Annotated in this window: 52 protein-coding genes, 2 tRNA genes and 12 pseudogenes (2 of these 66 running past the window's edge); 38 read left to right on the forward strand and 28 right to left on the reverse strand. The window is 68.6% G+C overall.

Translation table 11 applies throughout. The annotated features are described in order from the left end of the window. On the forward strand, positions 1-415 hold the 3' portion of the coding sequence (locus BIV24_RS00610) for a DUF6227 family protein (protein ID WP_071364087.1). The gene continues 344 nt to the left of window position 1, outside the view; 415 of the gene's 759 nt are visible here — the last part of the coding sequence; the start codon falls outside the window, past its left edge; it ends in the stop codon at positions 413-415. Between the two features lie 126 nt (positions 416-541). Here the strand turns inward: BIV24_RS00610 and BIV24_RS00615 are convergent, their stop codons facing one another. Then, positions 542-2068 (reverse strand): MFS transporter, encoded by a 1527-nt coding sequence (locus tag BIV24_RS00615; RefSeq protein ID WP_071364088.1) that lies wholly within the window; start codon positions 2066-2068, stop codon positions 542-544. A gap of 62 nt (positions 2069-2130) precedes the next feature. Here BIV24_RS00615 and BIV24_RS00620 point away from each other — a divergent pair, with 62 nt between their 5' ends. Then, positions 2131-3105, forward strand: coding sequence for a helix-turn-helix transcriptional regulator (locus BIV24_RS00620; protein ID WP_071364089.1), 975 nt, complete (start codon positions 2131-2133; stop codon positions 3103-3105). 216 nt (positions 3106-3321) lie between these two features. Here the strand turns inward: BIV24_RS00620 and BIV24_RS00625 are convergent, their stop codons facing one another. Beyond that, complete coding sequence (locus BIV24_RS00625; protein WP_071364090.1) at positions 3322-4320, reverse strand: sigma-70 family RNA polymerase sigma factor; 999 nt, start codon at positions 4318-4320, stop codon at positions 3322-3324. A gap of 193 nt (positions 4321-4513) precedes the next feature. On the opposite strand from BIV24_RS00625, the pseudogene BIV24_RS34915 reads away from it, so the two are divergent. Beyond that, positions 4514-4783, forward strand: a pseudogene (locus BIV24_RS34915) (N-acetyltransferase family protein); the annotation flags it as partial. A gap of 9 nt (positions 4784-4792) precedes the next feature. On the opposite strand, the gene BIV24_RS00630 reads toward BIV24_RS34915, so the two are convergent. Further along, on the reverse strand, positions 4793-5560 hold the full coding sequence (locus BIV24_RS00630; RefSeq protein ID WP_071364147.1) for a dioxygenase family protein: 768 nt from the start codon (positions 5558-5560) through the stop codon (positions 4793-4795). Between the two features lie 143 nt (positions 5561-5703). Here BIV24_RS00630 and BIV24_RS00635 point away from each other — a divergent pair, with 143 nt between their 5' ends. Both BIV24_RS00635 and BIV24_RS00640 read left to right on the forward strand, forming a co-directional pair. After that, the gene (locus tag BIV24_RS00635) at positions 5704-6207 is read left to right on the forward strand and encodes a MarR family winged helix-turn-helix transcriptional regulator (protein WP_071364091.1); all 504 of its coding nucleotides are present in this window, start codon (positions 5704-5706) and stop codon (positions 6205-6207) included. Between the two features lie 252 nt (positions 6208-6459). Beyond that, on the forward strand, positions 6460-7734 hold the full coding sequence (locus BIV24_RS00640) for a M6 family metalloprotease domain-containing protein (RefSeq protein WP_071364092.1): 1275 nt from the start codon (positions 6460-6462) through the stop codon (positions 7732-7734). A gap of 199 nt (positions 7735-7933) precedes the next feature. Here the strand turns inward: BIV24_RS00640 and BIV24_RS00645 are convergent, their stop codons facing one another. After that, positions 7934-9034, reverse strand: coding sequence for a LysR family transcriptional regulator (locus BIV24_RS00645; RefSeq protein ID WP_425442495.1), 1101 nt, complete (start codon positions 9032-9034; stop codon positions 7934-7936). Between BIV24_RS00645 and BIV24_RS34920 the strand changes: the two are divergent. Continuing rightward, positions 9021-9173, forward strand: a pseudogene (locus tag BIV24_RS34920) (DUF4440 domain-containing protein); the annotation flags it as partial. The gene BIV24_RS00645 and the pseudogene BIV24_RS34920 sit on opposite strands and share 14 nt — an antisense overlap. Positions 9174-9350: 177 nt before the next feature. Next, positions 9351-9423 (forward strand) — tRNA-Arg (locus BIV24_RS00650). Positions 9424-9504: 81 nt separating this feature from the next. On the opposite strand, the pseudogene BIV24_RS36640 reads toward BIV24_RS00650, so the two are convergent. After that, positions 9505-9672, reverse strand: a pseudogene (locus BIV24_RS36640) (site-specific integrase); the annotation flags it as partial. A 46-nt stretch (positions 9673-9718) separates the two neighbouring features. On the opposite strand from BIV24_RS36640, the gene BIV24_RS00660 reads away from it, so the two are divergent. From BIV24_RS00660 to BIV24_RS00670, 4 genes and pseudogenes are all read left to right on the forward strand, one after another. Continuing rightward, positions 9719-10192: a hypothetical protein gene (locus tag BIV24_RS00660; protein WP_071364094.1), complete on the forward strand. Its 474-nt coding sequence runs from the start codon at positions 9719-9721 to the stop codon at positions 10190-10192. A 291-nt stretch (positions 10193-10483) separates the two neighbouring features. Then, a complete protein-coding gene (locus BIV24_RS00665; RefSeq protein ID WP_071364095.1) occupies positions 10484-11278 on the forward strand; it encodes a hypothetical protein in 795 nt (264 codons plus the stop codon). Then, positions 11265-11507 (forward strand): annotated as a pseudogene (locus BIV24_RS35910) (helix-turn-helix domain-containing protein); the annotation flags it as partial. The gene BIV24_RS00665 and the pseudogene BIV24_RS35910, both read left to right, overlap by 14 nt. A 48-nt stretch (positions 11508-11555) precedes the next feature. Next, positions 11556-12434 carry an ImmA/IrrE family metallo-endopeptidase gene (locus BIV24_RS00670; protein WP_245766633.1) on the forward strand — a complete coding sequence of 293 codons (879 nt, stop codon included), beginning with the start codon at positions 11556-11558 and terminating at the stop codon, positions 12432-12434. Between the two features lie 165 nt (positions 12435-12599). Here BIV24_RS00670 and BIV24_RS00675 read toward each other — a convergent pair whose 3' ends face one another. The 5 genes from BIV24_RS00675 to BIV24_RS00695 form a co-directional block, all read right to left on the reverse strand. Beyond that, positions 12600-13037: an NUDIX hydrolase gene (locus BIV24_RS00675; RefSeq protein WP_071364096.1), complete on the reverse strand. Its 438-nt coding sequence runs from the start codon at positions 13035-13037 to the stop codon at positions 12600-12602. A 30-nt stretch (positions 13038-13067) separates the two neighbouring features. Next, entirely contained in the window at positions 13068-13859 is a 792-nt protein-coding gene (locus BIV24_RS00680) for an SDR family NAD(P)-dependent oxidoreductase (protein WP_071364097.1), read from the reverse strand. Next, a complete protein-coding gene (locus BIV24_RS00685; RefSeq protein WP_071364098.1) occupies positions 13840-14958 on the reverse strand; it encodes a hypothetical protein in 1119 nt (372 codons plus the stop codon). Before BIV24_RS00685 ends, BIV24_RS00680 begins: the two co-directional genes overlap by 20 nt. Beyond that, a complete protein-coding gene (locus tag BIV24_RS00690; protein ID WP_071364099.1) occupies positions 14955-16862 on the reverse strand; it encodes a nucleotidyltransferase domain-containing protein in 1908 nt (635 codons plus the stop codon). The genes BIV24_RS00685 and BIV24_RS00690 overlap by 4 nt, the downstream gene beginning before the upstream one ends. 96 nt (positions 16863-16958) lie before the next feature. Beyond that, positions 16959-17144, reverse strand: coding sequence for a hypothetical protein (locus tag BIV24_RS00695; protein WP_071364100.1), 186 nt, complete (start codon positions 17142-17144; stop codon positions 16959-16961). 271 nt (positions 17145-17415) lie between these two features. Between BIV24_RS00695 and BIV24_RS00700 the strand changes: the two genes are divergently transcribed. Further along, positions 17416-18735: a helix-turn-helix domain-containing protein gene (locus BIV24_RS00700; RefSeq protein ID WP_245766628.1), complete on the forward strand. Its 1320-nt coding sequence runs from the start codon at positions 17416-17418 to the stop codon at positions 18733-18735. A 143-nt stretch (positions 18736-18878) separates the two neighbouring features. Beyond that, positions 18879-19796 (forward strand): restriction endonuclease, encoded by a 918-nt coding sequence (locus tag BIV24_RS00705; RefSeq protein WP_071364101.1) that lies wholly within the window; start codon positions 18879-18881, stop codon positions 19794-19796. A gap of 343 nt (positions 19797-20139) precedes the next feature. On the opposite strand, the gene BIV24_RS36320 is transcribed toward BIV24_RS00705, so the two are convergent. After that, entirely contained in the window at positions 20140-20889 is a 750-nt protein-coding gene (locus tag BIV24_RS36320) for an SAVMC3_10250 family protein (protein ID WP_071364102.1), read from the reverse strand. Between the two features lie 174 nt (positions 20890-21063). Between BIV24_RS36320 and BIV24_RS00715 the strand changes: the two genes are divergently transcribed. After that, complete coding sequence (locus BIV24_RS00715) at positions 21064-22866, forward strand: hypothetical protein (RefSeq protein ID WP_143064545.1); 1803 nt, start codon at positions 21064-21066, stop codon at positions 22864-22866. 44 nt (positions 22867-22910) lie between these two features. Beyond that, on the forward strand, positions 22911-24080 hold the full coding sequence (locus tag BIV24_RS00720) for a serine/threonine-protein kinase (RefSeq protein WP_071364104.1): 1170 nt from the start codon (positions 22911-22913) through the stop codon (positions 24078-24080). Positions 24081-24541: 461 nt separating this feature from the next. On the opposite strand, the gene BIV24_RS34930 is transcribed toward BIV24_RS00720, so the two are convergent. Beyond that, on the reverse strand, positions 24542-24964 hold the full coding sequence (locus BIV24_RS34930) for a DUF6959 family protein (protein ID WP_245766629.1): 423 nt from the start codon (positions 24962-24964) through the stop codon (positions 24542-24544). Between the two features lie 395 nt (positions 24965-25359). On the opposite strand from BIV24_RS34930, the gene BIV24_RS00730 reads away from it, so the two are divergent. Beyond that, the gene (locus BIV24_RS00730) at positions 25360-26700 is read left to right on the forward strand and encodes an alpha/beta hydrolase family protein (protein WP_218149279.1); all 1341 of its coding nucleotides are present in this window, start codon (positions 25360-25362) and stop codon (positions 26698-26700) included. Positions 26701-27270: 570 nt separating this feature from the next. Then, on the forward strand, positions 27271-27765 hold the full coding sequence (locus BIV24_RS34090; RefSeq protein WP_071364105.1) for a DUF1877 family protein: 495 nt from the start codon (positions 27271-27273) through the stop codon (positions 27763-27765). A gap of 675 nt (positions 27766-28440) precedes the next feature. Here BIV24_RS34090 and BIV24_RS00740 read toward each other — a convergent pair. Then, entirely contained in the window at positions 28441-28737 is a 297-nt protein-coding gene (locus BIV24_RS00740) for a GYD domain-containing protein (protein ID WP_071364106.1), read from the reverse strand. 390 nt (positions 28738-29127) lie between these two features. Here BIV24_RS00740 and BIV24_RS00745 point away from each other — a divergent pair. Then, positions 29128-29475: pseudogene (locus BIV24_RS00745) on the forward strand (transposase); the annotation flags it as partial. Positions 29476-29493: 18 nt separating this feature from the next. Here BIV24_RS00745 and BIV24_RS00750 read toward each other — a convergent pair. The 5 genes and pseudogenes from BIV24_RS00750 to BIV24_RS00770 all read right to left on the reverse strand — a co-directional run. Then, positions 29494-29918: pseudogene (locus tag BIV24_RS00750) on the reverse strand (tyrosine-type recombinase/integrase); the annotation flags it as partial. 156 nt (positions 29919-30074) lie between these two features. Then, on the reverse strand, positions 30075-30890 hold the full coding sequence (locus BIV24_RS00755) for a hypothetical protein (protein WP_071364107.1): 816 nt from the start codon (positions 30888-30890) through the stop codon (positions 30075-30077). Then, positions 30887-31420: a SigE family RNA polymerase sigma factor gene (locus tag BIV24_RS00760; protein WP_071364108.1), complete on the reverse strand. Its 534-nt coding sequence runs from the start codon at positions 31418-31420 to the stop codon at positions 30887-30889. The genes BIV24_RS00755 and BIV24_RS00760 overlap by 4 nt, the downstream gene beginning before the upstream one ends. Before the next feature lie 538 nt (positions 31421-31958). After that, complete coding sequence (locus BIV24_RS00765) at positions 31959-32372, reverse strand: hypothetical protein (protein WP_071364109.1); 414 nt, start codon at positions 32370-32372, stop codon at positions 31959-31961. 194 nt (positions 32373-32566) lie between these two features. Then, positions 32567-33337, reverse strand: a pseudogene (locus tag BIV24_RS00770) (tyrosine-type recombinase/integrase); the annotation flags it as partial. A 27-nt stretch (positions 33338-33364) separates the two neighbouring features. Here BIV24_RS00770 and BIV24_RS00775 point away from each other — a divergent pair. Together BIV24_RS00775 and BIV24_RS31100 are read left to right on the forward strand one after the other, a co-directional pair. After that, positions 33365-34090, forward strand: a complete 726-nt coding sequence (locus tag BIV24_RS00775) for a DUF6461 domain-containing protein (protein WP_143064547.1) — start codon at positions 33365-33367, stop codon at positions 34088-34090. Between the two features lie 6 nt (positions 34091-34096). Then, positions 34097-34240 (forward strand): annotated as a pseudogene (locus tag BIV24_RS31100) (IS5/IS1182 family transposase); the annotation flags it as partial. Here the strand turns inward: BIV24_RS31100 and BIV24_RS00780 are convergent. Together BIV24_RS00780 and BIV24_RS00785 are read right to left on the reverse strand one after the other, a co-directional pair. Beyond that, positions 34225-34497 (reverse strand): annotated as a pseudogene (locus BIV24_RS00780) (transposase); the annotation flags it as partial. The pseudogenes BIV24_RS31100 and BIV24_RS00780 overlap by 16 nt on opposite strands. Positions 34498-34910: 413 nt before the next feature. Further along, complete coding sequence (locus BIV24_RS00785; protein ID WP_071364112.1) at positions 34911-35660, reverse strand: SCO4225 family membrane protein; 750 nt, start codon at positions 35658-35660, stop codon at positions 34911-34913. Between the two features lie 311 nt (positions 35661-35971). On the opposite strand from BIV24_RS00785, the gene BIV24_RS34095 reads away from it, so the two are divergent. The 5 genes and pseudogenes from BIV24_RS34095 to BIV24_RS36325 all read left to right on the forward strand — a co-directional run. Beyond that, positions 35972-36046, forward strand: a tRNA-Arg gene (locus BIV24_RS34095). Between the two features lie 280 nt (positions 36047-36326). After that, positions 36327-36593: a hypothetical protein gene (locus BIV24_RS00790; RefSeq protein ID WP_071364113.1), complete on the forward strand. Its 267-nt coding sequence runs from the start codon at positions 36327-36329 to the stop codon at positions 36591-36593. After that, positions 36590-37036: a hypothetical protein gene (locus BIV24_RS00795; RefSeq protein ID WP_071364114.1), complete on the forward strand. Its 447-nt coding sequence runs from the start codon at positions 36590-36592 to the stop codon at positions 37034-37036. The genes BIV24_RS00790 and BIV24_RS00795 overlap by 4 nt, the downstream gene beginning before the upstream one ends. Positions 37037-37245: 209 nt before the next feature. Continuing rightward, positions 37246-37590, forward strand: a complete 345-nt coding sequence (locus tag BIV24_RS00800) for a twin-arginine translocation signal domain-containing protein (protein ID WP_143064548.1) — start codon at positions 37246-37248, stop codon at positions 37588-37590. 433 nt (positions 37591-38023) lie between these two features. Continuing rightward, positions 38024-38284, forward strand: a pseudogene (locus BIV24_RS36325) (glycosyltransferase family 2 protein); the annotation flags it as partial. A 387-nt stretch (positions 38285-38671) separates the two neighbouring features. Here BIV24_RS36325 and BIV24_RS34940 read toward each other — a convergent pair. The 4 genes and pseudogenes from BIV24_RS34940 to BIV24_RS35915 all read right to left on the reverse strand — a co-directional run. Beyond that, a complete protein-coding gene (locus BIV24_RS34940) occupies positions 38672-38986 on the reverse strand; it encodes a hypothetical protein (RefSeq protein WP_245766631.1) in 315 nt (104 codons plus the stop codon). 245 nt (positions 38987-39231) lie between these two features. Further along, on the reverse strand, positions 39232-39426 hold the full coding sequence (locus tag BIV24_RS00810) for a hypothetical protein (protein ID WP_071364117.1): 195 nt from the start codon (positions 39424-39426) through the stop codon (positions 39232-39234). 84 nt (positions 39427-39510) lie between these two features. Then, complete coding sequence (locus tag BIV24_RS00815; protein ID WP_071364118.1) at positions 39511-41025, reverse strand: FAD-binding oxidoreductase; 1515 nt, start codon at positions 41023-41025, stop codon at positions 39511-39513. A gap of 361 nt (positions 41026-41386) precedes the next feature. Then, a pseudogene (locus tag BIV24_RS35915) lies at positions 41387-41476 on the reverse strand (replication initiator); the annotation flags it as partial. Between the two features lie 116 nt (positions 41477-41592). On the opposite strand from BIV24_RS35915, the gene BIV24_RS00820 reads away from it, so the two are divergent. The 5 genes from BIV24_RS00820 to BIV24_RS00840 all read left to right on the forward strand — a co-directional run bounded on the left by BIV24_RS00820 (position 41593) and on the right by BIV24_RS00840 (position 46134). Next, positions 41593-42102 carry a hypothetical protein gene (locus BIV24_RS00820; protein WP_071364152.1) on the forward strand — a complete coding sequence of 170 codons (510 nt, stop codon included), beginning with the start codon at positions 41593-41595 and terminating at the stop codon, positions 42100-42102. Between the two features lie 118 nt (positions 42103-42220). Beyond that, entirely contained in the window at positions 42221-42754 is a 534-nt protein-coding gene (locus BIV24_RS00825; protein ID WP_071364119.1) for a hypothetical protein, read from the forward strand. Positions 42755-42798: 44 nt separating this feature from the next. After that, a complete protein-coding gene (locus BIV24_RS00830; protein ID WP_079167925.1) occupies positions 42799-43812 on the forward strand; it encodes a hypothetical protein in 1014 nt (337 codons plus the stop codon). Between the two features lie 50 nt (positions 43813-43862). Continuing rightward, complete coding sequence (locus tag BIV24_RS00835) at positions 43863-45197, forward strand: Dyp-type peroxidase (RefSeq protein ID WP_071364120.1); 1335 nt, start codon at positions 43863-43865, stop codon at positions 45195-45197. 16 nt (positions 45198-45213) lie between these two features. Further along, a complete protein-coding gene (locus BIV24_RS00840; RefSeq protein ID WP_071364121.1) occupies positions 45214-46134 on the forward strand; it encodes a bile acid:sodium symporter family protein in 921 nt (306 codons plus the stop codon). A 139-nt stretch (positions 46135-46273) separates the two neighbouring features. Here BIV24_RS00840 and BIV24_RS36330 read toward each other — a convergent pair. Further along, a pseudogene (locus BIV24_RS36330) lies at positions 46274-46417 on the reverse strand (replication initiator); the annotation flags it as partial. Positions 46418-46630: 213 nt separating this feature from the next. On the opposite strand from BIV24_RS36330, the gene lepB reads away from it, so the two are divergent. From lepB to BIV24_RS34100, 7 genes are all read left to right on the forward strand, one after another. Beyond that, entirely contained in the window at positions 46631-47278 is a 648-nt protein-coding gene (gene lepB / locus BIV24_RS00845) for a signal peptidase I (protein WP_071364154.1), read from the forward strand. Between the two features lie 239 nt (positions 47279-47517). Then, complete coding sequence (locus BIV24_RS00850; protein ID WP_071364122.1) at positions 47518-48171, forward strand: class I SAM-dependent methyltransferase; 654 nt, start codon at positions 47518-47520, stop codon at positions 48169-48171. A gap of 452 nt (positions 48172-48623) precedes the next feature. Then, positions 48624-49403, forward strand: coding sequence for an SDR family NAD(P)-dependent oxidoreductase (locus tag BIV24_RS00855; protein WP_071364155.1), 780 nt, complete (start codon positions 48624-48626; stop codon positions 49401-49403). A 165-nt stretch (positions 49404-49568) separates the two neighbouring features. After that, positions 49569-49982 carry a Tat pathway signal sequence domain protein gene (locus BIV24_RS00860; protein ID WP_071364123.1) on the forward strand — a complete coding sequence of 138 codons (414 nt, stop codon included), beginning with the start codon at positions 49569-49571 and terminating at the stop codon, positions 49980-49982. Then, positions 49979-50590, forward strand: coding sequence for a class F sortase (locus BIV24_RS00865; RefSeq protein WP_071364124.1), 612 nt, complete (start codon positions 49979-49981; stop codon positions 50588-50590). Before BIV24_RS00860 ends, BIV24_RS00865 begins: the two co-directional genes overlap by 4 nt. 87 nt (positions 50591-50677) lie before the next feature. After that, positions 50678-51169, forward strand: coding sequence for an RNA polymerase sigma factor (locus BIV24_RS00870; protein ID WP_071364125.1), 492 nt, complete (start codon positions 50678-50680; stop codon positions 51167-51169). After that, positions 51153-51629, forward strand: coding sequence for a hypothetical protein (locus tag BIV24_RS34100; RefSeq protein ID WP_071364126.1), 477 nt, complete (start codon positions 51153-51155; stop codon positions 51627-51629). The genes BIV24_RS00870 and BIV24_RS34100 overlap by 17 nt, the downstream gene beginning before the upstream one ends. A 35-nt stretch (positions 51630-51664) precedes the next feature. Here BIV24_RS34100 and BIV24_RS00880 read toward each other — a convergent pair whose 3' ends face one another. Further along, positions 51665-52891: an MFS transporter gene (locus tag BIV24_RS00880; protein ID WP_071364127.1), complete on the reverse strand. Its 1227-nt coding sequence runs from the start codon at positions 52889-52891 to the stop codon at positions 51665-51667. A gap of 74 nt (positions 52892-52965) precedes the next feature. Here BIV24_RS00880 and BIV24_RS00885 point away from each other — a divergent pair, with 74 nt between their 5' ends. Further along, a complete protein-coding gene (locus BIV24_RS00885) occupies positions 52966-53931 on the forward strand; it encodes an ArsR/SmtB family transcription factor (protein WP_071364128.1) in 966 nt (321 codons plus the stop codon). A 68-nt stretch (positions 53932-53999) separates the two neighbouring features. Here BIV24_RS00885 and BIV24_RS00890 read toward each other — a convergent pair whose 3' ends face one another. Together BIV24_RS00890 and BIV24_RS00895 are read right to left on the reverse strand one after the other, a co-directional pair. Continuing rightward, positions 54000-55853, reverse strand: a complete 1854-nt coding sequence (locus BIV24_RS00890; protein WP_071364129.1) for a hypothetical protein — start codon at positions 55851-55853, stop codon at positions 54000-54002. Positions 55854-56061: 208 nt separating this feature from the next. Continuing rightward, a protein-coding gene (locus BIV24_RS00895; RefSeq protein ID WP_071364130.1) for a hypothetical protein crosses the window boundary here: on the reverse strand, positions 56062-56084 show its final stretch. It continues 2974 nt past the right edge of the window; 23 of the gene's 2997 nt are visible here — the last part of the coding sequence; its start codon lies off the right edge, out of view; the stop codon is at positions 56062-56064.

The raw sequence follows: 56084 nt of genomic DNA on the forward strand, positions 1-56084 counted from the left end.
GCCGCAGGACGCGCCCGACGTCGAACTGCCCGTCCTGGTACAGCTGTCACAGATCCCCGAACCGCGCCATGTGTACATGCCGGACGACTCCGCGGACCACGCGCGTCGGCTGCTGCGCCGGGCGGAGAACCCGGACCGGCCGGGTCCGGATCTGGCGACGTTACTGCTGCGCGCGGCCTTCGCGCACGAGATCACCCAGGCCTTCGGACGGCCATGGCGGGCCGGCCGGGCGGGGCTGTGCTTCTCGCTCTATGAGCACGCGTTCCTGCTGCGGGACGGCCGGGAGCTGTCCCTGTGGGAGGTCGAGCACACGGCGACGCCGGACGGACGGCACATGTGCGAGGTGTACGCCACCGAGGAGGCGGCACGGGAGGCGATGGAGCGGCGCGCAGCGACGCGTGGCCGAGGCGCCTGAGCGCCTCCGAGCGAAGGCCCCGACGCAGAAGATCCTGTGCCGCCTCACACGGCGGCGCCCGGCAGGGCTCGCGCGAAACGCGACCCGCCGGGCGCCATCAACCACCACCCCGGACACCGGCACCGTTCAGGAGACGAGCACCCGCTCCTCGGCCGCCTCCGTCCCCATGGCCGCCTCCGAGTCCTGCGTACCCTCCAGATGCTGCGCCGGCCGCTTCGGCAGGGCGAACATCAGCAGGAAGATCGCCACCAGCACGGCCGCAACCCAGCCCAGAGCGTGCTGGAAGGCGTGCACGAACGCCGGGCCCACCTGCTCAGGAGTCAGCCGGTCACCGATCTCGCCGAAGAAGACCACCGACACCAGCCCGAGGCCCAGTGCGTTGCCCATCTGCTGCACCGTATTGATCAGGCCCGACGCCGAACCGGAGTGCTCCGGCGGCACCTGGGACAGGACCGCGTCCGTCAGCGGAGCCACGATCAAACCCATGCCCACCCCCATGACCACCAGCGGCAGCGCCATCTGCCAGGGGGCGATGTCCAGGCCGTAGCGGTCGGACTCCGCGATGTAGAGGAGTACGCCCGCCGCCATCACCAGCGCGCCCGCCTGCAGCACCTTGCGGCCGAAGCGCGGGACCAGCTTCTGCACGGACATCCCGGCCGCCGTCGAGACCGCGAGCGAGAACGGCACCCCCGTCAGGCCGGCCCGCAGCGCGCTCCAGCCCAGCCCGACCTGCATGTACAGCGTCCAGACCAGGAAGAAGATACCGAGGCCGACCCCGAACACCGTCTGCACCGCAATGCCCGCAGCGAAGCTCTTCACCCGGAAGAGGGAAAGCTCGATGAGCGGGGACCCATCGCGCACCGCCTTCCTCTTCTCGTACGCCACCAGCACCGCGAAGACGACCAGCGCACCCGCCATCGACGCGTACCCCCACAGCGGCCAGCCCAGCTCGCGGCCTCGGGTCAGCGGGTAGAGCAGCATCAGCAGGCCGAGGGTGACCAGGGCGACACCTACGAGGTCCAGTCGCAGCGCCCGCGGGGCCTTCGACTCCGTGATGAAGCGCCGGCCCAGGACCAACGCCGCAACGCCGACCGGCAGGTTGATCAGGAAGATGGGCCGCCATTCCAGCCCGAACAGGTTCCACTCGGTGAGCAGTGCGCCGAGCAGCGGCCCGGAGACCGCCCCCAGCCCGACGATGGCGCCGAAGAGCCCGAAGACCTTGCCCCGCTCGTGCGCCGGGAAGGTGGCGTGCACGATCGCCAGCACCTGCGGCACCATCAGCGCGGCCATCGCGCCCTGCAGGATCCGCGAGGCGACGAGCATCTCCGGGTTCGCGGCGAAGCCGCACAGCGCCGAGGCGAGCGTGAACCCGGCCACGCCGAGGAGGAAGAGGTGCTTGCGGCCGTGGATGTCACCGAGACGGCCTCCGGTGATGAGCCCTGCGGCGAAGGCGAGCGCATAACCCGCGGTGATCCACTGGATCTGGCTGAACGACGCGCCCGCGTCCCGCTGGATCGACGGGATCGCGATGTTGACGATCGTGACGTCGACGAGGTCCATGAAGGCCGCGGTCATCACGATGGCGAGCGCGAACCAGCGACGACGGTCACCCGCGCCCGCGGTGGTACTGAGAGTGCTCTCGGTGGAGGTCATACCGCAAAGCTACGCGGCCATTAGGTCAGATCACGTCCTATTCCTGCGGCACCCTGGTAGGTATGACGACCGACACACCGGCGCGACTCCTGCAGCTCCTCTCCCTCCTCCAGACCCCGCGCGAGTGGCCCGGCGGCGAACTCGCCGAGCGACTCAGGGTCTCCCGGCGCACCGTCCGGCGGGACATCGACCGCCTGCGCGAGCTGGGCTACCCGGTGCAGGCCGCCAGGGGAGCCGACGGCGGATACCGGCTGGCCGCCGGGAAGGCCATGCCGCCGCTGGTGCTGGACGACGAGGAGGCGGTGGCGATCGCGGTGGGGCTGCGCGCCGGTGCCGGCCACGCGGTGGAGGGCGTGGACGAGGCGTCCGTACGGGCCCTGGCCAAGCTGGAGCAGGTGCTGCCGAACCGGCTGCGTCATCGCGTCGCCACCCTGCAGGCCGCCACCACGCCCCTGGCCAGCGGCGACGGGGCGAGCATCGCGCCGGAGACGCTCACCGTGATGGCCTCGGCGATCGCGGGCCACGAGCGGCTGCGCTTCGCCTACCTCTCCCACGACAAAACGCCGTCGCGGCGTCTCACGGAGCCGTACCGGCTGGTGTCGACCGGACGCCGCTGGTACCTGGTGGCCTTCGACCTCGATCGCGACGACTGGCGCACATTCCGGGTCGACCGGGTCAGTGAGCCGTTCGCGACGGGCGCGCGGTTCGCACCGCGGGAGCTGCCGGCGGGGGACGCGGCGGAGTATCTACGGCAGTCGATGCAGCGGCGGCAGGAGACGTACGAGTTCGAGGTGACCTTCGCCGCGCCCGCCGACCTCGTCGCGGCGCGTCTGCCCCGCTGGTTCGGTACACCCGAGCCGCTCGACGAGGACAACTGCCGGCTGTGCGGCACATCGAGCGACTCCGTGGAGTGGATGGCGGTGCGTCTCGCAATGGCCGACTGCGAGTTCACGGTGCACCGGCCATCCGAACTGGTCGCGTGCGTAAGGGACTTCGGGGCTCGGTTGAGCCGGGCGGCGGACACCCGGGGAGCGTGAGGAGAGCGGCTGCCCTACAGGAAGAGCCGGGCTTCAGCACCAAGGGGAAGGGCGCCGAAGCCCGGCTCGGGGAGAGTCCCGACGCCGGGGGGAGTGCGTCGGGACTCGGCTCTGGGGACTGCGACGCAGCACCACGTTCGCACGACGTGAGCGGCGCCGCCGGGCCGACGGGTAGGCCGTCGGCCCGCGGTCACCGGCCCTGTTGACGCCGAACACTCACGCCGCCGCGTCGAACCCGGTGTCCCGCGCCAGCTTCTTCAGCTCCAGCAGCGCGTGCTTCTCGATCTGGCGGATCCGCTCGCGGGTCAGGCCATGCTCCTTGCCGACCTCCGTCAGCGTGCGCTCCCGGCCGTCCTCGATGCCGTACCGCATCTTGATGATCGAGGCCGTGCGCTGGTCGAGCCGGCCGATGAGGTCGTCCAGCTCCTCGCTGCGCAACAGCGTGAGCACCGACTGCTCGGGCGACACCGCCGAGGTGTCCTCGAGCAGGTCGCCGAACTGCGTCTCACCCTCGTCGTCCACCGACATGTTCAGCGAGACCGGGTCACGGGCCCAGTCGAGCACGTCGATGACGCGCTCCGGGGTCGCGTCCAGCTCGGCCGCGATCTCGGCCGGCTCCGGCTCCCGCCCGTGCTCGCGGTTGAACTCCCGCTGGACGCGGCGGATCCGACCGAGCTCCTCGACCAGGTGGACGGGCAGCCGGATGGTCCGCGACTGGTCGGCGATGGACCGCGTGATGGCCTGGCGGATCCACCACGTCGCGTATGTCGAGAACTTGAAGCCCTTGCGGTAGTCGAACTTCTCGACCGCCCGCACCAGGCCTGCGTTGCCCTCCTGGATCAGGTCGAGCAGTGGAAGACCGCTGCGCGGATAGCGGCGCGCCACGGCGACGACGAGCCGGAGGTTCGAGCGGATGAAGACGTCCTTCGCCCGCTCCCCTTCGGCGACCAGGGCCTCCAGCTCCTCTCGGGTGGCATCGGCCTTGGCCTCTTCCACACCGCCGAGGATCTGCTGCGCGAACACCCCGGCCTCGATGACCTGGGACAGCTCGACCTCCCTCGCGGCATCGAGCAGCGGTGTACGCGCGATCTCGTCGAGATACATGCCGACCAGGTCGCGATCGGCGATCTCGCCGCCATGGGCGCGAACACTGTGTGCCGCGTCGACGGTCTCGCCTCCGGCGGACTTGCGACGGGCGACGGCACGGGTTGCCATGCGTGCTCCCTTGCGGTTGGGGTCCCCCCGCTCGAGCGAAGCCGAGAGTGGGGAAGGGCTGGCGATGGTCCTGCGACGCTGCGGCCACCTTTTCGGGTGCCCGGCATCTGATGGAAACAACGACTGGAATCCGGACAGAATTCCCAACCCGCCCCGCAACTTTTGCGATCATGCAGTATCCTGCACCGCCACAATGCGGCGCCGAGTACCGACGGAACGTAAAGAGGTGCAGGTCAGACCGGGAGTCGAAGGTGACCTCGAAGCCCTCACGGGCATCTACGACCACTACGTGCGCGAGACGCCCGTCACATTCGACACGGAGGCCTTCACGCCGGAAGAGCGACGTCCTTGGCTGCTCTCCCACCCTGAAGACGGCCCGCACCGGCCGATGGTTGCCACGGCCGCAGGCTCGCAGGCGACTACGAGGTACGTCACATCCGGCGCCTTCCGCGCGAAGCGGGCGCCGGGACCCCTACCCGAACTGCACCGACCGCTTCGCCAACCCCATCCAGAACCCGTCGATCACCGACCGCTGCGCACCCAGTTCCCCCGTCGCGTCCGCCGCGCCCATCGCCACGAAGAGCGGAGCGAAGTGTTCCGTGCGGGGGTGGGCGAGACGGCCCGCCGGGGATGTGCGGGTGAAGTCGAGGAGGGCGTCGACGTCACCGGCGCCCAGGGCGCGGCGGCCCCAGTCGTCGAACTCCGCCGACCAGCCCGGAACTCCCCCGCCCGTGTGACGCAGGGCCGCAAGGTTGTGGGTGAAGAAGCCGGAGCCGATGATCAGGACGCCTTCGTCGCGCAGCGGCGCCAGCCTGCGGCCGATCTCCATCAGCTTCACCGGGTCGAGGGTCGGCATGGAGATCTGCAGGACCGGGATGTCGGCCTCGGGGAACATCTCGACGAGCGGGACATACGCGCCGTGGTCCAGGCCGCGGTCCGGGAAGTCCTGTACGGGGATCCCCGGCGCGCGCAGCAACTTCCTCACGCTCTCGGCGAGTTGAGGGGCTCCAGGGGCGTCATAGGTCACCCGGTAGTAGTGCTCGGGGAAGCCCCAGAAGTCGTAGACCAGTGGAACCGTCCGCACCGCACCGAGGGCGAGAGGGGCCTCCTCCCAGTGGGCTGAGACCACGAGGATCGCCCGGGGTCGCGGCAGACCGGCGGACCAGGCCGCGAGCTGGCCGGGCCAGACCGGGTCGTCGGCCAGCGGGGGCGCGCCATGGCTCAAGTAGAGGGCGGGCATGCGCTCGGGCGCGGTGCGCCCATCGATGACGGCGGACACGGCGGCAGCCCCTTTCAGCTTTTCTTGAAGTCTCAAGCTCTATGTCAAGCAGCCTAACGCTCACTTGTTTAACTTTCAAGAAGAGGGCTCGTACAGTGGTGCACATGAAGACGGCATCCGCTGAGGACACACGCTGGCTCACCGACGAGGAGCAGCGCACCTGGCGTGCGTACATGCATGCCGTCACCCTCCTCGAGGACCATCTGGACCGCCAGCTGCAGCGTGACGCGGGCATGCCGCACGTGTACTACGGACTGCTCGTCCAACTCGCCGAGGCGCCGTGCCGGCGGCTGCGGATGACCGAGCTGGCCATGCGGGCGAAGATCACGCGCTCACGGCTCTCGCACGCCGTCGCCCGTCTGGAGAAGAACGGCTGGGTGCGACGCGAGGACTGCCCCTCCGACAAGCGCGGACAGCTCGCGGTCCTCACGGACGAGGGGTACGAAGTACTGGCACGCACCGCACCCGGCCATGTGGCGGCGGTACGCCAGGCCCTCTTCGACCGGCTCACCCCCGAGCAGCAGAAGTCGCTCGGCGAGATCATGACGATCCTCGCGGAGGGGCTGCAGCCGAAGGAGGCGGGGGCGGACCTGCCCTGGCTTCGCTGAGCCCCGGGCGGAGCCACACGGAAATGCCCCGGCGTCAGGTACGGGCCGGCGGCAGGGGTGCTCCCGCCGCTCACCCGACCGGCCCCACGCCGACCGAACGCCCCTGTTCACGCCGCCCCCGCCATCACTCCTTCCGCACCCGAGAACCCCTCGTTCGGTCCGCTCCAGCGAGCATCCCCGCCCGCCGCGCCACAGGGTGATCGCAAGGGTGCAGCCGGACACCGGTGGCTGCCGTGGAGCGAAGGGCACCGCATGCAGCCGTCCAGCCGCCGGATATGCCCGCGCCGCGTCGCCTCACTCGCCTCGGTCACCGTTCTGACGCTGGCGGTCGGCACCTCCGCCACCCGCGGGCATCTGACGCCGGATCCCGCGACGGGGGGCGCCATAGCCCAGGCACATTCCGCGGCACTCCGCCCCTGCATGATCCACGGCCATGTCGGCGTCCAGATGTCGGAGGGCATCCCGACCGTCTCCGGCTACGCCCGCTCCGCCGGCACCGTCCACGCCCTGACCCTCATGATCGACTTCTCCGACGCGCCCGGCCAGGGCCGTGCGCTCACCCGGTTCGCGGAGTTCTTCCCGCAGACCCGGAGGTGGTTCGCCACCAGCTCGTACGGCCGCCTCGACTACCGCCCGGAGACACCGATACGCCACTGGCTGCGAATGCCCAAGCCGTTCAGGTCCTACGGGATAGAACGCGGCGCCCCCTTCGACCCCGGCTACCGCGCACTGATCCGGGACATCGTGGCCGTCACCGGACCCAAGGTGGACTTCCGCCACTACGACCTGCTGAACGTCCTGGTCACCCCGAACGCGGGCCCCTCCGCCCTGGACACCGTCCTGTCGGTGACCTTCGCGGCCAACACCGAGGCACCGGACGCCGACGGCGTGCCGATCACGAACGCGTCCTTCATCTACGGCCGCCAGGACGACGGCTCCGGCTCTTACGCCATGACCGGCTACCGGGTCCTGCCGCACGAGAACGGCCATATCTTCGGCCTGCCCGACCTCTATACCCAGGAGGGCGGGGGCGCGGCCGGGCACTGGGACATCATGAGCGAGGACTGGGGCGCCGACAACGACCTTCTCGGCTGGCACAAATGGAAACTCGGCTGGCTCGACGACTCCCAGGTCAGCTGTGCGACCAGACGCGGCACCGCCGAGTACACCCTGACGCCGCTGGGTCGCGCCGGGGGCCGCAAGCTGGTCTTCGTGCCGATCGGCTCCACCGCCGGGTACGCCCTCGAACTACGCACCCAGGAAGGCAATGACGCGGTGGTGTGCCGGCCCGGCATCCTCATCTACAAGGTCGACGCGGACGTCGACACGGGCAACGGGCCCATCACGGTCTACGACTCCCAGCGCAACAGCGGCGGTTGCACCCGCAGCCCGAACGTCCAGGCCGAACTGTCCGACGCGCCGTTCGCCCCCGGGCAGACCTTCAAGGATCCGAAGAGGGGCATCGCCATCACCGTCACGGAAGCGGATCTCTCCGGCGACTACCGGGTTCATGTGACGCGACGGTGACGCGACGGAACGTCCGGCTCACCCCGCGCGTCCCCGGTCTCGGCTTCCCGCCGCCGGCCCGGACGATGCCGCCGGACATCGCGACCTCGCGGCGCCAACGAGATTGATTCGCCCAGCCGTTGGGAAGTGTCGTCAGCCTTCAGGTCACACGACGCTCTGCCCGGCGGTGTGGTCAACGGTCCGCATGGCCTATAGTTGATCACGAGCTGGTCGCCAGAACTCCTGGCACCCGGCCATGCGTTGGTGGTCCAAGGAAAGACGCCCCACTTCCTGTGGGGAGATGCAGGTGCAAGGCCTGCCCGGCGCTCGAACGGAACCCCATCCCGCGAACTGCGGGGTGGGGTTCTTGCGTTGCCCGCCAGAACGGCCGCTCCCTACCGGTCCAAGGCCGACTCGGACAGCACGACGGGAGGGGGCCACCGACGAATCGGTGGCCCCCTCCCGTCGTGCTGTCATCCGGCGGCCGCCCCGCTCGTCGAGACCTGCCCACCGTCGGTCCCGGTCTCGCCGAAGACTGACGGCAGTGCAGCAGCAGCTCACGCAGCGCCGCGCTCTTGGTCGGCGCGGAGATCAGGGCCAGGATCGCGGGCACGTCGGCATCGGTGATGGCCACGGCCCGCAGACCCTGATGCTGGGCGATCATGGACTCGGAGAGCACCGCGACCCCCAGTCCGCGCTCGGCGAGGTTGAGCACGCTGCCCGGGGCGCTCGCCTGCAGAGCGATGGTCGGGGTCACACCGCAGGCGGCGGAGGCTTGGTCGAGCACCGCACGGATACCAGTCCCCTCGGGCATACAGATGATCGGGTAGGCGCTGAGCTCGGCGAGAGTGACCCTGCCGCGTTCGGCCAGCGGATGACCGTCCGGCATCGCGGCGACGATCGGTTCGCTGATGATCTGCCAACCGTCCAGATCCTCCGGTGCCCGGCCGGCCGCACCGATCAGCGCCAGGTCGACGGCGCCCTCGCGGACGTACTCGACGAGCTTGCCGGAATCGTCCTCGATCAGACTGATCTCCACCCCGGGACGGGCGAGACGGAAACCGGACAGCGCGTCGAACAGCGGCGTGACGGTGCACGCTGTGACCATGCCCACGACGAGTTTGCCCCGGACGAGCCCGTTCATCTCGTCGACGGCGTGCTGCAGCGACTCCATCGCGGCGAGCACGGACTTCGCATGGCCGAACACCACCTCGCCGACCGCGGTCAGCGTGGCACTGCGGCCGGAGCGGTCGATGAGCGTTGCCCCCAGTTCACTTTCGAGCTGACGAATCTGGGCACTGATTCCGCAGCCGCTTCCCACGCTCGTCCGCGGTGATATCGCGCTGACCTCGACCCCTCCGAAGGACGGTGCGGGTGCCCGTGCGCAGGTGGTCCGGCGTCAGCCCGACGGCTGGCTGCGCATCATCGACCAGCCGGAATTCCGGCCGCCCACAAGCTGAGACAGGAAGGTCGGACCGGCGCCCCCGCACAACCGATGCCGACCTCACCAGACCCGCTACACTGTCCGGCGGTGGCCCAGACCTCACCGGCCTGCCCACCACAACCCTGTCGGCAGCAAGCCTGAAGCCCACCGCCCGCCCGGGCCGGTTTTTGGACACGTTTTCCGACAGATCCCCGCCTTCGTAGCTCAGGGGATAGAGCACCGCTCTCCTAAAGCGGGTGTCGCAGGTTCGAATCCTGCCGGGGGCACAGAGAAAAGGGCCAGCTCAGGAGGGATTTCCTCCCAGGCTGGCCCTTCGCCGTTTCAGGAGTCGTGCCACAGGCGTGCCACTACGGGCCCGCAGGGTCCTTCTCAGAGGGGTCGGAGGCCGCTCCCCCACCGCCCCGGATCATGGCCCCGAGCCGGTCGGCGATGGCCCGGTCCCGGTCGCTTGTCATGTACTGATAGATCAGTGCGGCGCGCGAGCTGCTGTGGCCCATCCGCGTCATCAGCTCCCAAGGACGGCGCCACGCTGGCGATGCTCTCGACACCCTGCTACTCGCGGTGGTCGCGACCCGGCACTGGCACAGCACCCGCCACCACGAACAGCAGGCCGACGCCGCCCGCCGAGCGGCCGAGCACCTGCGCGCCGCCTACCGGGTAGCAGCAGCCCAGCCGATCGCAGTGATCCACCAGCGGGGCCTGTACCTGACCGTCCCCCAACAGCACAGGCAGGCCACCGCCTTGCGCCAGACACTGCCTCCCGCGCTGGCCGAGCAGGTCCTGGCCGAGCCCGGCTGGCCCGCACTCGCCGCCACCCTCGCCGACGCCGAAGCTGCCGGTCGTGACCCAGTTGCCGTGCTCACCGAGGCGGCCGCCCGAAGGGAGCTGGGCACCGCCACGTCCGTCAGCGAAGTACTGGTGTGGCGCCTACACCACCTCGTGGACCTGCCACTGCAACCCGCCCCAGGGCAGCCGGCATCCGCTCCGCCCCCAGCCCGGTCAGCCCGACCCACCCAGCAGCACCGCACACGCTGAGCCCGAAACCCCATCGCCCGGGAAGTCCTCGGCAGCCTCGCCCCAACAGCACGCGCCCTTGCCTCGCGTCTGACCAGCACAACCTGACCCATGACGCCCTCCGGGGCCAACGTAGTTCGGCGTTGGCCCCGTTGGTATGCCGCCGCAGTCGGAGAGAAGGCTCCTGGGCTCGCGCCACGGGTGACGAACACGCCGAACACCGAAGCAGTTGTGCAAAATCTGCGACATAAACTAAAGTCAGGGCCGCACTGGAATGCTTCGATGCGTAGTCCGACCCTAGGAGTCGTCCGCATGAGTATGCCTTCGTCCTCGTGGACGACCGACGTGTTCGGCACGCAAGCAGCAGCTGTACGCCTCGGCGTCGGGCAGGGCCTTCGCAACATGCAGGCCAACGCACAGGCCGCACAGGAACAAGCCGCATCCCGCACCACCCGCACCTACGGCACCAGCCGGTATGAGAACCAGTACGAGCGGCTGCAGGACGAACTCAAGAAACTGCCCGGCGCCCGCGCGGTCAAGCCGTTCGAGTTCTCTTACGAGCTGATGCTCATCGGCAACGGGCTGCTCTACCCGTTCCGGTACTCCAAGACCAAGTCAGACGTACGCAGCGCGCGCATCCCCAGCCAGTCCCGGCTGGTGCAGGAGCTCTTCACCTTCGCACCGGCGCCGAAGCACACCCAGGACCCGTTCGACCTCGACTTCGGACCGGCCGTCCCGACCGCCGAACCGCGCGGCGCTCTGGCGACCGTCCCGCAGGGCACCCAGCTGATCCTGGTGCCCTTCGCATGCAACGCCTCCGAGCTCCTTGAGGCGTACTGGGGCAGCGCGGCGCTCGGGATGAACCGGCAGCTGGAATGGGCCACCGATCCCGAGCCGCTCCACCTGCCTCAGTCGGTCACCTCGCACACGCCGCGGCCGATCAGCATTCCGAACCAGGTCACGGCACACACCAGCTTCGCCGACGGAACCGAACCCACCCTTACGCTGTCCTCTCGTACCGCCTCGGACCAGGCCCTGCACGTGCCCGTGCAGACCGAGGCAGAACCCGTCGAGGACCAGACCAGCGAAGACGATGCGACCCATTAAGCAAGACCTCATTCCCGGTACGGAAGAACGAGGCGCCACGCCACGTGCCATTTCCGACGCCTTCGATCCCACCCGGCTGACACAAGCCCGTCGGCTGGCGGAGATGACGAAGAAGGACGTGGCGGTACAGCTCGGGGTGACGCCTGCCGCCGTGGGTCAGTACGAGACGGGGGTCTCGAAGCCACGACCTGACTTGATCCCCCGACTCGCAGGGATCCTCGGGGTCCCTGTGACGTTCTTCCTGCTGGGAAGGCCGGCCAATCGACTCGACGCGTCCATGGCGCATTTCCGAAGCCTGCGCAGCACACCGAAGTCCCAGCGAGAGCGTGCGCTCGCCTTCGCCGAGCAGGTCTGGGAGCTCACGTACGCGCTGGAACAGCGGATCCAGTTGCCTCTTGTCGACCTGCCGGGATTCGCCGGTGGCGAGGTCCACCCCGGCGAGGAGCTGTCCACCGACCCCGCGTCCGCCGCCCGTGAGCTGCGCAGGCGCTGGGGCCTCAACGACGGCCCTGTCACGCACCTGGTGAGGCGGATGGAATCTCACGGGATCGTGGTGGTCATGCCGCCTGCCAGAGATCCTTCCGCTGCGAGCGTGGACGCCTTCTCCACCCGGGCCGCGCGACCGCTCGTCGTTCTGACCGCCAACCGGGCCGACGACATCTACCGGCACCGGTTCACGGCTGCCCATGAACTGGGCCACCTTGTGCTTCACGGCGATGCCACCGGTGACAGCCGCCAGGAAAAGGAGGCCGACGCCTTCGCGGCCGAGTTCCTGACCCCTCAGGACAGCATCCTGCCGCTCCTGCCGCGGCGAATGGATTTTGCACGGCTGGCCGAGCTCAGAGGGGTCTGGGGAGTCTCCCTCCACTCACTCGTCTACCGCTGCCGCGAGCTGGGGCTGATCTCCGACGCCACCGCCAGCAGGACGTATCAACGCCTACGCGCTCTCGACGGCCAGCCCGGCTTCACCGCGGAATCGGTCTCGAACTTTCCCGGTGAACAGCCTTCGCTGCTCGGACAAGCCTTCGACCTGGCTGCCAAGGAAGCGGGCCTCTCGGTTCCCCAACTGGCACATGAACTGGCCTGGACAGGCGCGAGGGTGCGGGACTTGCTGGGCGTCCAGGAACAGAGGCCGGTGCTCCGCCTGGTCCAGTAGCGGTCGCCACTCGGCCTCGGGGGCTGCGGGCGAGGTTCTGCTGCCCGGCACTCCGCTGCGGCCCTCCAACATTGGAACGCTGCTATGCCGGCAGCGCATGGGCACGCCGCCAGGGCCGACACATCTCAGTGCCGGCCCCGGTGGTGTGTTGATGTGCTCGAAGGCTCAGAGCGTTGCCTCGCCTCCGAGGCTTCCGGTACTGATGGCGCCCCGCAGGACGCGGGCGATCTCCTCGGGCTTGAGGTCGATGCCGTCGAGCCCCTCCACGGTCAGCGGGATCTCCTCCAGCGCGTATTGACCCCGGCCCTCGGCGCTGAACTCGGGACCGGTGCGGTCGTCGAAGGACCAGGTCGCGATGCGGGCGAGGTAGAAGAGCTGACGCTCGTCGTCGGACTCCATCGTGTGGAGGAGGCGGATGATGTCGGCCTTCCCCGCGATCTCCTCGTGGATCTCGCGGTGGAGGGCGGCCTCCCGGGACTCGTCGCTGGCTTCAACGCCGCCGCCAGGCAGTACCCAGTACTCGGGGATGTCGGACTTGGTGCGGCGAATGACCAGCATCGTGTCTTCAGCGGTGACGAGAACGGCGCGGACTCGTTCGATCATGTCGGTCTGTCTCCTTGCTTGTTGGCGGTCTCAGTGCAGCAGCCAGCCGCCGTCGACGTGGACGGATTGCCCAGTGATGAACGAGGCGGAGGGGCCCACGAGGAACGTCACCAGGGCCGCGACGTCTTCGGGCCGGCCACGGCGAGGGACGCACTGGCGTTGGATCTGGTCCTCCGGGCGCGCACGGTGCTGGGCGGGGATCCCGTTCTCGGCCTCGACCTGGATGGCGCCGGGCATGACCGTGTTGACGCAGATCCCGTACGGGCCCAGTTCGCGGGCGAGGGAGCGGGTCAGGCCCAGCAGCCCGGCCTTCGCGGTGCTGTACGCGACGAGGTTCGTCCGGCCGGCGCGGGCGTTGACGCTGCCGATGTTCACGATCCGGCCCCACCGGCGTTCGACCATGCCGGGGGTCACCGCGTGGCAGGTGCGGTAGTGGGCGGTGAGGTTCACGTCGAGGGAGTAGTTCCAGGCGGCCTCGTCGGTGTCTCGCCAGGGGACGCGGGGGTAGGAGCCGGCGTTGTTCACCAGGATGTCGATGGGGCCGATCTCGGCGCGGACGAGGTCGACCATGGTCTGGACGGCGCCGGGGTCGGTCAGGTCGGCGTTCGCTTCGATGCCGGGGCTGCCGTCGCGCTTGAGCGCTGCGAGGAGGATGTGGGCGTCGGAGTCCTGGCCAAGGTGGTTGACCGCGACGGTCGCGCCGGCGGTGGCGAGTGCCCGTCCGATCTCGGCACCGATGCCGGTGGCCCCGCCGGTGACGAGGGCGTTGCGGCCCTGGAGCGGGCGGGCAAGGAGAGGGGGCTCAAGCAGGGGCAGGGACATCGCTGGTCCGTTCGCCAGAGTGGGGGTGAGGGGCCGGTGTGGTGGTGAACAAGGTGTCGGTCGTCGTGAGCGGGTCCTGGCTCTCGGCGAGCTTGATCAGTACGAGCAGAAGGTCGTCTCCGGTCAGCCGGGAGGCAGGGATGACTCCGAGGATGCGCAGGGCGAGGAAGGCGTGGATCTCCTTCAGGCCGCTGCCGTCCTCCCCCCAAAGACCGTCCAGGGCCCGTGTGATGGCCGCAGTGCGGCCGGGGCCGACGTTCCAGGAGTACCGGACGTCGATGTGCCGACTGCCCTGGTGCAGTTCCAGGTGCTCGATGCGCGGGTGGGTCAGGGGCGGCAAGGCAAGGCGGAGGGTGCGGGCGTACACGTCGGGCTGGTAGCGGGGAACGAGCCAGCCGCCCAGGGCCATCAGGTACCAGAGCAGGTTGGCGGCCTCGCCCGCCGCGGTGTTGCGGCCGGCGAATTCGAAGTCGAGCCAGCACAGCGGGTCGGCGATGTTGGGTTCCGTGGGGTCGCCTTGCGTCAGACCGGCCAGCCAGCTGCGGTCGGGGGCCAGGAAGTGGCGGAGGCTGTCGATGATGTCGGCGACGTTCAGCGTCAGCTGCCGGCCGTTGGCGGTAAGGGTGAAGTCGGCCAGCTCCCGGAGGGTGAGGGTCGTATCGGTGTGGGGCAGGGCGATCGGCAGGTCACAGCGGAGGTACCAGCGGTCCAGGCGGCCGCCCAGGCGAATCCGGTCGAGGTACAGGTCCGGAACGCACTCGGCCAGCGGCACGTTCTTCCCGGTCTCCTCGGCCGCCGCCCGCAGGTCAGCGCAGACGCCGTCCACGAGGCGGTCCAAGCGGGACTGCACGGCCGGATCGCGGTCGGCGAGGGCGATCACGTCGCCCATCAGCAGCTCGCACCGGCCGGTGGCGAAGACGTCCTCGTAGGCGAGGAGCTGCCTATCCGGTAACGCGATCTGCCCGTGAAGGGCCGGAACCGCGATGCGGGAGGCGAGCCGTGCCCATCCCTTCGCCTCGACCTCGGCCTGCTCGCGGGTCGCCACCGGCTTGTGGAAGGCGCCCGCTGTCGCCGGGGCCCGCCGGGCGCTCGCGCTCACCGCGTCTCCCCGGGGAGGGTGTCCAGCCAAGTCTGGAGAACGAGGCGTGCGAGCGCTTCGGCGGCGGGCCGCTCGGTGCGGGCGGTGGTGACCACGCTCGTGTCCTGCCGTTTGGCGTCGAGGAGGACGGTGAGGGCGTCGCTGTCGGAGGGGCACTCGATGCCGCTGAAGCGGAGCTGAATTTTCGCAAGCAGCGCGGTGACCTTGTAGAGGTCGCGGAGGTCGGGTGCTCCCTTGAGGAGCTGGCGGCGGATCTCGATGGCGGCCTGGATGCCGTCGCGCAGGCTCACGGCGATGTCGGTGGCTGCGTCCGGGGTGGGCAGGGCCAAGCCGGGGGAGGACCACAGTGGGACCAGCGCCCCGCTGCCGATCAGCGCCAGGACGTGGAGGAGGCGGGAGGTCACGGCACCGGCCCGGCACTCGGCTCGGGTCAGTACGGTCAGACCGAGTTTGACCCCGCCGAGTTCGGCCTCCAATTCCGCAAGGACCTGGCGCATCTCGTCGAGGGAGGAGGCGTCAGCCACGACCAAGACGTCGAGGTCGCTCCAGCCGTGCTGGTACTTGCCTCGGGCGCCACTGCCGGTGACGGCCAGCAAGTCGATCAGCGGACGCAGGCCGGTGGTGCGGTCGAGGAACTCGGCCAGGTAGGACTCCAGGTGTACGGGGAGTCCAAGCGCGTTGACCGGCATGGTGCTGGGCTGATGCTCCGGCCAGCGGCGGTCGAGCACGATGCGGTCCAGCCGGCGTTCCAGTTCCAGCCGCGGCCCGTCGTTACCGATGGCCTCGTGGGCGATGGAGGCGATCTTGTCCGCGCCCCGTCCGCTCTTGACGATGTCGCGGTCGGCGACGTCCTGGGCCCCGGCGGTGCTCCGGCGTGCGCGGGTGGTCTCGGAGGCGTCCAGGTAGGCGATGGTGAGCTGGGATCCGAGCATCCGGGCGAGTTCGGCGGTCGAGTCGAAGTCGTGCAGCGACTCGATGCTGACGGAGTCGAGGAAGTGGTGCGCCTGGCAGAACCGGTCCAGCGCGTCCACGATCAGTTCGGCCTGCACGATCGGGCCCACTCGGTACGGATCGGGAATGACCGCCCGCCCGGCCGCGTCCTCGATGAGATACCCGATCTTGAGTCGGGCGTGGCCGTGGTGCGTACGCAGGTACTCGCCGGCCGTGCTCTTGCCGCTCTCCGACATGCCGCCCAGCGCGGTGACGTGTACGCCTGCCAGGGCCCGGCTGGGCACGTTCGGGTGCAGGGGCGCCAGGAGCCGGCGCACCTCGTCCTGGATGGTGATGGTCGGCCGGTCTCCGATACGGATCGACATCGGGAAGCGGCCCTCGGCGACGAGCCGGTTGATCTGCTCGTGCAGGTGGCGCTGGTACGCCGCATAGGTATCGGTGACGGTCACCTCATGGGCCAGGCTTCGGCGTGCGCCTTCCTCGGGGTCGTCGCAGTGCAGGAGGACGAGGGCGCATTCGTCCTCCTCGGCGGCCCGCAGGTCGGCCTCGTACGGGGCCAGCAGGAGCCGAACCCTGTCCGCGGCGTGTGTGGTGCCCAGGTTCTCCCGTACGGCGACCGTCGCGGCCACGGTCGCCTCCAGCATGGGGATGCCCCGGTCCAGCAGGCGCACCGGCGCGGAGAAGGGGTGACGGGAGCGTTCCAGGTAGGAGGTGGCGAGAACATCGGCGACCTCCTCGACCGGGCCGGTCTCGAACCACCAGCGGGCCATGCCGTCGGCCTTGATGGTGGCCCAGCGCGGGTCGTAGCGATCGAGCGGGCCCGCTGAGGTCGCGGCCGGGCCCATGCGCCGGGCGAGGATCCCGATCTGCTTGGTCTTCCCGGTGTTGTCGGGGCCGCTGAACGCGACCGACACGGGGAGGGGGTGCATGTCGCTGCTGTACTGGCTGGACATCGGTTTTCCCTTCGCTGGTGATGCGGAGCGTGTGTGCCGGCGAGGTGCCGTGGAGGACCTGCGGCGAGAGGGCGGGGCCGGCCGGGGCCGGAGTGCCTAACCGGCGCCGTCGGCCAACGAAATGTCGTCGGCGCTGAGCGGCGGACTCGCCAACGGCATCTGGGCGGCCGGGTACTCGGCGTGGACCAGGAGCCCGACCATGGCGAATCCGGCAGCCGTGCCGAGCGCCCAGACCCAGCCCAGGGCCATCTCCAGCGGGTCGGTTAACGGAGAACGGCTCACCGGGCCCGCCCCTCGGACCGCGGAGTCCTGTGCCGCAACAGGCCCTCGCGAAGGCGGGATCGAGCGGGTCCGTGCGCTGTCAGCGGTCATCGCCACCGTCGGTTCCTCTCACATGTCCGGGCAGGCTCCGACGGGCCCTGAACAGTGCCTGTTCGAGCCATTCGGAGATCTGCGGGGTGATGTTCAGTGAACGGCGGTCCGCCCTCCCAGGACAGGGCCCAGGATGTAGTCCTGCGTAATCCCGCGTAATCCAGGTGGGGAGGGTGACGAGGTGCCGAGGAACCCGGCCGTCGCGGAACTGATCAAGCAGGCATGCCGGGAACGGGGATGGGGGCCTTCGGAGTTGGCACGTGCCCTTGGCCTGGCCGAGTGCGGCGACCCGCGGCGCCTCCAGCGCCAGCACGCCCGGCGCTGGATTGAGGGAGAGCGGACTCCCGGCCACTGGTGGCCCTACATCGCGCAGGTGTTGGGGCTGGACCCCGAGGCGATCGACCTTCCGGAGCCCATGCCGGCGGCACTCCACACCGATACCGTTGCATCAGTCCTGCACCTGGGAAGGAGCGACGTGGAACGTCGGGAGTTCGTCCTCGCCTCCAGCGGATACGCGCTGTCCGTGCTCGGCCTGCCCGATATGGACAGCATCACCCGCCGGACCAAGACCGCCCTTCCCGGAGCCGTCCGCGTCGGCCAGGGCGAGGTGGCCGCCGTACGCCACATGGTGAAGGCCCTCGGCGACTCGGCCTCCGAACTCGGTGGCGGCCATGCCCGCCACCTGGCCGTCCGCTACCTCACCCAGGACGTCGCGCCCTGGCTGGAGGGCCGCTTCACCGAGGCCACCGGCCGGGACCTGTTCTCCGCTACCTCTCAGCTCGTCCACCTCGCCGGCTGGATGGCCCAGGACGAAGGCGACACCCCCGAACTGCGCGGGCTCGCCCAGCGCTACTACGCGCACTCCTTCCGCCTTGCCGCCGAAGCAAGCGACCCCGAACTCTCGGCGACCGCACTCCGCGGTCTAGCCGTGCAGTGCGTCGACCTCGGCTACCGGGCCGAAGCCGTCCAGCTCGGCGAAGCCTGCGTGGACTACGGCCGCCACCTCGACAACCCGCGCGCCGTGGCCTACTACGAAGCCACCCTCGCCAACGCCGCCGCCCAGGACGACGACCGCCGCATGGCCACCAAGCACCTGGCCATGTCCGAGGCGGCCATCGGCAGGCCGGCTGCCGCGGGCGGCGACTCCTGGGCAGCTCACTACTCCCCCGGCCGCTGGGCCCACGAATCCGGCATGATCCTCTCCCGCCTCGGAGACCTCGACGCCGCCGAGGAACACCTCCACCTCGCCCTCGACATCCACGGCCTCGACCGTCGCCGCACCCGCGCCATCGTCCTCGCCGACCTCGGCGGCGTGCGGCTGCGCCAAGGCGACGTGGACGGCGCCATGTCCACCTGGTGCGAGTTCCTCGACTGCGCCGACGGAATCCGCTCGGTGAAGGTCCAGGCCGCCCTCCAGGACATGCGCGTCCGCCTGCGCCGGTACAGCGGAGTGCCGGAAGCCCAGGAGCTCCGCGAGCAGGCAGCCCGCATCGCAGGCTGAACCTTCGGACCAGCTCTGTCAGCGCTGGGTGGTAATCCTGTTCTGAGCCAATCACCCCGGCGCCCGCCCGGACAGCAGCCGACCAAGTGGGCCGGGCACCTACATCATGCTGATGGGTACTGCAGTCACTAACAGGGAGCACGATGCTCGACTTTCGCGAGTTGGCGCCGGACGGCGAGGACCTGGAACAACTGGTCCGCGAGCTGGCCCTAGCCCTCGGCTACCGGGCCAAGTGGTCAGGTAGGGGAGCAGACGGCGGGCGCGACCTCCTCCTCGAGGAGCCGGGGGATGCCGTGCTGGGGGCGAAGACACGCAACTGGGTGATCTCGTGCAAGCACATGGCTCACGCCAAGGATGGTGCCGGACGCTCGGTCAACGGCGAAGACGTTGGAAGCATCGGCGGCATCGTGGACGCCGTTGCTCAGCATGACGCCGACGCTTTCCTGCTCGTCTGCTCCACCCAGCCCTCAAGCGCCCTGGTCTCCCGGCTGGAGTCAATCGAGCGGACCAAGGGCGTCCACACCCATGTCTGGGACGGAGTGGAGCTCGAACGCATGCTCGCCACTCCTCGCGGCTGGGCGGTGGCCCAGCGGTTCTTCCCGGTGAGCGCCGAAGCCAGCGGGTGGAGGGTCTTCGCCACCAGCGAGCCAAACCGGTTCATCGGTGTCACCCGCGGCTTCTACCTCCGTGTCGCCAACCGGCACGGAAGCGCCGTCGGGTTCCCGCTCAGCTGGATCGACGAGCGCTTGGACAGAGTCGCCTCGATCGAATTGCCCGTCGGGCACGAAATCCGCCCTCGGGGTGTCTTCTACGACGACAAGCACGGCGGATTTGTCTGGTATTTCGACTACCTACATGGTTACCGCAGCTGGCAGCCCGAGGAGATCGAGCCGCCGATGGATGCGTACACGTTGCGCCAGCGGCTCGGCGACGATGGTGTCTCCTACGACGACGGTCAGTTCGACAACTTCGAGATCACCTTCAGGAAGGTCGACCGAGGTCACGATGCCTACGATGCGGACCACTACCGGTACTACGAGAGCGTCCCCAGCTACGTCTAGGCCACTGGTGCCTGACGGCTGATCTCGAAGCGACGAACCCGACCAGCGCGGGTGAAGCGAACACCGCCGAGACAAGGGGCATGCCATAACGTGCCAGTAGGACAACGGTCACCAGCGGACCCAGCGAAGCATCCGGAACGGGTCTCTTTGTGAGGCGTTTCCGCAGATCAGACACAACATGCACGTTGGGGTGCCGGGTGATTACCAAGCGGGTTCGATACCCGTCATCCGCTCTTCAACGAAGGCCCGGGGCAGAGAGCCGGGCCTTCGTCATTGTCCAGACCTATGCAGGTTCGAGCATTGGCCTGCCGTAGAGCTCCATGACGCGCCAAGCCACCCTGAATCACGCGGTCCCTTGCAGAGAGTCGACTGTGGCGTACTCCACAACGAGAGGACTCGCCACTACACACCGAGGGGTGGCCGGGGTGCTCGGAAGAAGACCCGTGACACGTGCGTACCCGGTCATCATCGCGGCCGTGTCGATGCTGTCATCCTCATCGTCCAACGCATTCAGCAACTCCTGCACGCCGCGCCCATGCAGCCGCACGGCTGTCCGGGATGGAGCCTGCTCCACTGGCAGAGGGTCGCGGTGCCTGGCGAGAGCCTCAACGACCTGCCCGGCCCTGGTGACGAATGCAGTTCCCAGACTGGAGGCCGAGTCCTCCATCTCCAACGCGGGACCGTCCACCGACATCGGACTCCAGCCCCTTAGATGCCTGACCGACCCATGCATGAGCAGACGGCAGCCTCCGTCAGCCACAGGTCCTGTTCCCGTTCCGCCTGCTGGATCCACGAACAATGCGAGATCCTGATGGGCACCGCTGAGCGTCACGCATCGAAGTGGCGCTTCGAACAGCACCCACTGGCCAGGACGGAGGTCAGACACCGCGTACCAATCCGCCACGAGCTCAACGTGCTTGCATACCTCACGCAGATGTCGCAACTGGCCTTGTTCCGTGTCTGCCGCAGGCGCGTCCACATCGATACCGCCAAACGGCGAGGTCAAGCGGAGAGCACCGGCGCGCGGGACACGACGAGGCTCGGGCACGAACTGCCGCAGCTTGCTCTCCGACAAGTAGACGATCTCGCGCAAGGGGCACCCCGTCCGGTCCGCTGGTGACGTGACACGTCATACTGCCACGCGCCACCGACAGTGACTGAAACAGCGCAATGCCTGGGTAAATCAAGCCAGTTGTAAGACGAACGCTCATGCGGAACCGACAATGAGCAGTACGAACTTCACTCGGTGATGACCTCGGGGGATGCCATGGAAGACGGGCTTGAGCCGGACTCCGCACTAGACCGACTCAGCGAACGAATCGAAGGGGTAGAAAGGGGGCAAGGCCGTCACGAAGAGAAGCTGGACGGCTTCAGGGAAGCCCTGCATGGCGTGGAAACGGACGTCGTGAGGCTCGGCAGCGAGGTCAGCAATGTACGCCAGGAGATCGCAGGGCTAGAGAGCGCAGTCACCAACACACGCCAGACCCTCGACACCTTCATCGAACAGTACGGGCGCGACCGGGAAGTCTCCAAGGCCCAGGCAGCGCTGTCTCGCCTTACCACCGAGTGGCATGCGAACTTCGCGCAGCGCAAGCAGACCCGCGCCTTGGCCCGTGGCCTGGTGCACACCCTCACCGCGCAGGCCATCTACAGAAAAGTGGTGAATACAGCCACGGTGCGGGCATGCTCTGAGGAGCGGCTGCTCCTCGAACCGACTTACTGGCTTGCGCCTGCCGCCATGGCGGTCGCAGCCAAGTTCCGCAATGAGGAGGAGCAGGGTGAGCGCGCCCGGGCGCACGCCTGCGCCTTGGACGCTGCTAAGGCCAACCTCTTCTTCTCGTTGACGTGTTCTCGCCTCGGAGACGAGACCGAAGCCGCTGCATGGATGGACCTCTACCTCCAGTCGCTCGATCCCGATGAACTGGGCCAGGACTTCCTGGTCGTTCTGGACGCGATCGCCGGCAAGGAACTCGGCGAGAAGGCGCTTGGTTACACCCAGCAGGCCATGGCGCGATGGAACCAAGGCGGCTCGCCCCTCTCAACCGGCGCGTATACATCGCCCGGCACGCGCGGTGGCACCCACCTGGAGTCCCGGCTGCTGAACTTGCGCAATCGCCTTGCCCAGAATCGGTACGCAGCTCTACGCAAGACATGCGGAGACCAGTGGGAGGTACTCCAGGGCGCTTGGGAACTATCGACCGTGCCTGACCAGACTTTGACCCACCTCGAGCACATGTTTCCGGACGGGTTCGACGGAGTCGACGGGGCCCACACGCCGGTCGGTAACGGCGGCCACTTGGAAAGCGCCCTCGAACGCCTTATCGACCAACTCGAGCCGGACGAAGCGGATATGCGCGAGAGGATGCGACGGCTCGAGCGCATCATCGACCACGGCGGAGACCTTGTGGCAGCCGACAGGGCAAACGAATCGTCAGTGTCCCCCGCACCCGCCCCGGTCGCACTCATGACGCTCCTCGATCAGGCCATATTCGAGCCGGACGAAGTGCGGCTCGGCCAGCCGGCTCGCCGCATGGCATTGCGGGCCATCTGGCCGGATTTGGAGGAGGCTGCACAGCGCCTAGTCACCACCTCCCGAGATCGCCTTCCGCGTCACATCACGTTGAGCGTCGCAGGCTGGGACTGCTCCGTCCCGACGGACCCGCGGCTGATGGTGCAGCCGGGCCAGCTTGTCAATGAACTCGCCACGCACATCGAGCGACAGACTCAGGACCGGTCGGACGCTGTAATGCGCAGATGGCCACGCGTGATAGCCGCCTTGGTGATCGGTACCTTCACCCTGGCGCTGGTGGTGCCGTTCGTCGACGGCGCGGCTCGCTGGCTCTTCGCGCTGCTCACGATCGGCCTGTTCACCGGGGCGGGTTGGGAGTTCGGAAGCGTCCCGTTCCGCAGGAGGCGCGTACGTGATCAGGGAGACCGATTGCGACACGAGGCTGTCGCGACGATGAACAAGGCGCTCCACCAGTGCGAGGACCTCCTCGAGGATTGGCACGATGCGGTGGAGCAGCTGGATCTCCTCACTCGATGGGGAGAGAGCCATAAGCGGGACTAATCGCCGGACGTGGGAATCCAGCCAGCGATCAGAAAAGGAAACAGATGGACACCTCTAAGCTGGTCGGCGGCCGTTTCAAGGTTAAGGACCGCCCGGTCAGCGGTGCCATGGGTGACGTCTGGCCGGCCGAGGACACGAGGCTCGGCCGTACCGTAGCCCTGAAGTTCCTCGCACGACGACGCCTCCGCCAGCAGGGAGCTCCCACGGAGTTCACCGATTGGACGCTGAAAAGGTTCGGTCGGGAGAGCGTTGCCATGGCTCGGGTCAGCCACGCCCACGTCGCGCAAATCTACGACACGGGCGAACACGAGGGTGAGCTCTACATCGTCATGGAATACATCCAGGGCAGATCGCTCGCCGGCCATTTGAAGGAAGGACCCACCCTCACGCTCGAGCGAACCGTGCGATGGACACAGGAGATCTGCGAGGGCCTGGACGCCGCGCACTCACGCGAGGTGCTCCACCATGACATCAAGCCCGACAACATCATGATCACGAACGAGGGCGAGGTGAAGATCGTTGACTTCGGGCTCGCGTCCTTCGCCGATGCCACCCAGTCCCACACGGGTGTCGGCACCGCGCTGTACAAGGCGCCCGAGAGGTGGGACGGCAGCCCAGGCAGCGTGCGCAGTGACCTGTACTCCGTGGGCTGCGTCCTGTACGAGATGCTGACGGGGCGCCCACCCTTCGGCAGCCCTCAGGACGACCCCATGACCGTGGGCAGAATGCACCAGGACAACTTGCCGGCACCACCCAGCGCCCACCGCCCAGGCGTGCCCGATCAACTCGACCTCATCGTCCGAATTCTCCTGGCCAAGGATCCGGGAGATCGCCCGCGAAGCGCCGAAGCGGTAGCCGTGGTGATGAGCGACATCCAACATTCCCTGGGCGCTGAGGATGTAGCCACTGCGTTGGGGCGGACACACCTGCCTGACGCCATGGAAAGCAATGCCGGTCACTCGGAGCGTATTCGGGCATTGGATCATCGCATCTTCGAGTTGGAACTCCGGTTCGGCCCGTATGGCCACGCAGTGATCGAAACGCGCATGGAGCACGCCGAACTCACCGGCCAGTCGGGCGACGCACGAGGGGCCGCAGCTCTGTACAACCGTCTCGGCCGTGACTGCCAGGACCACTTCGGACCGTATGACACGTGGGTACTCAACGCCTTCGAAGGTGTGGCTCGCTGGATCGCAAGATCGGGCGCAGAGTAGCGAGCCTGTGTCTGCGGTGGAGCTGGGCGCCGTAAGCAGTCCACCGGCGCTGCTGATCTAAACACACGGCACGCCCGCTGTCTTTAACGTCCAGGCACAGCCAGTAGCGGACGGCCCGTCATGAAAGAGGGCCCAACCTGATCCGCTTCCCGGGCTCCACCGCCCATCGGCCTGGCGAGGGCTTCGGCACGGATGCGTAAGCGGTGGCACGGCAAGCCCACACCTGACCGGCATCCTGTTGATCCCCACCGCGCCGGGCCACGCCCCCATTCCAAACCGGACGACTCCCATGGCGCCGCTCGGGAAGCCGTGCCACAACGTGCCAGTAGGAACGGTGAACAGCGGTCAATACGGGGTCCGGTGAAGCAGTCAGAACGAGGCCACCGCCGCTCATTCGCGCAGGTCAGGTGCCATGCACAAGCTCAAGCACCGGGTGATTCCCAAGCTGAGGGCCTCGGCGCTCAGTACGGCCGCCTAATCTGATGCTCTTCCAACGCCGTGGAGTAGCGCGCCAGCAGAGCATCGAGGCTCGCCAGCAGGAGGCCGGCAGATTCCCCTGCCTCGGCCAAGTCGCCGCGCTCGCAGGCCCGCACGACCTCGGCCAGGTCGCCGCGGAGGATGTGCAGGAAGTCGCCCTGGATCAGTACTCCGGGGAACCGGCGACCGGGCAGGGTATCCACGGGCACCGTGGACGTCACTCCGTAGCCGTCGACGCCGTTGAGCGTGACGCCGCCGTCGACCCAGCCGGACCCGACCTGTGCTCCGCCCTGCAGCGTCATCGCATTGCCCGATGCGGACGCATCCGGCGTCACCAGCGGGGAACCTGACGCCGTCTCGAACATCCAGCGCCCCTTCACTACCGTCCGCTGCTGGGCCTCGTCCACAGACACCTCGCCACGCGCGGCCCGGCCCCCGGCCGGGCTGCACTCCTGTCTGTCTACGCCCCGCTCCAGCCCGGCCGGCGCCCGTGCCGCGCGCTGAGCAATATGCCGCTTGCTGCCAGAGGAGGGGTGCATCGCGGCTGGTGCTACCCCCACCCTCACCGCGGGGGCGCTCCTCATGGATCACCGGATTTCTGTGGACAAGGCTGACGGGACAGAACCGACGGCCGCCCGGGGCGGCCCACAGCTCGGAGGTGGCCTGCATGCGCGTGCTGGGAGTCACGAAGCAACAAAGGGACGGACTGCTCAGCGTGAGGCTCAGTGCGATCTGCCGCCGCGGATTACTTTTCGCGGCCCTTCTGTGCGTCACGATCGTTCTTCTACCCGCAGGTTCCGCGGTGGCCCGCCCCGCAGACCTCACCACCACCGAGGTCTCCTTCGTGGGGGCCGGTGGCGTCGAGTTGCACGGGACGCTGGTGGCTCCGCCATCGCGGGGCACGACTGAGCTGCACCCCGGTCTGGTCATGCTGCCCGGAGCAGGGCCCGGCGAGCGGGCGGAGCTGCGGACCGCTGCGGAGGCCTACGCGCGCCACGGCGTGGTCACCCTGATCTACGACAAGCGAACGACCGGGTACTCGATGGTCCACCGGGACTACTCGGTGCTCGCCGACGACGCACTGGCCGCCTTCCGCCTCCTGCAGAAGCGGCCGGACGTCGACCGGGGGAAGGTCGGGCTCTGGGGACTCTCGGAGGGAGCATGGTCGGCCTCCCTTGCCGCCAGTCGCTCTGCCGACGTGGCGTTTCTGATCACCGCAGGTGCCGTGGGACTCACCCCCGCCCGGCAACAGGCCTGGGCCTATGGAGAGTTCCTCCGCCATCACCGGGTGTCCGGTTCCCTGACGGACACCATGCAGGACACCGCCACCAGGCAGCTGGTCGGTGCGGGGTTGTTTCCCGAGGCCGACTACAACCCGGTGCCCGCGTGGGAACGCGTCCACCAGCCGGTCCTGGCGCTCTGGGGGGTACTCGACCACGAGGCAGCTCCCGCGGAGAGCGCCCAGATCATCCGAAAAGCCCTGGCCCGGGGCGGCAACACCCACTACACGATCCGCTTCGTCCCAGCAGTCCGCCACAACCTGAACCTGTCCGAAGACGACGGCTTCGACCGGCCCTCGGCGCTTCCGGCCGACTACGCCGATTTCGAGTCCTCGTGGATTCAACGGCTGAGCGACGGCGGCGGCCTTCCGCCGGTCAGCGTCGGCCCCGCTCCACAACAGGACCGGCTCAGCCAGGCGCTCGCCCCGCTGGCCTGGTACGAGTCGCCCTGGCTCCAACTCGTGGCCATCTCGTTGTTCGTTGTCGGCTTCGCCGGGTACCCACTGGTAGGTGCGGTGCGAAAGCTTCGCGGTGACCGGCACCCCGCACCACTGGGCTGGTCGGCCCGCTGGCTAGCAGGAGCCGGTCTGGCCGCCTCGGTGGGGACTCTCGGCTACCTCCTGTTCTGCGTAATCACCGCGGCCAACATCATCGGCCCGGTGCTCCTGGGCCGGACAGTGCCCTGGCTCGCCCTCCAGGGCCTCGCGGTCGCCGCCGTTGTGGCGGCCGTGTGCACCGCGGTCACGTGGCGGCGCTCTCGGCCCGTGCTGTCACGATCGGAGCGGGCTCGCCTCGGCCTTCTGCTGACCGCTGGAGCCGTATTCGTACCCTGGGCTGTCCAGTGGGGTCTTCTCCTGCCCTGATACCCCTCCCTCCCCCTCACCGCACGCCCAGGGTGAGAAGCCCGCCCTCTATGGCCGGGAGATCAGCGTCCTGTGCCTGTGCCCCATCGGCGCCCGGCGCGCTTTCCGGTTCCGCTCCGCGCAACGCTCCTGCCTTCGGCCCGCTCTGCGCGCGCTGGTCCGACCGGTTCCGGCGTCCTGTGGAGTGGTCATCATTGGTCATCCGTGGCCGCTGCTGGGTGCCCTCGGACGGCCCAGAGACGGCCCGACGGAAGCCTCACGTCGTTTCTTATAGTGAGGTGCCCGCCTTTTTGGGGTGACACGGCCATAGAGTTACCGGGCTGGTTGTCCATGGAGGGGGAGCTTGGTGAGCACAGAGCAGTGGTCAAGGATCGTTTACATCGCTCTTGGGGTGGTGTCGGCTGCACTGTGGGCATGGTTGGTGATTGCCCTGTGGTTTTAGCCGGGAGCTGCTTCGGCGCGAGTGATCACGGTTCCTTACGCCGGCCCGCGCCGGTCCGTTGTCTCCTGGATAAGGTTCCGGAGCTCGCCGGGCGTGGGCCACGGCGTGCCTCGGCCAGAATGCGCGGCATGAGCATCGAGATGCAGCTGCGCGCCATGCCGGAGTCCGAGATCCGAGAGGACTGGGCCTGGCTGGAGGAGTTCATGAAGGACGCCGGGGACTTCGACCGCTTCCAGGCCGAACGCCGGGCCGGAACCGCCGAAGCCGTGGAGTACCACTTCCCCGCCCTCCATGAGGTCTACAGGGCGGCGTGCACCCTGCAGGGCTCTCATGACTGGGAGCTCCCGGTCTTCGGGGGCAGCCCGGTGTACCACGCCACTCACAACCAGCCGCCGTTTCTGATACTCCGCCCCGTCCAGGTGCGCGAGGTGGCGGCCTTCCTGGCGGCGGTCTCGTTCGACGATCTTTGGGAGGCGGCCCGGCCGAAGGTGCTGCCTCCCTTCTCCGCCTTCGACGAGGCTGAGGTCAAGGGCTGGTTCCTCACCCACCACACCGACCTGCGGGCCTTCTACAACCGGACCGTCCCCACGGGGCACGCCGTCGTCAAGGCCTTCTGGTACTGAGCCGCAGTCTTCTCCTCGGCTCGCGGCTACCTCAGCCCACCACTTACCCAAGCTCCCATCCCGTCCGCCGTCGACCCACACACCGTGGAGCGGGCGTGGTTCAGGACGTCAAGGTGGAGCGCGCCATCGACGGAGCCCGCTGTAAGGCGGCCGGCTTCTCCCTTGCGCGAATCGTGGCCCTACAGCACCGCAGGCCGGGTGCACTCTTCCAGCGGCCAGCAAGGATGGCGCCTGACGGCAATAACTGACGGCAACGTAGGCGTACTTTGCCTCACCACGGAGGGCACCGACCAGCCCAGCCGATGCGGGTGAACCGCTGCGAGGCTGGCCGCCAAGAGGCAGTGAAGATCTCCTAAAGCGGGTGTCGCAGGTTCGCATCCTGCCGGGGGCACCAGCACAAACGGCCCGGACCGATCATGGTCCGGGCCGTTTTGACGGCAGCAGTTGACGGCAGGCGGCCTAGACCGCCCTCCGAGGTCGCTCGGCAGCACCCGTATCAGGCTCCGTCTCACGCGCCGCGGTTTCATGGCCGTCCACGGCAATCCGACGACCTTGACCGGCAAGTGGTAGCCGTGACTTGTACGCAGGTGGCCGACTCGGGCCCCTCAGCAGGGCTGTAAGGCGCCCTGCTCAGCCAGCTCACCATACGCCTCCGCTTGCAGTGAGTGGAGGTCGTCAGACAGTCGCCTTGGCGATGATGCGTTCCATCTCCCCTTGGCCGAAGGCCCGCAGAGTCGTGGAACGGATGTTGCCCACCCCGCCGAGATGCAGGAGTGCTGCGGTGGCAGTTTCGTCGTCGGGTGCCTCAACGATGGCCACGAGGTCGTATGGACCGACGGTCCAGTAGATGTTCAGGAGCTTCGCCCCGATCTTCTGTGCCGCTGCGCCGAAGGTCTCAGCGCGCTTCGCGGTGTCCTTGTAGTCTCGGACCCCCTGATCGGTCCAGTTCAGCAGCGTGATGTACGTCGGCATGTTCTCTCACCTTCACGAGGAAACACATCGCGAGGTCAATCCTGGACATCGGGGCTGACACCTGCACGGGATACGCACCCGAACGAGCGATACGAGCACCTACAGGCGGTTGATCACGGTGGTTGGATCCCGGAGAGGTGCTCGCACAACAGCCACGCCGACCTGCGGTGTGACACTTGACTGCTCCTGAGGTCCGGCCCCCAGCCACCCCGCTCCACCGATCCGCCGGAGTGCGCGTCGGGGGGCAGGCTGACATCCACGCCTGACTGTGAGGATGTCGGTGGTGCCGCCCGAGGTGGTCTGACCCGCCAACTGGCCGACGTACAAGCTGTCTTGTTGATGAAATGTCGGCCGACTCGGGTGGTGCCGCCCTGCGGCGTCTGGCCCGCCGCCACCCAGCTCCTGATCACCGCCGGCGACAACCCCGAGCGGCTCGCCTCGGAAGCATCGTTCGCGCACCTGTGCGCGGCAGCCCCCATCCAGGCCATCTCGGGCCGCACCAACCGGCACCGCCTCAACCGCGGCGGCGACCGCCGGGCCAACCACGCACTCCACGTGATCGCGCTGGTCCGCATGCGCTACGACCAGCGGACCCAGAACTACGTCGCCCGCCGCACCGCCGAAGGCATGTCCAAGAAGGACATCCTCCGCTGCCTCAAACGCTTCATCGCCCGCGAGGTCTACACGCACCTCACCCGTCCCCGCCACACACCGAAACCACTCACACAGACCGCTTGACGGTCTATAGGAGCGTCATCAACGGGGGCGGTCATGACACCCGGGGTGCCTCCGCAGCAGGCGGTCCATGTGACTCATAGCCTCACGCTGGGTGTCCTGGACGACGTGGGTGTAGACGCCATGGTGATGCTGATCTGGGAGTGCCCCAGGATCTCCATCACGACGCGGGGCGCGACTCCGGCCGCCGTGAGAAGGGTCGCGGTGCCATGCCGGGCGTCGTGCAGGCGGATGACGCGGAGGCTGGCGGACTGGGCGATGCGGGTGAATGAGCGATAGACGTTCCGCGGCTCGACCGGGCGGCCGGTGCGGGTGGTGAAGACGTCGGCGGAGTCCTGCCACCTCTCCCCCGCCTTGGCGCGGGCAGCTGCCTGCCGCATGCGGTGCCAGCGAAGGGGCGTGATGCAGAGCGCGGGCAGCGAAACGGCACGGCGACGACGGCTCTCGGTGGGCGGCGCCGTGGAGTGGCTGGGTGACGAGCGCGATAAGCAGGCGCTGGATCTCGTTGCTGGTCTGCGGGATCAGGTCGTTGGGGCTGGGGTTCCGGGCCGCCCAAGGCACACGGGTGTCCGGGCGCGGCTGCGCCCGGACACCCGCGCCGGTCAGAACCGCCAGGCGGCATTGTCGGCGATCTTCACCAGGTCGCTGATCTTCAGGGCCGCGCCCGGCTTCCCGGCCCACTGCTGGAGCACCACCGTCCGGCCGTCGGCGCGCTGCACGCGGACGTACTGCGAGACCTCGCCGTCCTGCGGGAAGGTCAGCGTCATCGCCTCACCTCGGGCGCCATCCGGGAGCTTGACCACCTGGCAGTCGGTGCGCGGGGCGACCTCCTGCGGGGACGGGGCGCCGGGGCGCGGGGTGACCTTGGGCAGCGCGATCGTGGCGCAGAACGGAACCTGCGGCGCGTCGGCGGTCCACTCGGCGCCGCCGTGGAACTCCACCGGGCCGGCTGCGGACCTCCAAACGACCCGGAAGGTGCGGCCCGGGAATTCGCCACTGGTCGCTGTCTTGCTGCCGGCTGCCGGAAGCAGCGCTGCCAGGGTGTTCCCCAGCTTCTCGCTGCTCCAGCCGGTGGGCTGACCGGAACCGGATCCGAAGGAGTCCGGGCGCAGCGGCTTCGGGGCGGCACTGGTCGAGCCGGCCAGGGTCAGCGGGCCGACCAGCGGGTCGGCGGCCACCGTCGTGGTGTCCGGCCCCGGGGTGGCGCCGCCCGTCGGGTAGCCCACCACTGCGGCCACCGCCGCGGTGGCCGCCACGCCGACGCCGACCCGGGTGGCCATGCGGGTACTGCGGCGGCGCCGTCCGGCCGCAACCGCAGCGTCCACCGTGCCGGAGCGCAGCGGCGGTTCGGCGTCGAGCCCGGCCGCGAGCAGGGCCTGCATCTCGTCGTGCCCGTCGAGAGCGTGGTTGTGTGTCACAGCATTTCCTTCAGGGGAGCAGGGGCAACGGACAGTTCGTTGAACGGGTCGCTCTCGCCGAGCAGCTCACGCAGTCGGGTGAGGGCCCGGGAGCTGTGGGTCTTGACCGTGCCGACGGTGCAGCCGAGCGCCTTGGCGGTGGCCTTGATGTCCAGGTCGGCCCAGAACCGCAGGACCACCACGGCCCGCTGCCGCGGCGGCAGGACGGCCAGCGCGGCGCGCACCTGCAGGCCGAGCGCGGGGTCGGCGCCCGGGCCGGCCCGGTCGGGCAGTGCGGACGTCGGGTCCTCGCGCCGCCAGCGGCGCCGAGTGTGGTCGATGCAGGCCCGGGTCAACACCCGGTGGGCGTAGGCCTCCAGGTTGTCGATCCGATGCCGTCTGCCCCACACCGCGTACAGCTTGGTCAACGCGGTCTGCGTGATGTCCTCGGCGTGGTGCCAGTCGCCACACATCAGGTACGCGGTTCGCCGCAGGTGCGGCAACCGGTCCTCGGCGAAGCCGCGGAACTCCTCCAGGTCTGCGCTACGCACAGGGTGCGCCCTCCGTTCGTCTCTACTCAGTCCGACGGAGCGCACCACGCGCGGGGATGACACGGAACGGCAGAAAATCCTGCCGCTCCATGTCTGACAGCCGACGATGTCCTCCGGCACATCCCGATGCCCACTCCATCAGGGGCCGTGATCCGCGTACCGTGTGGCCCAGTGCAAGGAGAAGGAAGCCAAGGAGAAGAAGCGCAGGATCCGCAAGAAGCGCTAGCTTCTGCTGACATCCACGGGTGACATCAACAGCACCGGACGCGGGCACCCATACGCGGCCCGGCACGTTCGACCCGACCGGGTACTGACGCCACCGGGCAGGGCTCGGATCGAACTCCTAAAGCGGGTGTCGCAGGTTCGAATCCTGCCGGGGGCACACGATGAAGGGCCAGCTCAGGAGGGTTTTCCTCCCAAGCTGGCCCTTAGCCGTTTCAGGCTTCGTGCCACACACGTGCCACTACGCCCGCACCCGCCCTGGGCGACGCGCCCGCACATGGGCGGGAAACCGCACAACAGATCGCCCGCCGCGAACTCATGCCGAGTGTCGGATGGCCTGCAGGAACCCGCCGGACCCATCATCAAGCAGCCAAAACGACCAGCCATTGCGGTTCGGGTTCACGCCCGGCTTGTAGTGCGCCACCACGGCCCGCGCCGCCCCAGTCGGCGTCTTGAAGCTCTGCCCGGCAAGCGGCCCCGATGTGATGTCGATCCGCTTCGTGTCCCGGTCATAGCTGCCGCGAGTCCGATGACCTTCGTAGTCGACGTACACGTCGACCTTGCGCTCCTTCCCCTCGCCCTCCTTGCTCGCGGCGGCCGGCGCAGAGGGCGGCACGCTTGCGGTTCTCACGAGCCGAGCAACAACCTCGCCAGCAGTGGTATTGCCCATGCGCGCCGCGAACTCGATGGAGCGACAGGTCTGTTCATCAACCTCAATAGTTGGGCTCATGCCCTCCCCCTTGCCAGTCGGTGTCGACCACCGAAGACTAGCGCAACTAGAGGACGCAGAGCACACAAAGGAAGCATTTAACGAATTCTGCGAAACGAGCGAGAGGCCGGGCGCAGACAGAAGGGCCAGCTCACGAGAGGTTTTCTCTCAGGCTGACCCTTCACAGTTCAGGCGTTACGGCTACGCATTCGCTGCTACCGCTGTTCGGGTCTCGCCCCCGCCGAACCAGCGGCCGCTCCCCCATCGCCGCGGATCATGACACCGAGCCGGTCGGCGATGGCCCGGTCACGGTCGCTGGTCATGTGTCGGTAGATCAACGCGGCGCGCGAGCTGCTGCGGCCCATGCGGGTCATCAGCTCCCGTGTGCTGGCCCCAGCCGTGGACGCGAGGGTGTTGCCCGTGTGCCGCAGGTCGTGAAAGTGCAGCTCGGCCGGGAAGGACACCGCGCGCACACCGGCGGCGAACTTCGGCGCCTTGTCGAAGAGCTGGCCGGTCTGCAATTCGGCCTGCGCGCGGCGGACAGTGACGGTCAGCGCCTCCAGGTCGATGTCCTTGCGCCGCAGAGCCGCCAGCTCACCGAAGCGGAGGGTGGTGAAGGCCGCCAGGAGGACGAGCAGCCGATAGCGCGGCCCGATGGCGTCAGCGATGGCGAAGACCTCCGACACCGTGAGAACCGGCCGCTCGGGCACGTCGTAGCTGTCTGCGCCCTTGATCCGGCACGGGTTGCGCCGGATCAGTTCGTCGTCCACGGCGGTGTTCATCAGGGCCCGCAGGAGTTGGTACGCCTTGGCCACCGTCGGCTCACCGATGCCCGCCGCCAGGAGCTTCCCGCGCCAGCCGCGAACCCGTGCTGTCGTCACGTCGGCCACGCTCCCGGCCCCGAAGATGGGCAGGATGTGCAGCCGGATCACCGACTCGTTGCGCTCACGCGTGCGATCGGCCAGCTTCCGGGTCCACAAGCCTGCCCGATCCGCGGGCCAGCGTAAGGGGCCATGATCACTCGCGCCAAAGCAGCTCCCGGCCAAAGTCGCTACGCCGACCGCTCTGTAGGGTGCGGCGCCATGACTCCTGACGCGCCTCGGGCATCGGACCAACACGGCCCCGCGAAGTGGGAAGACCTCGTCACCCGGTATGCATGGGCGGATGCCGACGAGCCGGACGCGTTCACCTTCTCTGTCATCGCAGGGAAGACGGAGGACGAGGTGATCCAGGCCTTCGGTGGCGATCCCCGAGCGTCACGGCTGATGACCTTCGCCGAGACCGTCGAAGAACAAGCCGGTCATCTGTATGAAGACTACGAACTGCTCCGTGTGGTCAGTGCCGAACGGCATGTTATTGCCATCGAGTGGGGCTACTACGGCAGCATCCCGGAGATCGCCCGGCGAGCGTCCGTTGACGGCGGCGAGTTCTTCAGCGTCTACCGGAGTCTCAATGCCAGGTATCAGGTCGTGCACGCCCTTGACGGCCGCGTAGACGGCATGTTCGACCCCTTCGAACTCGAGGACGCGGCCTGGATGGAACCGGAACCGGAGGTCCCCGCCTGGGCAGAAGGGGTCGCCTTCCACATGGAGACCCTGTGCGCCGAGTCCTTCGCGCTCATGGAACGCACCATGGGCGTGGCCATCGATCCCGGGTGGATGGACACAGCGCTTCGCACCGTGCTGCTCGCCTCACCCTCTGAGCTCTTTGGGCAGTCGGAGGCAGCGTGGCTCTCATGACCACACCGCATCGCTCGCAAAGGCATCGAGTCGTCCGAGCGGCTCGGCCGCCACCGATGGGTCGTCGAGCGGACGGCCTCGTGGCTCGCCGGCTGCCGACGACCCCACCACCGCTACGAACGCAAGGCCGACCACCAGTGCGGGAAGTAACTTCCCTGCCGCAGCTTGGGGATGGCCAGTTCGACGGTTCCCGCCCTGGTGTCCCACTCACGGGGGCGGTAGCCGTTGCGGTGGTTGACCCTCTCCTCGCCGACCTGCCCGTATTCCGCGTTGCAGAGGGTATCTGCCTCAGCAGACATGAGCGCGTCGGCGAATGTCTTGACCATGGCGCGCAGTAGATCGGGACTCGCCGCGGCGAGGCTGTCTTCCGCGAGGGCGTGCAGGGGCAGACTGTCGGGTGCGGTCATCGCGCTGATCTCCTTCAAAGACTTGGTCGTCTTGAAAGATCAGCCGGTGGCCGTTCTTGTATCCGGACACTCACTCCGACGCCGGGGCAAACGCCCGGATCAGATGGGAGCCCGTACACCACTTCCCAGGACGCAACTAGCATCCCTTTCCTGACACAGCACCGCTGCCGCACCACAAGCGCACCAGAGCGAGCGCGGGGAATCACGGTGAAGCAGCGGAGCCCGGTGAGGCTACGCCCCGGCCGTTCGCCACAGGTCAGCGCCCGAGTCGGCCGCCCGTGATCTCAACTTCCCAAACTGAGGGCAGTCCTGTCGGCTTACGGACATTGCTTCCTCAGGCCCTGCGCTGAGTAGCCGGCGCCCACATGACGTCTTATTCCAGGATCCCCACTTTGCGGTCCGGGCGGCAGAGCTTAGGCGGCCGGGCGGGGTTTCCGCGCCCGCAGCCTGCGTGCGAGCAAGCCGACCAGCACGGCGTTGAACAACCCGGACAAGACAACACCGGCGGAGAAGACCACCGGGCTCAGCCAGGCGAGCGAGGAATATTCCGCAGGTGCCGCCACCAGCAAGGCGAGGATGCTAAGCGGCGCCGTCGCCATGAGCGGCCAGATCCCGGCGAACCCCGGGTCCGGCAACACGAACGCGGCGCACAGGAAGAATCCCAGCGACGCCGCGACCACCACGAGATACCCACGCGCGAGCCAGTTGTCCACCGCGGGCGCCAGCAGGGCCCGAGCCCTCCGCAGGCGTGGGCGTGCCGAAGGTGCCAAGTCCGTTCCCTCCTGTTCAGGGGGATTCGAAATGCGCGGGAGGGGCGCACTCCGGCCAGACGATGTGGCGGTCGCGGACCTCCTGACCAGGGCGCCGAGCACGGCGGCGTTCACGAGAGCGCACAGGAGGAGCCATACGGCCCAGAAGCCGATGGCCGGCACCTCGACTGCCCCGCCTCCCTCGGTGCCAGGACCGAAGGGGAGGACCACACCCAGGAGGGAGAGGGGCGCCGTGAGCATCAGAGGGCTCGCAGCGTAGGCGCTCTCGGGCAAGAGGAACATGACCAGGACGCAGACGGCGAATACAGCCAGATAGCCCCGAGCGAGCCAGTTGTCCGTGGCAAGCGCAAGGAGCAGGCGCGGGATGCGGCGTGGGCGGGAGGCAGTCGGCATCGCGGGTCCTTCAGGTCAGTGCGGGTTGGTGCTCCCCACAGTGGGCCGGAGGGCGCGCTCAGGCATGAGTACGGGTACTCATCGGCAGGGCAGTAGGACCTACCACGCTGTTTAGGCAACCACCACGCCTCCGGTTGACCGTCAGTGGCCCTCGGTACCCGCATGAGCAGCACCCTGGACCACAATGGCCATACGGCCAGTAGTTCGAGACGAAGAGGTCTCGTGCCACAGCCGTGCCAGATACGAGGGTCAGCCGCGGTCAACAAAGGCGTCTGGCGGACGTATCCATGCCTGCTAGCTCGGCCATGAAAGCCGCAGGTCACAGGCAAGGCTCCTCTACGTCTCTCCTGAAGTGGGTGTCGCAGGTTCGAATCCTGCCGGGGGCACACGATGAAGGGCCAGCTCCCTGGGGTTTCTCCCCAGGGAGGCGTTCCGTTCGGCCTTGAAACCCCTTGTCCTGGGGCGTTTGCGTGAGCGGGTGGGAAGTTGACCCCCCGAATACGCCCATCGGAACAGCACCATCCGGCATGGACTCCGGGCCGGGTTTCTCCGCGCCGCCGGGCTCGAGCTTCGCTTCGAAGGCAGTGCTCGCACACCCCTGGGCTGCGGGGGCGAACCCTCCGGGGAGAGCAAGCCCCGACACACAGAACATGGCATACTCGAAGTATGGCAACCCGGAAGATCACCATCACAGTGCCGGAAGAGCTGGTGGAGTCGATCAAGGAGCGTGTCGACGCGCGCGGGGTGTCCGGCTACATCGCGGCCGCCGCCGCTCATCAGGACGCCATGGACCGACTGCGCGAGTTGGCCGAACGCCTCGAAGAAGAGCACGGCGCCGTGACGGACGACGAGCAGCAAGCGGCACTGGAGCGCATCGCCGCCATCGACGGCTGGCATGACGAGCACCGATCGCGCTCGGACGAGGCCGCGTGAGCCGCACCGCCCGAGCGAAGGTGCATCGGCCCCGACAGCGCGTCTTCGTATTCGACTCCGAGGCTCTCTCCAAGGCGGTCCGGGGCGATCGGGAGATGGCTGCGCTGATCAAGACGGCTCCGCGGCTCGACATCCCGATCGTCACCTCGGCGCTCACGACCTTGGAGGCATGGGACCCTCGCGAAACGTCGAGACAGGCACTTTGGGACTGGACGCTGTCCCGGATCCGCGTCGTGCACACGGACGACCAGGTGATCGCCATGGCGCGCGACATGCTGCAAGTAGCCGGCCTGCATGGGCACAAGTACGCCATCGACGCCGTCCTGGCGGCTGTGGCCGGGCGGGAAGCCGCGCAGGGAGTTCAGGCAACCGTCTTCACCTCCGACACCGACGACATGAATCAACTCCTCGCGGGACACTCCGTGCGAGTCGAGAAGGTCTGACGAAACGCCGCGGCGTGATGCTTGGCGTGGTGGAGCAAACAGCACCCGGACTTCCACTGGACGACGACCGGCCAGTCACCCGACGCCCAGCGGTCCTTCACCGGCCGACGTCATTCAGCCGCGCACAGTTGTCGATCACGCGTACGATCTCGCGACGGCCCCGGGGGGCGCCCGCAGGGCCGGTGAATGGGAGGGGCGCCATGTCCGGCATGTCCAGACGATCCCTGCTCGGATACTCCGGGACGACCGCCGCGGGTGCGGTCCTGGGCGGCGCGGCGGCGGCGCAGCCGGCCCAGGCCGCCGAGCCCCAGGCGCAGACCGCCTCGGCCGACTTCCCCGCGGGGACCCTCTTCGAAGGCAGGGTCGGCATGAACATCGGCGCTGACACTCCCGCCAGCCTGCAGATCAAGTTCAGCGTGAGGACCGAGGAGACGCCCGCCCACTACGACATCTCCCCGCAAGAGATCGCCGACCTGCTCAACGAACTCGCTGTCCGCCGGGGCTGGCCGACGATCACCTTCTACGGCACCCCGGCACCCGCCCGGCTGACCTGACGCATCCCGTCAGCGGCCCCGCACCGTTCACCGGCACCACCACACGGGCCGGTCGGCGTGGGGCCGTCCCACGTCCATGCCCCATGCGCCGAGATCGCACCTGGAAGGTGTGATCAAGGTCGCCGAGGCGGGCCATAAGCGCGCCGGAACGAGTAGCACCGGACTGACAGCACATGCTGGGCCGTGCCACACGCGCGCCAGAACGAGCAGGGACCAGCGGGGAACGGCGAGGAGAGGAAGCGATCGCACAAGAGATCCGTCCCTGACCAAACTCGCTGGTCAGGGACGGATACTCCCAAGTGAGGCGGCGCCAGGATTCGAACCTGGGAAGGCTGAGCCGGCAGATTTGTATGTTGCTGTGGACTGGGTGCCCGAGGGACTTGTCACGCTGTGAGCTGTCCACCTATGTTCGATCACTGTGCTTGCTTCCCCGATGATCAGTGTCATAGTCGCCGCGCACGACCTTCAGGGACAGCTGAAGGTCTGCCTGGATTCGATACTGAACCAGTCCTTCCGGGACGTGGAGGTTGTCGCGGTCCTCGACCAGTCTGCTGAATGCCCTGCGGGCTTGGTGGATGACTATGCTCGGCGCGATGGGCGGGTCTCGGTCGTGCGGCTGACGGGCGTCGTCGGCATCGGCCGGATACGCAACGCGGGGGCGGAGCGCGCCGCCGGTGACTACCTGCTGTTCCTGGACAGCGATCACATCATCGGGGGTGAAACGCTTCAGGCGATGGGTGATCAGCTGCAATCGGCAGACGAGCCGGACGTTCTTCTCTTCGGGCACACTCGCCTCCATCGCGGCCGCTCGTGGCCCAGTGCCGCCGCTGGCCTGCTTGCCCAGCAGGGACGTGAGCCCTTCGCCTCGATCGACCAGCCCCAGATGTTCGGTGCTCCCGCCTACTCCTGGGACCGTTTGGTCCGCCGCGACTTGTGGATCCGGCAGGAACTCGCGTTCCCTGACGGTCTCCACGAGGAGATCACAGTCATCCACCGCGCAATGCTCGCCGCCGACCGGGTCGCCGTACTGAAATGGAACTGCGTCCAGATCCGTCGTCGGCACACTCAACACCCCGCAGGCTCACCGGACGGCACCCACTTCGACGTCTTCGGCCGGTACGAAGAGAGCTTCGGCTTGCTCGAGGAGCGCGACGCGCTGGACGTTGTGGCTCCCTTTCTCTTCACTCGTATGATTCGTCATTACCTCTTCCTTCTCAATCTCGAGGGATGCCTCTCCCGCTCCGAGCGCCCGCAGTTCTTCGAACGCGCCAGCGAGCACTACCGGCGGTTCCTCCCCGACGGCTACGAGCACCCCGAAGGCCGGGAGGGTGTCAAGTTCCAACTCGTGGCGAGCGGGAGATTCAGTGCGCTGAAGGCCGCCAGTCTCCCTCAGCACGCGCGGAGTTTCGTCTCCCGGGGCGCCGCCGTCCGCGGACGGTAGCCCCATACCCACCAGGTCATGCGGCTCGACGAGTGGCCAGCAGCCGATGCGTGTTCGCCCCTGGGCCGTCTGTGGGCCGTCCGAGGCCGCGACCGGTGACGACTACTGACGACAGTCGTCCGGAGCGACAGCCGCAGGTCACCCGATTGGATCTGCGACACTGGTACAGCCATGCCTAAGCCCGGAGAACTGATGCCTGTCTAGTCATCCAGCGCGGCGCCTGCTTGCAGGAGAAACGCCCTAACTCCCTGCTCCAGTGACTTGAGCTGATCCGGAAGCTGCGAAGTGTTGTAAGCCGTTGTGGAAGTTCCTTCGGCGTCCGCTACTTGGTGCAGGGTCTGCATGAACCTGAAGAGGGAAACGAGGGCACCGGCCACCTCGATCACCTTGGTCACAGAAGGCTCCAGGTCGGCTGGCCCGTCCAGAATCACGTGGCGCCCTCCCAGGGGGTGGACCCGAAGGGTAATAACGGAGAGATCTCAGTCCCAGCGGGACGCGGGCGGGATGCTCTGGTCGTACTGGAAGACGTTGTGCGGGTCGTACTTCGCCTTGATGTTTCGCAGTCGGCCGAGGTTGGATCCCCAGTAGGCGGTCTCCCAGTCCTGCATGCCGATGTTCGGCACGTTGACGTAGGCGCCGTCCACGTAGGGGCGCAGTGCCTGGCTGAATTCGGCGATCCAAGCCTGGGCCTGCGGGGTGAGCGGATCGCAGATGCCCGGCTGGTCGGAACGGGTGCCCCAGCCGACGCCGGGCTCGGAGTAGAAGAGCGCGTCGCGGTGTGGGAACGCCGTGCCGCCGCGGGGGCTCTTCCTGACCGCCCCGCCGAACGCCTGGGTGAAGAAGTTGCTGTCGTCCGTGGGCGCGTCCTTCATGAACGAGGAGATCACGTCGATCGCCTTGCCCGGGAACGGCTTCCTGGTGAACTGCGAGTAGAACTTCCAGTTCGCGGGTTCGTCCTCGGTCGGGATCTGGAATCCCGAATACACCTCGCCCCAGTTTCCTACCTGCATCGACACCTTGGGGCTGTCGACCGACAGGATCGGGGCCAGCAGCTTCTTCGCTTCCGCGGGTGTTCCTTCCGCGAGGACCGCGAACAGCAGGGTCTGGTTCCGGTGAACTTCGAGCTGGGTGCCGAGGCGGTTGTCGGCGTACGGCGCAGTACGCTGCCAGGCGTCAAAGACCCTACGCAGCTCGCCGATTCCGTCCCATGTGGCCGTCACATACGTGACGCTCTTCAGCGGGGCCACTTTGTAGGTGAGCGAGGTGACGATCCCGAAGTTGCCATTGCCCGCTCCGCGCAGCGCCCAGAGCAGGTCCGAGTTGTGGTTCCGATCGACCTTGATCACCTTGGCGCACTCGTCGCCTTCCGCGACGACGACCTCGGCGCCGATCAGGCTGTCGCAGGCCATGCCGAGCCAGCGGGTGAGGAAGCCGAAGCCGCCGCCGAGCGTGGCGCCGGCGAGGCCCACACTCCCTTCGGTCCCAGTCGTCACCGCGAAGTTGTGCTTCGCGAGCGTGGTCACCGCTTCCAGCTGGTTGAGTCCGGAGCCGACCGTCGCGACACGAGCGGCGCTATCGATGTGGACCGACTTCAGCTCGCTGATGTCGATCACAAGGCCGCTGTCGACGTTCGACCAGCCCTCAAGGCTGTGGCGGCCGCTCCGGATCCGCAGCGCGACGTCGTTCTGCCGCGCCCACGTCAGGGCGTTGACTACGTCCTGGGTGTTCTGAGCGAAGACGATCACCAGCGGATAGTGAGAGAAGAGCTGGTCCCAACCGAGGCGCGCGTCCGTGTACCCAGGGTCGTTGGGGCGGACGATGCGGCCGGTCAGCTTCGCGGGCGGGCACTTCGCCCCGTGCGCCTCGCCCACGGAGGCCTCGGTCACGGCACTCGCACCGGGGGCTTCGGCGGCCGCGGCGCCCGGCACGACGATCGCGCCGGCACCGGCGACCGCCGTCGCCTTGAGCAGTCTGCGACGGGAAAAGTCGTTCATGGTCCGTGTCCTCTCGACCACCAGCGGACGTGAATCGGCCCTTTACGGACTATTTATGCGAAGCGGACGTTAGCAAGGGCCACCACGGTGGCCCGTCTCGACACGCTCGCAACCACGACCGGGGCGCATGTCCCGAGTGCAGCCCGCCCACGCAGTCCGGCGGCTCCGTCCTCTTCAAGCGGGAGGACGATGGCCGGCGGACTTGCCGGACACTGTGACGGTGTCCCTCGAACCCGCCCCTGGAACGGCCGTAGCCGGCGCCAGGCGGCGACCAGCAGCAGGTCGACCGAGGGGTAGGCCCACGCTTTCCAGCCGTCCTTCCTGTCCGGCGGTGTCGTGGCCGCCCCAGGGGTCGGCGCCGTTCGGCGGTGGCCCAGGCCGGGGGCGGGGTGTCTCCACTGTCGGGGCCGTCGAGGCGGATGACGGCGTGGAAGTGGACGGCGCCGCGCTTCCCCCTGGGGCGGCCTCTTTGGTTACGGCTCCCCGGCGCGGATCAGGCGCACGGTAGCCGGACGCCGAACGACCTATGGTTGTGCGAGGTCTCGCAGGGGTGACCACACTGTGAACATGGAGTGTCGTCCTCCCGCACCGGAGCCGCACGGGGACGCCGCGCCGGAACGGGATTACACCGGCGCCGTGTACGGCTCGCTGCTCGCCGCCTCGGTGGTGGTCGGGGCCTCGGTCGGCCCCTTTCCGCGGCTGCAACTCGTTCTCCTGCTGCTCGGCACCGCGGTGGTGTTCTGGGCCACCCACGTCTTCGCCCAACTGTTCGGCGAGCGGATCATGTACGTGCCGGTGAACGCCCAAGAGATCCGGCGGATGTGCGCGACCGAGTGGCCCATCGTCACGGCGGCCGTCCCACCAGCCGTGGCAGTCGCCGTCACACCCCTGCTGGGCATCGGCCCGAGAGGGGCATCGTGGCTGGCCCTGGGCGTAGCGCTGGCCGGTCATGTCGGCTGGTCCACGGTCGCCGCCAAGCACGCGGGGGCCACCGGCCGCACGGTCGTGACCGTCGGGGCGATCAACCTGGTGCTCGGCCTGCTCATCGTGGTCCTCAAGGTCACCCTGACGCACTGACGTCATCGCGGTCCGGAACCGTTGATCAGCTCCCTCCCGCTCAGCAGGCACGCCCAACCGTCGCGTGCAACCCTGGAAGTAGTCCGGTCCCGGCCTCTGGAACGCGGGAGGAGCGGACATGGAGATCAAACCGCAGGCGATGGTCATCCCCAAGGAGACCGACCATCTGGAACAGGGGAAGTACGGCCCCGTCTTTCCGCGAACTCCGGCCTGCTACGGGTTCACCATCATCGGGAAGGTCAAACCGGGCAGGGCCGACACGGTGCGGGCGTACGGCTACACCCTGGCCAAGGCGCTGGAGCAGGATCCATACCTTCTCGCGCCGCTGAAGCTGCACTACCTGCGCTGGGTCCTGTTCGACGACGACACGCGCTTCATGTATCAGGCGATCTTCGACACCGACTTCGACAAGTACACCGAGGACGCCATCGCGCTGTTCACCAAGGCGGGTGTGAGCACCGCCTTCGAGAACCTCGAAGGATTTCCCGAGGACTGGCGCACGAACCCCGAGGCGTTCGTGCACTTCGTGCGCGAACACCACTGTCCGAGCTTCATCGAGTACGGAGAGTATCCGTACGTGACGGCGGACGAGGTCAAGAAGGCTCTGCAGATCAAGAGCGCCCTGTCGGAGATGCTCGACCAGATGCAGTGAGACGCCAGACGCAGTGAGACGCCATCTGAAGTGAGACGATCGACATGAGCGAGGTCAGGACCGCGCGCACGTACAACCAGAGGCACATTCCACGGAAATACACCCCTGACGGGCGGCGGGTGAGCATCTACGTCTCGTGGAGCTATCCGGCCGAGGCCGGTCGCAACGCGGCCGAACTGGACAATCGCTTCTCCACCATGACCGAGGTCAGGCGGACGGCATGGCCGGCCTACGAGGATCCCAAGTGGTCGGATCCGTACCGCTTCCAGCAGGGCATCGCCGGGGCACTGGAGCTGTTCTTCTTGGCCTGGGTGCCGTTCCAGGACTTCGTCGAGGAGGTCACGGGGCATCCCGTACCGGTCTATCAGCGCATCGACCAGGCGGGTTTCCAGACCCCGCTCGACGAGCGGGTGCTCGACGACACGGACGTCATGTTCGTGTTCGGGCTGGACCACATGGTCACCGGACAGGAGGCGCAGCCCGGTGAGATCGAGGCCCTGCGGGCGTTCCTCGGCCGGGAGGACGCCTGTCTCGTCCTGGGCCCGCACCACGACGTCGGCGCATCGGACGACCCGTCGGAACGTGAGATGGAGTACCTCCATCACGGCGATCCCCTGGTCCCCCGCCAGCAGCGATTCGCCACCTACGTCAGGGGCTTGATGCAGGGCCTCGGAGTGCCGGTCATGAACCGGTACGGGCTGCGCCCGGCGACGGGTGAGGGCAACCGGATCGTCCCTCTGTCCACGGTCCGGGACCTGGACCCGAAGGGCTGGCTGGACGGGGTGACGAACTTCAACTTCCACATGCACCTGCCGCACTACGACGTGACGACCGACGCACCGGACGCCGTCCATGTGCTGGCCAGGCAGCCGATCGAGCTGTCCAGGCCGCATCCGTTCACCGAGGCCGGCAACACCGAGTTCAACATGTTCCTGTGGATGCCTCCCGGCGAAGACCGCGCCGGCGATCTGCTCCTGGCGGACTCGACGATCTTCAGCTCCTTGTTCGGCGGGGACGAGAGCCTGCGGAACTTCTGGCGCAACCTCGTCTCCAAGTAGGCCGGTCAGGAGCACGTAGGGGGCCGCACAGGGCCGCCAGGAGGTCAACCGTGAGCGAGCACACGAACGTGGCACTGGAACTCGACGACATCCAGCGCGGGGTGCTCAGCCCCCGGCCGACGCCCTATGCGGCGACCTACCTCGCCTTCCGTATCGACGACCGGGCTCACGGACGGGAGTTGATGCGGCGGGCGAGTACGGCGGTGACCTCCGCGGCGGACCCGGTCAGCCCCTTGGGGGAGACCTGGGTGAGTGTGGCCGTCACCTGTCGCGGTCTGGAGGCACTGGGGGTGCCGCGCGCTTCGTTGGACACCTTCGCCTGGGAGTTCCGGCAGGGTATGGCGGCCCGGGCCGGGACGCTCGGCGATGTGGGCGAGAGCAGCCCGGAACACTGGGAGACGCCACTGGGCGGCCCCGACGCCCATGTGGTGTTCACCGCGGTGGCACCCGACCCCGCGCAGCTGGAGGTGGCTGTCGACCACGCCCGCCCGGCGTACGACGGGCTGTCCGGTGTGACGGCGATATGGCGGCAGGACTGCTACGCGCTGCCCACCGAGACAGAGCACTTCGGGTATCGCGACGGGGTCAGCCAACCGGCCGTCGAAGGCAACGGCATACCGGGATCGAACCAGCTGGAAGTGCCGCTGAAGGCCGGTGAGTTCGTCCTCGGCTACCGGGACGAGATCGGCGGCATCCAGAGCCCGCGGCCCACCGTGCTGGGACGCAACGGCAGTTACGCGGCCTTCCGCAAGCTCCATCAGAAAGTCGCCGAGTTCCGGCGCTATCTGAGGGACAACTCCACCGGGCCCGAGGACGAAGAACTGATCGCCGCGAAGATCATGGGGCGCTGGCGCAGCGGTGCTCCCCTGGCGCTGGCTCCGCAGGCCGACGATCCCGCGCTCGGCGCTGACCCGTACCGCCGTAACACCTTCCTGTACGAGAGCGACGATCCGGAGGGATTCACGACGCCGGGCGGCTGCCACGTCCGCCGGGCCAACCCTCGCGATGCCGCGGTAGCAGGGGAAGTACGGCTGCACCGCATGATCCGACGCGGCGCCGTCTACGGTCCGCCGCTGCCCGAGGGAGTACTGGAGGACGACGGAGCCGACCGCGGCCTGATGTTCGCGTTCGTCGGGGCGCACCTGGGGCGGCAGTTCGAGTTCGTCCAGTCGCAGTGGATGAACGACGGCGTCTTCTTCGGCGCGAACGACGCCAAGGACCCGGTCACCGGATCCCACGACGGCTCCACCGGCTTCACCATTCCCCGGCGGCCGCTGCACCGGCGCCTCGCCCCGTTGCCGCGGTTCGTCGTCACCCGAGGAGGCGAGTACTGCTTCCTGCCGAGCCTGACCGCCCTGCGCTGGCTCGGCGAGCTCCACGACTGACAGTGGGGGAAGCCAGATGGAGACCCTGCACCTGGTACTCAACGCCGTCACCGTCATCTTCATCGCGGTCACCATGTTCGCCGCCGGCCTGGGCGCCACCGTATCGGCACTGCGCGGCGTCTTCACCGACGTCCCGCTCCTGTTGCCGGCGCTGATCGCCAACTTGGTGGTCGTCCCTCTGCTCGGCTGGGGCATCGGTGCGCTGTTCGGGCTTTCGTCGGCCTCCTTCATCGCGCTCGTCCTGGTCGCCTCGTCCCCGGGCGGCCCTTTCGGGGCGAAACTCGCCATGGTGCAACGCGGTGACGTCGTCGGCGGAGCGGCCATGCAGGTGCTGCTCGCCTCCGTCGGCAGCATCACCTTCGCCCCCACGGTCAACGGCCTGCTGACCGCCTCCGGCGTCGGCAGCAACGTCTCCCTCGACGTCGGAGCGCTGGTCCGGACCGTGGCCCTGCTGCAACTCGTACCGTTCGCCATCGGCCTGCTGCTACGCCGCTACGCGGAGCCCACCGCACGGTCATGGCACGCCGCGGCAGTGTCCGTCTCCAACGTCACGTTTCTGATCGTGCTGGCGGGCATGCTGCTCGGCAACTGGCGGGGCGTCGTCGCGCTCCTGGGCTCCTTCGCCCTCCTCGCCGGGTTCCTGCTCTCGGCCGCCGCCTTCGCCATAGGAACGCTGCTGGCCACGGGTCCGCCCGTGCGACGTACCACCATGGGCAGTGTCGCGTCGGTACGCAATGCCGGTCCCGCGCTGGCCGCGATCGGCATCGCCTTCGACAACCAGCCCGCCATCCTCGGGGCGCTCGCCGCCGTCCTCCTCAGCGGCCTGGCAGCAGCACTGCCGATCGCCACCATTCTCAGCGGCCGGCGAAGGGGTCCCACGGCGGCCACGACGGAGGTGCGGGCGAATGGTCGGCATGAAGCGGACGATCCGCCATAGCAGCAGCCGACGTCTCACGCCTGCCATGCGGGGGCCCGCCGACCGCCTCTCGGACGGCCCCGGTCAGAACGGATCCAGCACACAGGAGGCCGGGAAACCCGCTGAAGACGGGAGAACTACGGAGGGGTGTTTTCCCGCGCCAGGCACCTACTGGTGACGTTGTGTTCAGATCGGCTGTGCCGGCAGCAGTGGCTTGTGCTCGTCGCCACTCGGCGCGGGCGTCCCGAAGGGCACCGAGCGTGGTCGAGCAGCGGCGGGACTTGGTGGAGAAGTGGCCGCGGAATCGCGCTCCACCTGGACGCCAGGAACCACGCCCGCTCCACGGTGTGTGGGTCGACGGCAGACGGGATGGGAGCTGGGGAGGGTGGTGGCACTGAGGAGAGGCGTCGACCTCGGGTGATCAGCGGGGATAGGAGCCGGGTGCGTTTCCGTACCGAGGTCACATAGCCTCTGCTGGCCCGCACAGCCGTCGGGCGGTTCAAGGGGAGGGATGCTCATGCGGCAGACGTTCGCCAGGTTGAGAGATGTGGCCTGGGTGTTGGCACCATTCGGGTTGGCCCTCCTGGTAGGGGTCATCGTGTACACCCTCGCGAACTACAAGATGGTCACAGAAACGGGCGACTCGATGAGGCCCACTTTCCGCCCGGGTGATCGACTGTTGATCGAGCAGATCGACGCGACCGAGATACGTCGAGGTGATGTCGTACTCATCGATCCGCCCGAGCGCTATATGGCGGAACCGGTGTTGCGGCGGATCATCGGGATAGGTGGCGATCACGTGGTGGGGGCCGGGAATCGGGTCACGGTGAACGGAAAGCCACTCGACGAGCCGTATGTGAAGGATGTCTACGAGGACCTGGGGGTCGACCCGTACGACGTGAAGGTCCCGGAGGGGCGGTTGTTCGTGCTCGGCGACCACCGTGCGAACTCCAATGACTCGCGTTACCACCTCAGTGAACAGTCGGGCAGCTTCGCGGCCTCCGGAGTGCAGGGGCGAGTCATGGAGAACTCCGCCGCGCCAACAGTGCTGGTGACAACCGGAGGCCTCGGGATTGCGCTGACTCTGCTCGGCATCGGGGGGTACACAGCCAGACGACGCGCCCAGAGATCGCTTCCGCCCGCCGCACCATGGCTCTTGGCCTGAGTGCCAACGCCACCAATCAGTGCGTGCCCGGGCCGGTCTTCAGCGCCGGCAGGCACATCAACAACTTGCAATTCGCCTGTGCCCCATCCGTGCCCGATGCGGCAGGAACCTACGGGGACACCGGACAGCCATGGTGGTCGGACACGACGACGGCCCCTGACCAACCACCCGGGTCAGGGCGGGAGTGAAGATCGTGAATCTCTCGGCTCACCTCGGCGCCAGAAGCTACTGTCGCGGCCATGGTCGAACACGATGCCCTCAGCGCCACCCGCGAGGCCTACGACGCTGCTGCCCCCCTGTACGCGCAGCTGTTCCGCGACGATCTGCGTGACAGGCCGCTGGAGCGTGCGATCTTGGCCGGCTTCGCCGAGGTCGTCAATGCGAGTGGCAACGGTCAGGTGGCGGATCTGGGATGTGGACCTGGTCATATCACCGCTTATCTGAACGAGTTGGGGCTGGAGGCGTTTGGCGTTGACGCCTCTCCTGCGATGATCGAGTTGGCTCGGCATGACTATCCGGGCCTGCGGTTCGACGTGGGCTCGATGGCCGCGGTGAACATCGCCGACGGTGTGCTGGGTGGCGCACTCTCACGCTGGTCCATCATCCACTCTCCACCGCAAGAACTCCCTGCCATTTTGGGCGAGTTGCACCGTGTGCTCGCACCTGGCGGCCACCTTCTGGTGGGCTTTTGGGCCAGCGATGACCCGTCTCGTCCGACGCAGGTCTTCGATCACACGGTTGCGCCGGCCTATCGGTGGTCGCCGGATCACCTCGCCGCGATGCTGCGCGAGTCCGGGTTGGCCGAGGTAGCCCGGATGGTTCACGAGCCACAGCTCACCGACCGACGGCAGTTCCAGTCGGTTCACCTGCTCGCCCGCAAAGTCGAGGCTTGATCTCAGGGCCGATCGCGCTCCGCCCCAGGTCGGAGAGTTGCCAGGACAGCCGCCATCCGCATACGGCGTCTTCCGAACCAGTGCTCCAAGCCCCAGGCCGGGGTGCTTGACCGGGTTCATTGAAACTCCAGCCCAGGGCTCTCACCGGCAATAACCCAGCTCACCAAGACCGGGGACAAGACCCGGGGCAAGAAGAAGCAGGGAGCCCCCGCCCCGGTCTCACGAGAACTCCGAGTCTGCGGATTGCCGTGGCCTCGGGGCTCTCGCCGTGCTTCGGCCTGGTACACCACCTCCGTGGACACGGCCCTGTCGGCATCCAGCCAGGCGACGCGCCCCCGCCGGCGTCATCGCTCGGAGGGCCCGATCCGGCTCCCGACGGGTCGCGTATGGTCGGCCGGACGGACCTCGGTCCGGGCCGACCCGACAACGTCACCGATATCTGGGGTGTGAAGATGACCTCGCAGTCCTACCTCACCGAACTCTTCTCGCTGGAGGGCCGGGTCGCACTCGTCACCGGGGGGAGTTCGGGGATCGGCCGGGCCATCGCCAAAGCCCTCGCGCATGCCGGGGCCAAGGTCGTGGTCATCGCGCGCAAGGAGGCGGAACTGATCGCCACGGTCGACGAGTTGGTGGCCGATGGTTGCCGAGCGGCCTGGGTGAGCGCCGACCTGAGTACGCGCGACGGTGTGCGAGCGGCGGCCGAGGAGGCGGCGGCGGTGTTCGGCGAGCCGGACATCCTCGTCAACTCCGCCGGGGTCAACCTGCGCCCGCCGATGGGCGATCTGACGGACGAGGTGTGGGACGCCACCATGGCGGTGAACCTCGAGGCGCCCTTCCTCCTCGGGCAGCGCTTCGGCCCGGGCATGGCCGAGCGGGGCTTCGGGCGGATCGTCCACATCACCTCCCAGCAGGCGCACCGGGCCTTCGTCCAGAGCGGCGCGTACGGCGTGTCCAAGGGCGGCCTCGAGTCGCTGGCCCGCTCACAGGCGGAGGCGTGGTCCCCGTACGGCGTCACCTGCAACACCCTCGTCCCGGGCTTCGTGATGACCCCGCTGAACCGGCGGCTGTCCTCCGATCCGGCCACGGTGGCCGAGCTCGCCGCCCGCACGCTGGTCGGGCGCAACGGCCTGGCGGAGGACTTCGCGGGCGCGGCGGTGTTCCTGGCGAGCCGCGCGTCCGCGTATGTCACCGGCCAGTCGATCTTCGTGGACGGCGGTCTCTCGGTCCACTGACGCGTCCTCCCACCGGGGTGCGTACGGCCCCGGCGATCCAAGGCCCGCGCCACACTCGTCCACTTTGCCTTTTCTTTACAACCTGTTCGGTCGCTGCCTCGTCTCTCCGCTCGATCCGTCCCTCAGCCCGCCGTACCGGGCGGACCGACGAAAGAGAGCGATTCCATGCGCCGCACCGTCCTCAGTTCCCTGGCACTCGCGTGCACCGCCGTACTGGCGGGCACCGTGCCCGCGTTCGCCGACGCGAGCCCGACCGCCGAACCCGTCCCGGCCACCTCCTCCCCGGCTCACACCGCCACTCCCAGTGCGGCGCCGACCGCCGAGGCCTCGGCTCCCAGTGCCGTGCCGCCCCGGCCGACGCCTTCCGTCAGCTCGGTTCCGAGCGCCGAGCCGAGCCGGCCGCCGGCCGGGGGCCAGGTTTCCGTCGTCCCGAAGGGCGCGCCCGACACCGGAGTGACGGCGGCGTCCTCGGGATCCGGGAACCAGGGCGCACTGATCGGCGGCGGCGCTGCCGCGGTGCTCGCCGCGGGCGGCGCGACGGTCTTCGTCGTACGCCGTCGGCGGGCGACCGGGGCATGACCCCGCTCTCCAGGCGCACCTTCGCGACCGCGGCCCTGGCCGCGGTGCTGGTGGGTTGCGGCGGCCCTCAGGCCCACCAGTCCGCGGCCGCGGGCTCCGGCAGTACGCCACCGCCCTCGTCGACCTCCGCGAACGCGGCGCATGCCCTGAGGCGTTCGACGCCGGTCAGGCTACGGATCCCGGCCATCGGCGTCGACACCCCGGTCATACGGCTGGGACTGGCGCCGGACGGCAGTGTGCAGGTGCCCCCGATCACGGCACACGACCGGGCGGGCTGGTACGGGCACTCGCCGACCCCGGGTCAGGTCGGTCCGTCGGTCATCCTCGGCCATGTCACGGTCGGCTCCTACGGGGACGGGGTCTTCCGTCACCTCGCGCAGCTGCACCAAGGTGACCGGATCACGGCGCGCCTGGAGAACGGCACAAAGGCCGCCTTCACCGTCAGCGCCGTACGGACGGTCGCCAAGGCGGACTTCCCGGCGGACGACGTCTACGGGGACGTGGACCGTCCGGAGCTGCGGCTCATCACCTGCGCCGGCCCCCGTACCGGCGACGGCTACCGCGACAACGTGATCGTCTTTGCCACGCTCAGCTCCACCAGCCCTTGACATGACGTCACCGATCCCGGGCAGGCGGAACGTACGCCGTCGGCCCGGGGTCCTTCCCCACGAGTGCCCTCACGACCATGGAGAGCGTTGAAACGGTCCCGCGACAAGGCAGCGTCCGAGTTGTTCGCCGCCCTCTACCCGCGCCTGGCCGGCTGGTGCCGCCGTCTCGTCGACGACGACGAGACGGCCCACGAGGTCGCCTCGGAGGCCTTCACCCGGCTCTGGGCCCGCTGGACGTCCGTGGAGGAACCCCGCGGCTTCCTCTACGTCACCGCGGCCAACCTCGTCCGGGACCACTGGCGCAAGCTGGAGCGCGAGCGCAATGCCCTGCGCCGCGTCACCTCGGAAGCCGCCGTCCGCCCCCACACCGAACAGGCCGACCCGTCGGTACGCATGCTCGTGCAGTCGCTGCCGGAACGACTGCGTGTCCCGATCCTGCTTCACTACTACGCTGACATGCCGATCCGGGAGGTGTCCGCGCTGACCGGGCGCAAGGAAGGAACCGTCAAGGCCGACCTCCACGCGGCCCGAGAACTGCTCCGCGTCCACCTGAGGAGAAGCCTTGAGCACACGCTTTGACGACGACCCGGAGTTCGCAGCCGACGACCCGCTCGTGGTGCTCCTGCAGCCCTCCACCGACTACCTCGGCCCGCCCCCCGGCCGCTATGAGGCGATCCGCCGCACCGCGGCCCGCCGCCGGCTGCTGCGCGCCTCGGTCGGGGTGGGCGTGTCCTGCGCCGTTGCCGTTCTCATCGCGCTGCCGCTGCGTCTGGCGGCACCCGGGACGCCCGCGTCCCCGGCGGTCCCCGCCGCACCGCCGCCCACGAGCCGTACTGCGGAGCCCACCAGCCCATCGGCGTCACCCGCGCCCGTCACCTCCCATCCCCCCACGAAGCCCCGGCCCCACGAGTCCGGCACCCCGGACGGCCCGCCCGAACCCACCCGCGAACCGTCCGGAACACCGAGCCCGGCGCGGAGCGCGCCGTCGGTGCAGGAGAGCAAGGCCGTTCCCAGCCCATCGGTCCCCACCCTGCCGTAACCCGCGCAGAGTGGCGCCTCCTCGCGCGCGACGGCTCAACGTTCTCCCGCCAGCGGGCGTTCGCCCGGTGCGGCGCCCCGCACCGGGACTTCCTCGGCCCCGCGCTGCCGGTACCGGGCCGGCACGGACAGTGTGAGCGTCACCGCGAGCGAGGCCGCCGCCATCACCGTCATCGCCGCTCCCGGATCGGCGAGTTGGGCGATCCCGCCCGCCAGCGCCGCGCTCACGCCCTGCATCGTGAGCATGCCCGCGGAGTGCAGGCCGAGGGCGTGGCCGCTGAGTTCCTCCGGGGTCAGCCGCATCAACTGCTCTTGCTGGATCAGGCTCGAGCCGAAGCCCACCGAGGCCAGTGCCACGCAGGCCGCCGCCGCGGGCACGGCGGGTTGCAGGGCGAACAGCAGGTACGGGGCCGCCAGGAGCAGCAGGAACGGAATGCCCAGGCGGCGGCGCAGGGCGGGCGGCAGCAGGCGGCCCGTGGTGACGTCCCCGACGAACATGCCGAACGCCGCGCTGGCGAACAGCGCACCGGCGCGGTCGGGGGCGTAGGAGACGTACAGCGACTCGCAGCCGACGACCAGGCCGTTGGGGATCCAGAGCAGAAGGTACGTCGTCCGGCGCTGCGGGGACGACCACAGCAGCGCGTTGGTGCGCCAGGTCTGTGCGATCGACGGGCGGCCGGAGGTACGGGGAGCGCGGCGGGTCAGGCCGAAACGGAGGCCGATCGCCGCCGCGAGGTACAGGGCCGCCGCCACGACGAGGGTGGTGCGCGGTGACAGCAGCGCCACCAGCACGCCACCCGTCCCGTACCCGGCGATCTGCATGATCCCGCTCATCATGTTGAAGACCGAACGGCCCAGCAGATAGCCGTCCTTGGACAGGATCTCGTTCAGCAGACCCCAGCGGACCCCGCCGCCGAGCGACTGGATCAGGCCGAGGAGGAGGAGCAGCGCGAAGAGCCACGCGATCGGCAGGCCCGGCGCCGCCATCAGCGCCGTACCGGCCGCGAACGCGCACGCGATGCCCGTCATCGTCGCGCGCGGCGGCAGCCTGTCCGCCGCCGACAGCAGCGTCGTCGCACCCACGACCTGCGCCAGTTGCAGACCGAACATGCTGATGGCCGACAGCAGGGGCGAGTCGGTGGCCCGGTACACCAGCGTGCCGAGCGCCAGGCCGCCGAGCGTCATCGCGGCCGTCTGCAGGGAGGTGGACAGGAAGAACGGCGTGAACTCCCGGGTGCGGAACAGGTCGGAGTAGCTGCGCATGCGGGGAGTCTGGGCAGACGGCGAGCGCGATCGTTAGTGTTTCGCGTACACGCGAAACATGGAGGGGCGGCGCCATGGGGCTCTGGTACGTCAACGCCGACACCCTCGCCGGGAGCCGGTTCCTGCTCTCGCCGCTCGCCGAGGTGTTCGCGAGCCTGAAGCTGCTGCACAGGGGAACCGCCTCCCACCCCGGGGAGCGCGCCTGGCTGGACGCCCATCTGCCCGCCTACCGCGGGCGGCTGGCCGGTGATCCCGTGACCGCGCTGCTGGTGCGATGCGGGCTCGGGCCGGCGTGGATCGCGGACTTCCTCACCCCCACTCCGAGGGACGGGGAGAGCTTCGAGGAGGGTGTGGCCCGGGTCCGGGCGGCCTCCCCCGCCAAGGCCCGCGGCAACGTCGCCGTCGCCCTGCGCGGGCCGCTTCCCGCCCTACTGGACCGCGACGACCTGCCCGAGCGTGCCGCCGATCTGTTCACCTGGGTTTGGGCCGAGACCGTACAGCCGTACTGGGACCGGCGGCGGCGCATCCTGGAGGCCGATGTGATCGCGCGAACCACCCAGTTGAGCCAGGGCGGCTGGGCTGCCGCGATGGACGCGCTGCGACCTGGCCGTACGCGCTGGCTCGGCGGCAACCGGCTCCAGGTCAACCTCCACGAGTACCCGCCGCGCGAGATCTCCGGTGCGGAGCTGTTCTTCGTCCCCGTCACCCCGCAGACCGGCTGGGTGTCCTGGGAGGAGCCAGACCGGTACGCCCTCGTGTACCCCTGTGCGGGCGTGCTGGCACAGGGTTCGCGCAGGGCGGTACCGGAGAGCCTCGGCGCGCTGCTCGGTCCCGCCCGGGCCGGGGTCCTCGTCCTCCTCGACTCCCCCATGAGCACGAGCCAGTTGATCGCGGTGACCGGGCAGGGGCTCGGCTCGGTCGGGCGTCACCTCAGGGTGCTGCGGGAGGCGCGGCTGGTGGAGCGGCGGCGGGTGGGGCGCTCGGTGCTGTACTCCCGCACGGCCGCGGGCGAGGTGCTCGTCACCGCGCAGCGGGGCTGACGGGCCCGCCACGCGGCGCTGTCGGCGTCCCGCTTCACAAGGGGCCGCGACGAGGGGAGCGTCCCTCGTCAGCGCAGCTCCTGCGGGCATGGCGTCCCCCACGGCAACTGGTACGGCGCGCCCACGCGGTAGGTGCCCGGACGCGGGGCCAGCAGTTCCGTCCACTTGTCGCCCGAGGAGTCCTCGGGAGCCTCGATCAGGCAGCCGTTGAGGTTGTCGTAACTCTTCGGCGTGCCCTCCAGCCGGTGCTTGGACTCCTCCGTCTCCTGCGGCGGCTTGACACCCTTGCCCTTCTCGTCGACCAGGCCCAGCCAGGGCGAGTACGGGATGCGGATGAGGACGCGGCCCGCCTTCTTCACCTGGATCGTCAGCTCGCTCTGCTCCGCCCGTTCGACCACCGCCGGCGGATCCGCCATGGGGGTGGGGTCGGTCATCGCGAACAGCTGCCAGTTCTCGTCGCCCCAGATCTGCTTCAGGTACGGCATGCCCCGCTGGACGAGTTCGCGTTCGCGCTCGCCGCCGCCGCTCCCGTCCGGATCCCCCTTCGGCAGCACCACGTAGTGCACGGACCAGCGCTGCAGCCACGCGTGGTAGTTCGCGGAGTTGAGCGTGTCGTCGTAGAAGAGCGGGTTGCGTTTCATGTCGGCCTGCCGGTTCCAGCCGCGGGCCAGGTTCACGTACGGGGCCAGCGCCGACGCCTCCCGGTGCGAGCGCGCCGGAACCACCTCCACCCGGCCCTTCTCCGCGCCCACCACCTGGAGCTGGTTCACCAGCGGCGCGAGTTCGCGCGCCCAGGACGCCGCCGGGGTCGTGTGGACGATGTCGTTGACCGTCTTGATGCCGATCCAGACGAAGAAGCCGACGGAGGCGACGACGAGGGCGTACCACTTCCGGCTGCGCGGCACCGTGAACGGCAGTGCCGCAATGAGTGCCGCGCCGGCGAACACCATCGCGAGCCGGGTGATGTTCGAGCCGATCTGGGAGCTGATCACCCAGACCAGGAGCACGGCGAGCGCGTACACCGCCGATGTGATCCGTACCGTCTTCCACTCCGTGGGGACCAGGAAGAAGACGAAGACCGCGTAGACGACCGGCAGGGTCGTCGACTCCACGTTCATCGGCTGCGTTCCGGAGAACGGGAACAGCCAGGCCGACAGCGCGACCACCACGGACGGCGCGAGGCCCAGCGCCCACGCGCCCGGCCTGCGCTTCTGCAGGAACAGCGCCACCGCGACCAGGCCGACGAACAGGCCCGCCACCGGCGAGGACATCGTGGCGAGCGCGGCCAGCGGCGCGGCGCACAGCGCCTTCGCCCAGCGCTTGTGGCGCCAGCGGTGCGGCCAGCAGAAGACGCATGCCGTCGCGCCCAGCGCGAACGCCATGCCCAGGCCGAAGGTCACCCGCCCGGAGAGGGCGTTGCACACCAACCCGAACACCCCGGCCAGGGCCGGCCCCCACGGCTCGCGGACCGAACGGCTGCGGATGAGGATGAGCGTCAGCAGCCCGGCCGAGACCGTCCCGGCGATCATCATGGTCGTACGGACGCCGAGCACCGACATCAGATACGGCGACACCACGCTGTACGACACCGGGTGCATGCCCCCGTACCAGGCGAGGTTGTACGCCGAGTCCGGGTGCCGTCCCACGAACTCCGCCCACGCGTCCTGCGCGGCGAGGTCGCCGCCGCTGTTCGCGAAGGTGAAGAACCAGACGAGGTGCAGCACCCCGGCGAGGCCCGTGATCGTAAGGACGGGGTGCCGGCGGGCCAGGTCCGCGCAGCGGGAGGACCGCAGTCGGGTGAGCAGTGCTCGCAGGCGAGGCTCATCGGTCGACGTGCCCTGTGGTATTCGCGGGGCCGGTGCCCCGTCCGGACGACGGCCGGGTTCGGCGTCGTCGGCGTGTGTCGGCTCCGCTGTGGCCACCTGAAGGCACTCCCGTGGTTCTTGTAGTTGCCGTGGCGCCGGCCCGCCACCGGAAGCCGCCGTCCAGCCATCTTGCCCCATTCGGGACGCTAGCACGCAGGGTGGACGCCACCATCTCGCAGGCTTCCCGAGGAGGTGGCGCAGACAGGCCGGCCGCCGCTCCTCGAGGAGCGGCGGCCGGCCCGCGATTCGAGTCAGCCCGGACAGGTCAGCCCAGACGGGTCAGCTTGT

This window comes from Streptomyces colonosanans (assembly GCF_001866645.1).
Lineage (GTDB): Bacteria > Actinomycetota > Actinomycetes > Streptomycetales > Streptomycetaceae > Streptomyces > Streptomyces colonosanans.

Bases quoted from the DNA above. Each gene is read 5' to 3' on its own strand.
- BIV24_RS00615 (WP_071364088.1), bottom strand. From the start codon at position 2,068: ATGACCTCCACCGAGAGCACTCTCAGTACCACCGCGGGCGCGGGTGAC.
- BIV24_RS00620 (WP_071364089.1), top strand. From the start codon at position 2,131: ATGACGACCGACACACCGGCGCGACTCCTGCAGCTCCTCTCCCTCCTC.
- BIV24_RS00625 (WP_071364090.1), bottom strand. From the start codon at position 4,320: ATGGCAACCCGTGCCGTCGCCCGTCGCAAGTCCGCCGGAGGCGAGACC.
- BIV24_RS00630 (WP_071364147.1), bottom strand. From the start codon at position 5,560: ATGCCCGCCCTCTACTTGAGCCATGGCGCGCCCCCGCTGGCCGACGAC.
- BIV24_RS00635 (WP_071364091.1), top strand. From the start codon at position 5,704: ATGAAGACGGCATCCGCTGAGGACACACGCTGGCTCACCGACGAGGAG.
- BIV24_RS00640 (WP_071364092.1), top strand. From the start codon at position 6,460: ATGCAGCCGTCCAGCCGCCGGATATGCCCGCGCCGCGTCGCCTCACTC.
- BIV24_RS00665 (WP_071364095.1), top strand. From the start codon at position 10,484: ATGAGTATGCCTTCGTCCTCGTGGACGACCGACGTGTTCGGCACGCAA.
- BIV24_RS00670 (WP_245766633.1), top strand. From the start codon at position 11,556: ATGGCGCATTTCCGAAGCCTGCGCAGCACACCGAAGTCCCAGCGAGAG.
- BIV24_RS00675 (WP_071364096.1), bottom strand. From the start codon at position 13,037: ATGATCGAACGAGTCCGCGCCGTTCTCGTCACCGCTGAAGACACGATG.
- BIV24_RS00680 (WP_071364097.1), bottom strand. From the start codon at position 13,859: ATGTCCCTGCCCCTGCTTGAGCCCCCTCTCCTTGCCCGCCCGCTCCAG.
- BIV24_RS00690 (WP_071364099.1), bottom strand. From the start codon at position 16,862: ATGTCCAGCCAGTACAGCAGCGACATGCACCCCCTCCCCGTGTCGGTC.
- BIV24_RS00705 (WP_071364101.1), top strand. From the start codon at position 18,879: ATGCTCGACTTTCGCGAGTTGGCGCCGGACGGCGAGGACCTGGAACAA.
- BIV24_RS00715 (WP_143064545.1), top strand. From the start codon at position 21,064: ATGGAAGACGGGCTTGAGCCGGACTCCGCACTAGACCGACTCAGCGAA.
- BIV24_RS00720 (WP_071364104.1), top strand. From the start codon at position 22,911: ATGGACACCTCTAAGCTGGTCGGCGGCCGTTTCAAGGTTAAGGACCGC.
- BIV24_RS34090 (WP_071364105.1), top strand. From the start codon at position 27,271: ATGAGCATCGAGATGCAGCTGCGCGCCATGCCGGAGTCCGAGATCCGA.
- BIV24_RS00740 (WP_071364106.1), bottom strand. From the start codon at position 28,737: ATGCCGACGTACATCACGCTGCTGAACTGGACCGATCAGGGGGTCCGA.
- BIV24_RS00765 (WP_071364109.1), bottom strand. From the start codon at position 32,372: ATGAGCCCAACTATTGAGGTTGATGAACAGACCTGTCGCTCCATCGAG.
- BIV24_RS00775 (WP_143064547.1), top strand. From the start codon at position 33,365: ATGATCACTCGCGCCAAAGCAGCTCCCGGCCAAAGTCGCTACGCCGAC.
- BIV24_RS00785 (WP_071364112.1), bottom strand. From the start codon at position 35,660: ATGCCGACTGCCTCCCGCCCACGCCGCATCCCGCGCCTGCTCCTTGCG.
- BIV24_RS00790 (WP_071364113.1), top strand. From the start codon at position 36,327: ATGGCAACCCGGAAGATCACCATCACAGTGCCGGAAGAGCTGGTGGAG.
- BIV24_RS00800 (WP_143064548.1), top strand. From the start codon at position 37,246: ATGTCCAGACGATCCCTGCTCGGATACTCCGGGACGACCGCCGCGGGT.
- BIV24_RS00815 (WP_071364118.1), bottom strand. From the start codon at position 41,025: ATGAACGACTTTTCCCGTCGCAGACTGCTCAAGGCGACGGCGGTCGCC.
- BIV24_RS00820 (WP_071364152.1), top strand. From the start codon at position 41,593: ATGGAGTGTCGTCCTCCCGCACCGGAGCCGCACGGGGACGCCGCGCCG.
- BIV24_RS00825 (WP_071364119.1), top strand. From the start codon at position 42,221: ATGGAGATCAAACCGCAGGCGATGGTCATCCCCAAGGAGACCGACCAT.
- BIV24_RS00830 (WP_079167925.1), top strand. From the start codon at position 42,799: ATGAGCGAGGTCAGGACCGCGCGCACGTACAACCAGAGGCACATTCCA.
- BIV24_RS00840 (WP_071364121.1), top strand. From the start codon at position 45,214: ATGGAGACCCTGCACCTGGTACTCAACGCCGTCACCGTCATCTTCATC.
- lepB (WP_071364154.1), top strand. From the start codon at position 46,631: ATGCGGCAGACGTTCGCCAGGTTGAGAGATGTGGCCTGGGTGTTGGCA.
- BIV24_RS00850 (WP_071364122.1), top strand. From the start codon at position 47,518: ATGGTCGAACACGATGCCCTCAGCGCCACCCGCGAGGCCTACGACGCT.
- BIV24_RS00855 (WP_071364155.1), top strand. From the start codon at position 48,624: ATGACCTCGCAGTCCTACCTCACCGAACTCTTCTCGCTGGAGGGCCGG.
- BIV24_RS00860 (WP_071364123.1), top strand. From the start codon at position 49,569: ATGCGCCGCACCGTCCTCAGTTCCCTGGCACTCGCGTGCACCGCCGTA.
- BIV24_RS00865 (WP_071364124.1), top strand. From the start codon at position 49,979: ATGACCCCGCTCTCCAGGCGCACCTTCGCGACCGCGGCCCTGGCCGCG.
- BIV24_RS00880 (WP_071364127.1), bottom strand. From the start codon at position 52,891: ATGCGCAGCTACTCCGACCTGTTCCGCACCCGGGAGTTCACGCCGTTC.
- BIV24_RS00885 (WP_071364128.1), top strand. From the start codon at position 52,966: ATGGGGCTCTGGTACGTCAACGCCGACACCCTCGCCGGGAGCCGGTTC.